This window comes from Polaromonas sp., assembly GCF_049790275.1.
In the GTDB taxonomy this organism is placed as follows: domain Bacteria; phylum Pseudomonadota; class Gammaproteobacteria; order Burkholderiales; family Burkholderiaceae_C; genus Polaromonas.
Genome location: NZ_JBAQYR010000110.1, coordinates 1 through 43,911, shown reverse-complemented (window position 1 = coordinate 43,911; position 43,911 = coordinate 1). Strand labels below are relative to the sequence as shown.

Annotated in this window: 42 protein-coding genes; 19 read left to right on the top strand and 23 right to left on the bottom strand. The window is 63.8% G+C overall.

The window, feature by feature from the left end:
* Positions 1–316: 316 nt before the first annotated feature.
* The 3 genes from eda to WA904_RS14575 all read right to left on the bottom strand — a co-directional run bounded on the left by eda (position 317) and on the right by WA904_RS14575 (position 3,504).
* Positions 317–922, bottom strand: coding sequence for a bifunctional 4-hydroxy-2-oxoglutarate aldolase/2-dehydro-3-deoxy-phosphogluconate aldolase (gene eda, locus WA904_RS14585; protein ID WP_425197848.1), 606 nt, complete (start codon positions 920–922; stop codon positions 317–319).
* Positions 923–960: 38 nt separating this feature from the next.
* The gene (edd, locus tag WA904_RS14580) at positions 961–2,781 is read right to left on the bottom strand and encodes a phosphogluconate dehydratase (RefSeq protein ID WP_425197844.1); all 1,821 of its coding nucleotides are present in this window, start codon (positions 2,779–2,781) and stop codon (positions 961–963) included.
* 162 nt (positions 2,782–2,943) lie between these two features.
* The gene (locus tag WA904_RS14575; protein ID WP_425197843.1) at positions 2,944–3,504 is read right to left on the bottom strand and encodes an OmpA family protein; all 561 of its coding nucleotides are present in this window, start codon (positions 3,502–3,504) and stop codon (positions 2,944–2,946) included.
* 154 nt (positions 3,505–3,658) lie between these two features.
* Between WA904_RS14575 and WA904_RS14570 the strand changes: the two genes are divergently transcribed.
* A complete protein-coding gene (locus WA904_RS14570; RefSeq protein ID WP_425197847.1) occupies positions 3,659–4,288 on the top strand; it encodes a gamma-glutamylcyclotransferase in 630 nt (209 codons plus the stop codon).
* Positions 4,289–4,333: 45 nt separating this feature from the next.
* Positions 4,334–4,843: a superoxide dismutase family protein gene (locus WA904_RS14565; protein WP_425197842.1), complete on the top strand. Its 510-nt coding sequence runs from the start codon at positions 4,334–4,336 to the stop codon at positions 4,841–4,843.
* Positions 4,844–4,949: 106 nt separating this feature from the next.
* Here WA904_RS14565 and WA904_RS14560 read toward each other — a convergent pair whose 3' ends face one another.
* The 4 genes from WA904_RS14560 to WA904_RS14545 all read right to left on the bottom strand — a co-directional run bounded on the left by WA904_RS14560 (position 4,950) and on the right by WA904_RS14545 (position 8,931).
* Positions 4,950–5,513, bottom strand: coding sequence for a nucleotidyltransferase family protein (locus WA904_RS14560; protein ID WP_425197841.1), 564 nt, complete (start codon positions 5,511–5,513; stop codon positions 4,950–4,952).
* Complete coding sequence (locus tag WA904_RS14555) at positions 5,513–7,792, bottom strand: molybdopterin cofactor-binding domain-containing protein (protein ID WP_425197840.1); 2,280 nt, start codon at positions 7,790–7,792, stop codon at positions 5,513–5,515. The genes WA904_RS14560 and WA904_RS14555 overlap by 1 nt, the downstream gene beginning before the upstream one ends.
* Positions 7,793–7,803: 11 nt before the next feature.
* Entirely contained in the window at positions 7,804–8,262 is a 459-nt protein-coding gene (locus WA904_RS14550) for a (2Fe-2S)-binding protein (protein WP_425197839.1), read from the bottom strand.
* Between the two features lie 96 nt (positions 8,263–8,358).
* Entirely contained in the window at positions 8,359–8,931 is a 573-nt protein-coding gene (locus tag WA904_RS14545; RefSeq protein WP_425197838.1) for a TetR/AcrR family transcriptional regulator, read from the bottom strand.
* Positions 8,932–9,023: 92 nt separating this feature from the next.
* Here WA904_RS14545 and pdxH point away from each other — a divergent pair, with 92 nt between their 5' ends.
* A complete protein-coding gene (gene pdxH, locus WA904_RS14540; RefSeq protein ID WP_425197837.1) occupies positions 9,024–9,671 on the top strand; it encodes a pyridoxamine 5'-phosphate oxidase in 648 nt (215 codons plus the stop codon).
* 7 nt (positions 9,672–9,678) lie between these two features.
* On the opposite strand, the gene folK is transcribed toward pdxH, so the two are convergent.
* The 5 genes from folK to WA904_RS14515 all read right to left on the bottom strand — a co-directional run bounded on the left by folK (position 9,679) and on the right by WA904_RS14515 (position 14,334).
* Positions 9,679–10,206, bottom strand: a complete 528-nt coding sequence (folK, locus tag WA904_RS14535) for a 2-amino-4-hydroxy-6-hydroxymethyldihydropteridine diphosphokinase (protein ID WP_425197836.1) — start codon at positions 10,204–10,206, stop codon at positions 9,679–9,681.
* Positions 10,207–10,209: 3 nt separating this feature from the next.
* Positions 10,210–11,811, bottom strand: coding sequence for a polynucleotide adenylyltransferase PcnB (pcnB, locus tag WA904_RS14530; protein WP_425197835.1), 1,602 nt, complete (start codon positions 11,809–11,811; stop codon positions 10,210–10,212).
* A gap of 62 nt (positions 11,812–11,873) precedes the next feature.
* The gene (locus tag WA904_RS14525; protein ID WP_425197834.1) at positions 11,874–12,563 is read right to left on the bottom strand and encodes an HAD family hydrolase; all 690 of its coding nucleotides are present in this window, start codon (positions 12,561–12,563) and stop codon (positions 11,874–11,876) included.
* Positions 12,560–13,246: a DnaA regulatory inactivator Hda gene (gene hda / locus WA904_RS14520; protein WP_425197846.1), complete on the bottom strand. Its 687-nt coding sequence runs from the start codon at positions 13,244–13,246 to the stop codon at positions 12,560–12,562. Before hda ends, WA904_RS14525 begins: the two co-directional genes overlap by 4 nt.
* 17 nt (positions 13,247–13,263) lie before the next feature.
* Complete coding sequence (locus tag WA904_RS14515; RefSeq protein WP_425197833.1) at positions 13,264–14,334, bottom strand: AI-2E family transporter; 1,071 nt, start codon at positions 14,332–14,334, stop codon at positions 13,264–13,266.
* A gap of 114 nt (positions 14,335–14,448) precedes the next feature.
* Between WA904_RS14515 and purM the strand changes: the two genes are divergently transcribed.
* From purM to WA904_RS14500, 3 genes are all read left to right on the top strand, one after another.
* Positions 14,449–15,489: a phosphoribosylformylglycinamidine cyclo-ligase gene (purM, locus tag WA904_RS14510; RefSeq protein ID WP_425197832.1), complete on the top strand. Its 1,041-nt coding sequence runs from the start codon at positions 14,449–14,451 to the stop codon at positions 15,487–15,489.
* Positions 15,490–15,537: 48 nt separating this feature from the next.
* Positions 15,538–16,761, top strand: a complete 1,224-nt coding sequence (locus WA904_RS14505) for an MFS transporter (RefSeq protein WP_425197831.1) — start codon at positions 15,538–15,540, stop codon at positions 16,759–16,761.
* A gap of 115 nt (positions 16,762–16,876) precedes the next feature.
* The gene (locus WA904_RS14500; protein ID WP_425197830.1) at positions 16,877–17,803 is read left to right on the top strand and encodes a division plane positioning ATPase MipZ; all 927 of its coding nucleotides are present in this window, start codon (positions 16,877–16,879) and stop codon (positions 17,801–17,803) included.
* 139 nt (positions 17,804–17,942) lie between these two features.
* Here WA904_RS14500 and WA904_RS14495 read toward each other — a convergent pair whose 3' ends face one another.
* Both WA904_RS14495 and murJ read right to left on the bottom strand, forming a co-directional pair.
* The gene (locus tag WA904_RS14495) at positions 17,943–18,794 is read right to left on the bottom strand and encodes a SirB1 family protein (RefSeq protein ID WP_425197829.1); all 852 of its coding nucleotides are present in this window, start codon (positions 18,792–18,794) and stop codon (positions 17,943–17,945) included.
* 54 nt (positions 18,795–18,848) lie between these two features.
* A complete protein-coding gene (gene murJ, locus WA904_RS14490; protein ID WP_425197828.1) occupies positions 18,849–20,414 on the bottom strand; it encodes a murein biosynthesis integral membrane protein MurJ in 1,566 nt (521 codons plus the stop codon).
* A gap of 195 nt (positions 20,415–20,609) precedes the next feature.
* Between murJ and rpsT the strand changes: the two genes are divergently transcribed.
* On the top strand, positions 20,610–20,918 hold the full coding sequence (rpsT, locus tag WA904_RS14485) for a 30S ribosomal protein S20 (protein WP_425197827.1): 309 nt from the start codon (positions 20,610–20,612) through the stop codon (positions 20,916–20,918).
* Between the two features lie 136 nt (positions 20,919–21,054).
* On the opposite strand, the gene WA904_RS14480 is transcribed toward rpsT, so the two are convergent.
* Positions 21,055–21,372 carry a DUF3579 domain-containing protein gene (locus WA904_RS14480; RefSeq protein WP_425197826.1) on the bottom strand — a complete coding sequence of 106 codons (318 nt, stop codon included), beginning with the start codon at positions 21,370–21,372 and terminating at the stop codon, positions 21,055–21,057.
* Between the two features lie 232 nt (positions 21,373–21,604).
* Here WA904_RS14480 and WA904_RS14475 point away from each other — a divergent pair, with 232 nt between their 5' ends.
* Genes WA904_RS14475 through WA904_RS14465 form a run of 3 tightly spaced genes read left to right on the top strand, consistent with a single transcriptional unit; the run spans position 21,605 to position 24,431 of the window.
* The gene (locus WA904_RS14475) at positions 21,605–22,828 is read left to right on the top strand and encodes an aspartate aminotransferase family protein (protein WP_425197825.1); all 1,224 of its coding nucleotides are present in this window, start codon (positions 21,605–21,607) and stop codon (positions 22,826–22,828) included.
* On the top strand, positions 22,825–23,760 hold the full coding sequence (argF, locus tag WA904_RS14470) for an ornithine carbamoyltransferase (protein WP_425197824.1): 936 nt from the start codon (positions 22,825–22,827) through the stop codon (positions 23,758–23,760). Before WA904_RS14475 ends, argF begins: the two co-directional genes overlap by 4 nt.
* 11 nt (positions 23,761–23,771) lie before the next feature.
* A complete protein-coding gene (locus WA904_RS14465) occupies positions 23,772–24,431 on the top strand; it encodes a hypothetical protein (protein ID WP_425197823.1) in 660 nt (219 codons plus the stop codon).
* Between the two features lie 6 nt (positions 24,432–24,437).
* On the opposite strand, the gene WA904_RS14460 is transcribed toward WA904_RS14465, so the two are convergent.
* On the bottom strand, positions 24,438–25,190 hold the full coding sequence (locus WA904_RS14460) for an SDR family oxidoreductase (protein ID WP_425197822.1): 753 nt from the start codon (positions 25,188–25,190) through the stop codon (positions 24,438–24,440).
* Positions 25,191–25,391: 201 nt separating this feature from the next.
* On the opposite strand from WA904_RS14460, the gene kynB reads away from it, so the two are divergent.
* The 7 genes from kynB (at position 25,392) to WA904_RS14425 (ending at position 31,900) form a co-directional block, all read left to right on the top strand.
* Entirely contained in the window at positions 25,392–26,084 is a 693-nt protein-coding gene (gene kynB / locus WA904_RS14455; protein ID WP_425197821.1) for an arylformamidase, read from the top strand.
* Positions 26,081–27,397 (top strand): kynureninase, encoded by a 1,317-nt coding sequence (gene kynU, locus WA904_RS14450; protein WP_425197820.1) that lies wholly within the window; start codon positions 26,081–26,083, stop codon positions 27,395–27,397. The genes kynB and kynU overlap by 4 nt, the downstream gene beginning before the upstream one ends.
* Before the next feature lie 2 nt (positions 27,398–27,399).
* Positions 27,400–28,239, top strand: coding sequence for a tryptophan 2,3-dioxygenase (gene kynA / locus WA904_RS14445; RefSeq protein WP_425197819.1), 840 nt, complete (start codon positions 27,400–27,402; stop codon positions 28,237–28,239).
* A gap of 39 nt (positions 28,240–28,278) precedes the next feature.
* Positions 28,279–28,773, top strand: coding sequence for a hypothetical protein (locus tag WA904_RS14440; protein ID WP_425197818.1), 495 nt, complete (start codon positions 28,279–28,281; stop codon positions 28,771–28,773).
* Between the two features lie 14 nt (positions 28,774–28,787).
* Positions 28,788–29,453 carry a PspA/IM30 family protein gene (locus WA904_RS14435; RefSeq protein WP_425197817.1) on the top strand — a complete coding sequence of 222 codons (666 nt, stop codon included), beginning with the start codon at positions 28,788–28,790 and terminating at the stop codon, positions 29,451–29,453.
* Between the two features lie 10 nt (positions 29,454–29,463).
* Positions 29,464–30,084 carry a YqiJ family protein gene (locus tag WA904_RS14430; RefSeq protein WP_425197816.1) on the top strand — a complete coding sequence of 207 codons (621 nt, stop codon included), beginning with the start codon at positions 29,464–29,466 and terminating at the stop codon, positions 30,082–30,084.
* An 88-nt stretch (positions 30,085–30,172) separates the two neighbouring features.
* Positions 30,173–31,900, top strand: coding sequence for a flotillin family protein (locus tag WA904_RS14425; protein ID WP_425197845.1), 1,728 nt, complete (start codon positions 30,173–30,175; stop codon positions 31,898–31,900).
* A 343-nt stretch (positions 31,901–32,243) separates the two neighbouring features.
* Here WA904_RS14425 and WA904_RS14420 read toward each other — a convergent pair whose 3' ends face one another.
* From WA904_RS14420 to WA904_RS14400, 5 genes are all read right to left on the bottom strand, one after another.
* Entirely contained in the window at positions 32,244–33,419 is a 1,176-nt protein-coding gene (locus WA904_RS14420) for an FAD-dependent monooxygenase (protein ID WP_425197815.1), read from the bottom strand.
* A 93-nt stretch (positions 33,420–33,512) separates the two neighbouring features.
* Positions 33,513–36,374 carry an aconitate hydratase gene (locus tag WA904_RS14415; protein ID WP_425197814.1) on the bottom strand — a complete coding sequence of 954 codons (2,862 nt, stop codon included), beginning with the start codon at positions 36,372–36,374 and terminating at the stop codon, positions 33,513–33,515.
* Positions 36,375–36,459: 85 nt separating this feature from the next.
* Positions 36,460–37,659, bottom strand: coding sequence for a phosphoglycerate dehydrogenase (locus tag WA904_RS14410; protein ID WP_425197813.1), 1,200 nt, complete (start codon positions 37,657–37,659; stop codon positions 36,460–36,462).
* Positions 37,652–38,734: a 3-phosphoserine/phosphohydroxythreonine transaminase gene (serC, locus tag WA904_RS14405; RefSeq protein WP_425197812.1), complete on the bottom strand. Its 1,083-nt coding sequence runs from the start codon at positions 38,732–38,734 to the stop codon at positions 37,652–37,654. The genes WA904_RS14410 and serC overlap by 8 nt, the downstream gene beginning before the upstream one ends.
* Positions 38,735–38,833: 99 nt before the next feature.
* Positions 38,834–39,259 (bottom strand): hypothetical protein, encoded by a 426-nt coding sequence (locus tag WA904_RS14400; RefSeq protein WP_425197811.1) that lies wholly within the window; start codon positions 39,257–39,259, stop codon positions 38,834–38,836.
* A 158-nt stretch (positions 39,260–39,417) separates the two neighbouring features.
* Between WA904_RS14400 and WA904_RS14395 the strand changes: the two genes are divergently transcribed.
* The gene (locus tag WA904_RS14395; RefSeq protein ID WP_425197810.1) at positions 39,418–40,251 is read left to right on the top strand and encodes a helix-turn-helix domain-containing protein; all 834 of its coding nucleotides are present in this window, start codon (positions 39,418–39,420) and stop codon (positions 40,249–40,251) included.
* 46 nt (positions 40,252–40,297) lie between these two features.
* Positions 40,298–42,514, top strand: coding sequence for a molybdopterin-dependent oxidoreductase (locus tag WA904_RS14390; RefSeq protein WP_425197809.1), 2,217 nt, complete (start codon positions 40,298–40,300; stop codon positions 42,512–42,514).
* A gap of 95 nt (positions 42,515–42,609) precedes the next feature.
* Here the strand turns inward: WA904_RS14390 and WA904_RS14385 are convergent, their stop codons facing one another.
* Positions 42,610–43,407: an SDR family NAD(P)-dependent oxidoreductase gene (locus WA904_RS14385; RefSeq protein ID WP_425197808.1), complete on the bottom strand. Its 798-nt coding sequence runs from the start codon at positions 43,405–43,407 to the stop codon at positions 42,610–42,612.
* A 14-nt stretch (positions 43,408–43,421) separates the two neighbouring features.
* A complete protein-coding gene (locus WA904_RS14380; RefSeq protein ID WP_425197807.1) occupies positions 43,422–43,784 on the bottom strand; it encodes a DUF1428 domain-containing protein in 363 nt (120 codons plus the stop codon).
* Positions 43,785–43,911: the final 127 nt, after the last annotated feature.

The following is a 43,911-nucleotide window of genomic DNA, read 5'->3' as shown; positions in this document are numbered from 1 at the left end:
ACAAATTCGTGCTTCAAACTCATGACGTTCTGTGCTTTCCATGGCATAGGGACCTCCCGGCTGATTCGCCGGAAAGTGTCAACCATGTCCCCGCACACCTGTCCACCATGTGTCCGGTCCGTACACGACGCAAAAAGAAAGTGAGTTGCCGCCGGGCAACCCCCGGCTTGCTGGCGAACCACAAACGTTGGAGGCAAAGAGGGCTTCGACAGGCTCAGCCTGAACGGTAAGTTGCACCCGCTATTAATTCCATAGCTGCTTGCGCCCGTCCTTACTGGGCTAACCCCGGATTCTTCTCGAATCGGAAGCAGCTCAGCTACCGCGGCAACTCACACGCCTGCCGCGCCAACCCAGTCACCCGCCCCCAGTCCCCACTCGCCAGCGCATCAGCCGGCACCAGCCAGGAACCACCGACACAAACCACATTGGGCAGGCTCAGAAACTCCGCCGCATTGGCCGCGGTGATGCCGCCGGTGGGGCAGAACTTCACATCGCCGAAAGGTCCGTTCCAGGCCTTGAGCATGGCCAGCCCGCCGGCCTGCAATGCCGGAAAAAACTTCAGCTCGGTAAACCCGTCTTCCTGCGCCGCCATGATTTCGCTGCCTGTCGCCACACCGGGCAGCAAGGGCAAATGCGCATCGCGGCAGGCAGTGCCCACTGCATGGGTGTAGCCGGGGCTGACGATGAAACGTGCACCGGCCATGGCGCAGGCCTGCACATCGGCCGCACTGCGCGCCGTGCCGGCACCAACCACGGCTTCGGGAACATCGCGGGCGATGGCTTCAATGCAGGCCAGCGCCTGCGGCGTGCGCAAGGTCACTTCCAGCATGCGGATGCCACCGGCCACCAGCGCACGCGCCAGCGGCACCGCGTGCGCCACGTCGGTCAGCACAATCACGGGAATGACCGCAGCATCCTGCATGACCTGCAGCGCCGTCAGCGGCTGCTTGATATCGATCTTCACATCCACGATGGTGCTCCTTCTTCAGCAGTCAAAGCATGCCGGCGCATGCCGGCAAACAGCTCACGTCCCAGACCCAGCCCATTGGCATCGCGCAGCGCCTGTGGCATGACGGCAGGCAGCCGTGCTGCCCAGTCACCGGCAGCCACCTTGACCTCGAGTGTGCCGGCAAGGGCGTCGAGCAGCACCACATCGCCGTCGCGCACCTTCGCCAGCGGGCCACCGGCCGCCGCTTCGGGCGACACGTGAATGGCGGCCGGCACCTTGCCTGAGGCGCCGCTCATGCGGCCGTCGGTCACCAATGCCACCTTGAAACCCTTGCCTTGCAGCACCGCCAGCGGCGGCGTGAGTTTGTGCAACTCTGGCATGCCGTTGGCCTGCGGTCCCTGCCAGCGCACCACACAGACCACATCACGGTCCAGCTCGCCGGCGCGGAACGCGACATGCAGGGCCTCCTGCGAATCGAATACGCGCGCGGGCGCTTCAATGACATGGCGGTCGTCCGGCACCGCCGAGACCTTGATCACGCTACGGCCCAAGTTGCCCTGCAGCAGCTTGAGCCCGCCAGTCGCGCTGAAGGGTGCGCTGGCGGGCCGCACGATGGCCTCGTCTTTCGAAGCCCCCATCTCGTGCCAGGCGAGCTTGCCGCCTTCCATGGCCGGCTCGCGCGTGTACTCGCGGATGCCGCCGGCACGCACCGTCAGCACGTCCTCATGCATGAAGCCACCGTCGAGCAGTTCGCGGATCACAAAACCCGTGCCGCCCGCCGCCTGGAACTGGTTCACGTCGGCACTGCCATTGGGGTAAACATGCGTGAGCAGGGGCACCACCGCCGAGAGCGCTGAGAAATCGTCCCAGTCGATCACGATGCCGGCCGAACGCGCCACCGCCACCCAGTGAATCAGGTGGTTGGTGGAGCCGCCAGTCGCCAGCAGCGCCACCATGGCGTTGACAATGGCGCGTTCATCGACCACCCGGCCTATGGGCGCAAAACGCTTGGACGACTTGAGGATGCCCAGCACGGTGCGTGCGGCCTCGCGTGTCAGTTCGTCGCGCAGGTCGCCGCCGGGGTTCACAAAGGCGGTACCGGGCACATGCAGGCCCATGGCTTCGAGCAGCATCTGGTTGCTGTTGGCCGTGCCGTAAAAGGTGCAGGTGCCGGGGCTGTGGTACGACTTGAGTTCGGCGTCGAGCAACTCGGCGCGCCCGACCAGGCCTTGCGCGGCCTGCTCGCGCACGCGGGCTTTTTCCTTGTTGGGCAAACCGGACGGCATGGGGCCGCCCGGCACAAACACCGTGGGCAGGTGGCCAAAATGCAGCGCACCGATCAGCAGGCCCGGCACGATCTTGTCGCACACGCCCAGCATCAGCGCCGCATCGAACATGTCGTGGCTCAGGGACACCGCCGTCGCCATGGCAATCACGTCGCGGCTGAACAGGCTCAGTTCCATGCCGGGTGTGCCCTGCGTGACGCCGTCGCACATGGCGGGCACGCCGCCGGCCACCTGGGCGGTGGCGCCATGCAGGCGCGCTTCCCACTTGATCAGGTCGGGGTAAGGCTGCAGCGGCGTGTGCGCCGACAGCATGTCGTTGTAGGCAGTGACGATGCCGATGTTGGGCGCGCGTTCAGTGACAACCTTGAAGCGGTCGTCGAGCGGCATGCCGGCAAATGCATGGGCAACGTTGCCGCAGCCCATGCGCTCGACGCTGGCGGCCCGGGTGGCGGCCCCGTCAAGACGCTGGAGATAGGCCTCGCGTGTGGGACGGCTGCGTTCGCGAATGCGCGCGGTCACGCCGGCAATGGTGGGATGAAGAGTCATGGGTGGATGGTGGCCAAAAAATGGCGGATGATGGGTGTCGGTAACTTTATTACATCGTCCATCGTACTTGGTTACCGACCCTTTTGCAAAGGGCGAGAGGTTACAGCCCGGTTACCGTGCAGGGACAAAACACTGCCGGCTGCGCACACCGGCGCACCCGCTTTATTGCAGCGTGATCTCGACCCGGCGGGCCTCGGCGTCGCTGCCGGACCCGGCCATCTGTTCCGGTTTTTGCAGGGTGATCCGGTTCTCGGGAACACCGGCCTCCTTCAGCACGTCATACACCGCAAGCGCACGCTTGCGGGCCAGCTCGGCGTTGGCTGCTGCATTGCCTCTGGAATCGTGGAAACCTGCAATCAGCACCTTCTGTCCGTTCCTGGCGGCCCTGACCACATCAATCATTGCATCACCGGCGCCGGGGGCCAGCTCTGCTTTTCCGGACGCAAAATAAAACTTCACCACGCCGTACTCCACCGTGATGCTGGCCGCATCGGAGGCCGCCAAAGCCGATTGCGCCGGGCTGGGCACGGCAGCACTGGCCGGCGCCATCGGGGCGGTTACGGCCGTGACAGGCAACGCGGCCACATCTGCGGCAGGGGCTGCCCGCCCGGAGCCGGCGCGCAGCAGTGCGGCAGCGATTGCCAGTGCGATCACCCCGGCCACGACGGCAAAAACCAGGCCAAGGACAAGGCCCAGCTGTTCGTCATCCGATTGAGAAGCCATTGACAAAAACTCCGTGAAAACAGCGGGCTGCGGCGCCCGGTGCAAGCCCTGAAAAATAACCGGCAGGATCGCCGGTTCGGGCGGGTCATTGTAAAGTGTGGCCGTGGACAACAGCCCGCTCAACGACCTTCATCCCGTACGGGATCCGGCCCCCATGCTGGAGCGTTTTCTGCACCAGTGGGGTGGCCGGGAAGACCTCTGGATTTTCGGCTACGCCTCGCTGATCTGGCGGCCCGAATTTGACTTTGCCGAACTGCGGCGTGCCCGTGTGCACGGCTGGCACCGCGCGCTGAAAATGTGGAGCCGCATCAACCGCGGCACACCCGAGTGTCCCGGGCTGGTGTTTGCGCTGCTGTCGGGCGGCAGTTGCCACGGTGTGGTCTACCGCGTGCCGCGGCACGATGTACCGGACGTGGTGGCCCGGCTCTGGCTGCGCGAGATGGTCACCGGCGTCTATGACCCACGCCTGCTGCGCTGCAACACCGACAGCGGCGCGGTGCAGGCGCTGGCCTTCACCCTTTCCCGGCGCAGCCCCAACTTCACCGGCGAACTGAGCGAGGCACGCTACCGGCAAATTTTTGCAGACTCGTGCGGACGTTACGGCACGACACACGACTACGCGCACCAGACCCTGGAGAGCCTGCGCAGCCACGGCATTTCGGATGCGGCGCTGGCGCGCTTGCTTCAGTTGGGGCCTGTTCACGCCAATGGTGCAAATGCGAACAGTGCGATCAAAAAGGCCTTGACCCAACGGACTATTGCCAAGCCTGAGCCACAAGCCTAGAGTCGAACTCCCCTTTTCAACTTTAACCATTCCTGGGAGACTCCAATGAGAACAGCCTTGACCCTGTTGGCGGCTGCGGCCCTGCTGGGCGCTTGTGCCCACCAAGCCGGCGGCCCGCGCGCCACTGCCCAGCTGCAGCCCACCACAGGAAACACCACCAGCGGCACAGTCAGCTTTGTCCAGGCCGGCGGCAAGGTGCAGGTCAGCGGCGAGGTACGCGGCCTCAAGCCAGGCGCAGAACATGGCTTTCATGTGCATGAAAAAGGCGACTGTTCCAGCGGTGATGGCATGAGCGCCGGCGGGCATTTCAACCCCACCAGCGCACAACACGGCAGCCATGGCATGGGCATGCACCACACCGGTGATTTGCCCAGCCTGAAGGCAGACGCCGGCGGCGTGGCCAAGTTCAGCTTTGATTCCAGCACGATCACGGTAGGCAGCGGCAATACCGACGTCGTCGGCAAAGGCCTGATTGTTCACCGCGATCCGGACGACTACAAAACCCAGCCGACCGGCAATGCCGGCCCGCGGCTGGCCTGTGCAGTGATCAAATAGAGCCCCCACGCTTGTCACTGCGTGTACTGCGCTGCCCCCCCCAAGGGGCGCTGCGCCTGCGGACTGGCAAAGCCAGATCCGCGGCCCCTGCTTGAACTGGATACCTTCAACGCGCGGCTAGCAATGCTTCGGCGCGCGCCAGGTCTTCCACGGTATCGATATCGGTCACGATGCCGATATCGTCCAATGTCAGGAATGCTACTGAATTGATAGCTTCTTGCGCCCGAACAATAAGGGCTGCGCCCTGATTTCCCTTCAAGCCCAGCAAATCTTCGCGGCAGGAAGCCGAAAAACCGACGGGGTGGCCACGCGCGCCTTGGTACAGCGGGATCACCACCGTGTGTTTCGCCAACGCCTGGGCCACGGCCTGCAGCGTATCGCTGCGTACCAGCGGCAGATCGCCCGGCAGCACCAGCCAGCCCGCAGCGTCGGGCGTGGCACGCACTGCAGCAGCAATCGAGTCGCCCATACCGGGATGGCCAGCGTCTTCGAGGTGCCAGGGCAGGCCGCTGGCTGCCACGGCGGCCAGCGTGTGTTGCAGCACCGGCTTGCCGGCCAGCAAGGCTTGCAGCTTGTGCGTGCCACCGCCGGACGCGGTGAAACGTTCACCGCGGCCCGAGGCCAGCACCAGCACCGTGGGCAAACCGGCCTTGGGCCGGGCAGTGCTCATCAGGCCAGCTTGAAGGGCAGTTCGCGCGGTGCCTGCCCCGTTAGCCGCGCCACTGCGTTTGCAAAGGCCGGCGCCAGCGGCGGCAGACCGGGCTCGCCCATGCCGGTGGGTGCATCGGCGCTGGGCACCACAAACACGGCGACCGTCGGCATGTCGGTGATGCGCGGCACGGCGAAGTCACCGAAATTGCTTTGCTCGACCACGCCGTCCTTCAGCGTGATGGCCGCACCCGGCAGGCACATGGACAGGCCCATCAGCGCCGCGCCCTGGATTTGCGCCTCGATGCTGGTCGGGTTGATCGCCAGGTTGCAATGCACGCCTGCCGTGACCGCATGCAGCACCGGCGTCTTGTCCTTGACCGAGGCTTCGACCACGTAAGCCACCACGGTGTTGAAGGACTCGTGCACCGCCACGCCCCATGCGCGCCCGGCCGCCAATGTGCGCTTGCCGTAACCGGATTTGTCCACCGCGAGTTGCAGCGCCGTGCTATGGCGCGGGTGTTTGGTTCCGAACTGCTTCATGCGGTAAGCCACCGGGTCCTGGCCGCTGCCACGCGCAATCTCATCGATCAGCGTTTCCATCACATAAGCGGTGTGGGTGGAGCCGACACTGCGCCACCAGAGCACCGGCACGTTGACCTTCGGGTGATGGACCGACAGCCGCATCGGAATGTCGTAAGGCTCCTTCATGCCCTCGACCATGGTGTTGTCCACACCGTCCTTGACCATGAAGGCCTCAAAGGGCGAGCCACCTACGATGGACTGGCCGACGATCACATGATCCCAGGCCAGGATGTTGCCCTGCGCATCAAGGCCAATCTCGGCGCGGTGCACATGCATGGGCCGGTAGTAGCCGCCCTTGATGTCGTCTTCGCGGCTCCAAAGTGTGCGCACCGCGGCGTTCAGCCCGGCAGCGCGCGCGGCTTTTGCAACGCCGCAGGCCCCCACCACATAGTCGCTGCTCGGAATGGCGCGCCGGCCGAAACCGCCGCCCGCCATCTGCACATTCATCTTCACGTTCTGCGGCGCCACGCCCAGCACCTTGGACGCTGCCATGGTGTCCAGCCCGGGCATCTGCGTGCCCAGCCAGAGCTCGGCGCGCGTGTCGGCGCCCTGCCCGCTGAACTGCACCGTGCAATTGAGCGGCTCCATGGGTGCGTGGGCCAGGTAGGGGAACACAAACTCGGCGCCGATCTTTTTCGGCGCCGCCGCCAGCTTGCCGACATCGGCGTTGTACTTGATCGCACCGGTGGTCTGCGCCAGCGCACGGTAACTGGCCAGCTGTTTGGCGCTGTCCACCTTCTCGACCGCGCTGGTGTCCCACTCGACCTTGAGCGCATCACGGCCCTGCTTCGCCGCCCAGTAGCCCTCAGCCAGCACTGCCACACCTTCGCCGCCACGGTCCAGCGGTACGCGCAGCACCGCCTTGACTCCGGGGATGGCGCGGGCCGCACCATCGTCGAGCGATTTGACCTTGCCCGCAAAAACAGGCGGATGCGCCACTACCGCCGTCAGCATGCCGGGCAGACGCACATCGATGCCGTAGCTCTGATTGCCAGTGGATTTGGCACGCGCATCGAGCCGGCCCGTGGGCTTGCCGATGATGCGGAACTGCTTCGGGTCCTTGAGCGTGACCTGCTCCGGCACCGGCTGCTTCATGGCGGCTTCGGCCAGCTCGCCGTAGGTCAGGCGCTTGCCGCCGGGGCCGATCACCACGCCCTGCTGGGTGCGCAGGCTGCCTGCGTCCACGCCCCACTGCGCAGCGGCTGCAGACACCAGCATGGCGCGCGTGCGGGCACCGAGTTCGCGGTACTGTGTGTACGAATTCTTGATCGCGCCGGAGCCACCGGTGAGGTGCATGCCGAAGGCCGGGTCCACATAGGCCGGATCTGCATTGCCATGCTGGCTCTTCACCAGGCGCCAGTCGGCGTCGAGTTCCTCGGCCAGGATCATGGGCAAACCGGTCTGCACACCCTGGCCGAAGTCGAGGCGGTTGATGGTGACAGTGACCGTGCCGTCCTTGTCGATGCGGACAAAAGCGGAAGGCTGCTGGGTTGGCTTCAGGCCGGAAGCGGCCGCCGCAGGCGCTGCGCCCTGCGCCTGCGCCAGCAGCGGAAAAGCGCCGAGCGCAAAACCACCGGCCGTGGCGACCTTGAGGAAGCTGCGCCGCTGCAGACCTGAGGTTGCTCCGTTTTCAGGAGCACCTTGCGCTTGCTGAGAAAGGGCTTGCAGGCCTTTTGGCAACTGATGGAAGATATCGGAGGAAGTGGTGCTGTACATGGTGTTCTCCTTCAAGCCAGGGCCACAGAGGCGTCTTTGATAGCAGCGCGGATGCGCACGTAAGTGCCGCAGCGGCAGATGTTGCCGGCCATGGCCGCGTCGATGTCTGCGTCGGTCGGTTTGGGGTTGGTCTTGAGCAGCGCGGTTGCACTCATCACCTGCCCGCTCTGGCAGTAGCCGCACTGCGCCACGTCGTGCTTGACCCAGGCGGCCTGCACCGCCTTGCCAACGCGGTCTGCGCCTACGGCTTCGATGGTGGTGATTTTCTGGCCCACAGCTGCCGACACGGGCGTCACGCAGGAGCGGATGGGTGCGCCGTTGAGATGCACCGTACAGGCGCCGCACAGGGCGGCGCCGCAGCCGAACTTGGTGCCTGTCATGCCCAGCGTGTCACGCAGGGCCCAGAGGATGGGGGTGGATTCTGCGGCGTCAACAGGGACGTTTTTGCCGTTGATGTTCAGGGTGGGCATCGTGGATCTCCTTGTGGGAATAAGGGTAACGGGAACAAAAGTTGACGAATTTTTATTCGCTTAAATTAGGTGAGCATTAGCTTGGCGTCCATGGGGTCACGCCTTGATGGCGTCCCAGCACAGCGAGAAGGCAGCCAGCTGAACAGCCTCGTCGTCAGCCAGCACCCCGGTACGGATGAGGTTGGCGGTTTCGCGCACCGAACCCACCACGCTGGCCGTCAGCAGGGGCAATGGCACCGGCTTGAAAATCTCCTGCTGCTGGCCCTCTTCCATGAGCGCCAGGAAACCGGCCGCCAGCCGGGTGGACAGTTCGCGATTGCCCTGTGTGACCCAGGGCGAGTTGTAATACTGCTCCTGGAACACCACCTCGGCATAACGCTCCAGCCGGTGCCGCAGCAGGTTGCCCCAGATGCGGCGCACCCGGCTGCGCAATGGGGCGCCAACCTGCACCCCCTCCATCAGGCGCTGCATGGTCGCGGTTTTGGCGTCCTGGTAGAGCTGGCTGATGAGTTCGTCCTTGGACGGGTAATAGACGTACAGCGTGCTGGTCGCAATGCCAGCCGTGCGGGCGATGTCGGCCATGGTCAGGCCGCTCAGGCCGGTCTGGGCCACCAGGTTGAAAGTGGCCTCGGCAATCGCACGCTGCTTTTCGTCGTCTTTGGGTTTCATCGAAATGCAAATATAGCCGAATAATAATTCGCTTTCAAGTCCGCGGCCTTCATAGACCTTAGGGCTGCACCAGACCGTGCACAATCGCAAAGATGAGCTCCTCCAACTCCATCGCCAGCCTGCGCAAAAGCTACGAACGCGCTGAACTCAACGAAGAAGCCTCGCACGCCGACCCGCTCCAGCAATTCGACCAGTGGCTCAAGGAAGCCATCACCGCCGAGCTGCCCGAACCCAATGCCATGACCCTGGCCACGGTGGCCGGCAACGGACGCCCTTCGACCCGCATTGTGCTGATCAAGGGTTATGACGAGCGCGGCATTGTCTGGTACACCAACTACGACAGCCGCAAGGGCGAGGAGCTGGCCGCCAACCCCTTTGCCGCCCTGCAGTTTCACTGGGTGGAACTGGAACGCGTAGTGCGTATTGAAGGTGTGGTGGAAAAAGTTTCAGCGCAGGAAAGCGACGACTATTTCAAGAGCCGCCCGCTCGATTCACGCATAGGCGCGTGGGCCAGCCCGCAGAGCCAGGTCATTCCCAACCGCAGCGTGCTGGTGGCCAATGCCGCCAAATATGGCGCGAAGTTCTTGCTGCAGCCACCGCGTCCGCCGCACTGGGGCGGCTACCGGCTCAAGCCGGACAACTGGCAGTTCTGGCAAGGCCGCCCAAGCCGGCTGCACGACCGGCTGCGTTACACGCTGCAGGACGGCGGCGGCTGGTTACGCGAGCGCCTGGCGCCCTGAACACAGATCAAGGCGAGCCGGCTTCCAGCCGCTCAATGGCCTGATCGGCCACCGCATCGAGCCGCACCTGCGGCACCAGCCCCGGCGCAATTTCCGCCAGCGGCACCAGCACAAAAGCCCGCTGCGCCATGCGCGGGTGCGGAACCGTCAACTCCTGTGATTCGATGCAGGCGCTACCGTAAAGCAGCAGGTCGAGGTCCAGCGTGCGCGGGGCATCGCGGTAGGGGCGCTCGCGGCCGGCGGCCTGCTCAAGCTGCTGCAACTGCCGCAACAGGATGGGCGCGGTCAGCCCCGTCTCCAACGCCACCACAGCATTGATGTAATCGGGGCCTGTTGACCGGGCGGCACTTTCGCCACCGGTGGTCATGGGCGCGGTTTTGTAGAGGCTGGAGCGCCGGGTGACACGTGTCAGCGGCAGGCGGTCCAGGGCCTGCATTGCCTGGAGGACGGCCGATGCGGCATCGCCGAGGTTGGCACCCAGGGCCACATAGGCGGTGACCCGCGCCGAGCGATCACTGTGTTCGCCCACCGGCATGACTCAGAAGTCGCCGGGGGCGTCAGAAGGCGGGCTGGCGGGAAGCGCGCCCCCTTCGCGGTTCGCCGGCTTGCGGCGGCGGCGGCGCTTTTTGGCGGGCGCCGGTTCACCGAACTCGCCGGATTCTGCAGAAGAGGCCGGCGCATGGACAGCGTCGCCACTGCGCGGGACGTCTGCATCGGCGCGCTTCACGCGGGTGCGCGGCGCCTGGGGTTTTTGTGATTGCTCCAGCCTGGCCTGCTCGATCATCTCGTGGCGCTCGTCGTCGTAGGCCGTGCTGAATTTCTCCCACCACTCGGACAGCTCTGGCTCGATTTCGCCGGTCTGCGCACGCAGGCGCAGGAAGTCAAAGCCGGCGCGAAAACGCGGTTGCTCCAACAGCGAATAAGGCGAGCTGCCGGTGCGTTTCTCAAAACGCGGCTGCATGGTCCAGATTTCGCGCATGTCGGTGCCCAGTTTGCCACGGCCAGATACATCGCCGATCTTGGCGTTGAAGGCATCGTCGATCGCATCCTGCAGCGCGGGCATGGTGTGCTCGCCGCGTTTGAGGCGCCGGGCCCAGCCTTCGCGCACATCGGCCCAAAGCACACACGACAGCAAAAAGCTCGGGGCGACCGGCTTGCCTTCGCCGACGCGGCGGTCGGTGTCCAGCAGGGCCAGTTGCAGGAAAGGCTCTTCCGAGGTGTCCACCACCACGTCGAGCAAAGGGTAGATGCCGGTGTTCAGGCCCAGGAACTTGAGCTGCTCGATGCTAGCCAGCGAGTGGCCGGTCTGCAGCAGCTTGAGCATTTCGTCGAACAGGCGCGACTGCGGCACGTCAGCCAGCAAGCCTTTCATGGCCTTCAGCGGCGCGACGGTCTTGTCTTCAAACTTGAAGCCCAGCGCGCTCAGCTTGGCGGCAAAACGCACGGCGCGGATGATGCGCACCGGGTCTTCGCGGTAACGCGTGGCCGGGTCGCCGATCATGCGGATGATTTTCTTTTTCGCGTCCCGGATGCCGTGGTGGTAGTCCACCACGATCTGCGTTTCCGGGTCGTAATACATGGCGTTGATGGTGAAGTCGCGCCGGGCGGCGTCTTCTTCCATCGGGCCCCAGACGTTGTCGCGCAGCACGCGGCCCGACGCATCCACCGCGTGTTTCATGCCGGCCAGCTCGCTTTTGCTGGTGCGCTCGTTGCCGCCCACCTGCTCGGCCAGGCTGCTGTCCAGGTGCGCGCGGAAGGTCGACACCTCGATGACTTCGTGCTCGCGGCCGCGGCCGTAAATCACATGGACAATGCGAAAGCGCCGGCCGATGATAAAAGCGCGGCGGAACAGCCCCTTGACCTGTTCGGGCGTGGCATCGGTGGCGACGTCGAAGTCTTTCGGGCGCAGCCCCACCAGCAGGTCGCGCACCGCACCGCCAACGATGTAGGCCTCGTAGCCGGCCTGCTTGAGGGTGTGCACCACATCCATCGCGCGGTCATCGACCAGCTTGGGGTTGATCGCATGGTCCTGGGGGCCGACTTCGCGGCGCTCGCCGAAAACTGATTTTTTGGAGCGCTTGGCACCGCTGTCGGGGCTGGCAGACTTGCCAAACAGCTTGTCGATAAATTTTTTGATCATTGAATCAGGAGATTTTGCCGGGCTGGCCGCGCTTGCAAAGCAAGGGGCACGGCGTCCGGCAGTTAGAACAGCTCAAGTATGCGCCATCCGCGTTCGGTGGCGACCGCCCGCAGGCGGTCGTCGGGGTTGGTGGCCACCGGGTGCGTGACTTTTTCCAGCAAAGGCAGGTCGTTCATGGAATCGCTGTAAAAAGTGCTCTCCACCGTGTCCCAGTCCAGGCCCCGGTCTGCCAGCCACTGCTGGACACGCGCTACCTTGCCTTCCCGGAAGGAGGGTGTGCCGCGGATTTCGCCGGTTGGCCAGCCGCCGGCGTCGCGCTCGAGTTCCACCGCAATCAGCTCGGCGACCCCGAAGGCCTCGGCGATGGGGCGCGTCACGAATTCGTTGGTGGCGGTGACGATCACCGTCTCGTCGCCTGCCGCCTGGTGCCGGCGAACCAGCGCCAGGGCCGAATCCTTGATGCCTTTTTGCACGATTTCCCGCATGAAACGGGCGTGAGCAGCTACTGAATTGGTAGCGCCCTGCTCCCGGATGGCCTGCGTGGCAAAACGCACATAGTCGTGGATGTCGAGGGTTCCGGCCTGGTAGTGGGCAAAAAACTCCGCATTGCGGCGCTTGAACTCGTGGCCGTCGCACCAGCCCAGCGCAATCGTGAACTCGCCCCATTCGTAGTCGGAATCGATGGGAATCAGCGTGTGGTCCAAGTCAAACAGTGCAATGTGCTGTTTTGCAGCCCCCAGGGTCGATGTCACAGGGTCTCCAGCATGGATTTGATCAGCGGGATGGTGATCGCACGCTGGGTTTGCAGCGCGTAGGCGTCGAGCTGGTCGAGCAGCTGCATCAGGTTGCCGAGGTCGCGCGAGAAGCGGCTCAGGATGAAATCCATGGCCTCGTCACTGAGGAAGACGCCGCGCGCATCCGCTTCCTGGCGCAGCACGGCGCGGCGCTCATGTTCGGTCAGGGCCTGCAGCGCGAACACGTGGCCCCACCCCAGGCGGGTGCGCAGGTCTTCGCGCAGTGAAAGGTCGGCGGGCGGCGCATTGCCAGCAGCCAGCACCCAGCGCGGATGGCCGTCGGGCGCGTTCAGGGCATTGACGAACCAGTTGAAGGCCGCCTGCTGCTGCACGGCGGTGTACAGGTGGCAGTCGTCCATGATCACCGCCGCCCACTTTTCACTGAATTCAGGCGGCTCCAGCATGGTGGCGTCCAGCCAGCCCACCGAGGCGCCCTGCTCGCGCAGCGTTTCGCTGACGGCCTTGAGAAGATGGGTTTTCCCGCTGCCAGGCTCTCCCCACAGGTAAGTCGGCACCGGCGAGCGCAGGCTGTTGCCGGCCCACAGCTCCAGGTGCCTGAGCGCCGCCTCGTTGGGTCCGGCAAAAAAATTGGTGAACGACGGCGGCGATGCCAGTCCGATGTCCAATGCAATCTGCTTCATGCCTGCCATTTTCATGCTCAACCCTGGTACAACCTGCTCAACATGTAACTAGCCCGCATGCGGCGAATCGCCACCAGCAGCACCGCACTGGAGGGCAGGGCAATCAGCACGCCGAGAAAACCGAACACCTGCCCGAAAGCCAGCAGGGCAAAAATAACGGCCAGCGGATGCAGGCCAATGCGCTCGCCGACCAGCCTCGGAGTCAGGTAAAAACTTTCCACCAGTTGCCCCGCGCCATACACACCAACCACCACAAGCACCCCGTACAGGCTGCCGAACTGCAGAATGCCGGCGAGAAACGCGAGCAGCATGCCCAGGCCAAAACCCAGGTAGGGGATGAAAAAGGCCAGCCCGGTGAACACACCCACGGGCACCGCCAGGTCAAAGCCGAACACCGCCAGCGCCACACTGAAATAAATCGCCAGCACACCCATGACCAGGAGCTGGCCGCGCAGGTACTGGCCCAGCACCGAGTCGGCCTCCGCCATGAAGCTGTCAAACGCGCCCCGCAGTTTCGGGGGCACCAGTTCCAGCAGCAGCGCCACAAAGCGGTCCCAGTCCTTGAGCAGGAAAAACAGGGCCACGGGAATCAGCACCCCGTTGCCGACGATGGCCAGGGCCACGCTGCCGCCCAGCTTCAGGGAAGACAGGACAGACCCGAAGGCGTCCTCAAAATTGGCGCTGAGGTACTTGACGACAAAAGCCTTGATGCTTTCGACGTCCAGCGCCACGGTGATGCCGAACTGCGCCAGCCAGGGGCCCAGGGCGTTGTTGATGCGGGCGGCCAGCACCGGCAGTTGCTCCCGCAGCAGGGGCAGCTCCTTGGCAAAAATGGGCACCACCAGCAGCAGGACAGACAGCAGGATCAGGATGAATAGCGTCTCCACGATCAGGACGGCCAGCACGCGCGGCATCCGGCCGCGGCCCCGGGTATCGAGCCTGTTCACCACAGGCGTCAGCACATAGGCCAGCACCGATGCCACCACAAAGGGCGTCAGCACCGGACCGAGCAGCCATAGCGCCAGCACCACCAGGGCGGCGATCAGGCACCAGGCGGCGGTGCGTTTTTGGGTGGAAGTGAATTGCATGCAGCCCTGACAGGGGTGAACCCTTAGAATCTTGGCTTGGATTCTATCGGGCTTGCGCATTCGTCACTAAGTACTGCGCAGCCGTCCGCACCAAGCCCCTTCTACCCAAGCAGCATGACCACCTCCTCTTCTTCCCCCCTGAGCTACAAAGACGCCGGCGTTGACATCGACGCAGGCGACGCCTTGGTCGAACGCATCAAGCCCCTGGCCAAAAAAACCATGCGCGAAGGGGTTCTGGCGGGCATCGGCGGCTTCGGCGCACTGTTCGAGGTACCCAAGCGCTACAAGGAGCCGGTGCTGGTCAGCGGCACCGACGGCGTGGGCACCAAGCTGCGCCTGGCTTTTGAATGGGCCATGCACGACACCGTGGGCATCGATCTCGTGGCCATGAGCGTCAACGACGTGCTGGTGCAGGGCGCCGAACCGCTGTTCTTCCTCGACTACTTTGCCTGCGGCAAGCTGGACGTGGACACCGCTGCTGCCGTGGTCGGCGGCATTGCCAAAGGCTGCGAGCTCAGCGGCTGCGCGCTGATTGGCGGTGAAACCGCTGAAATGCCCGGCATGTACCCCGAGGGCGAATACGACCTGGCCGGTTTTGCCGTCGGCGCCGTCGAAAAATCGAAAATCCTGACCGGCAAGGACGTGAAACCCGGCGACGTGGTGCTGGGCCTGGCCAGCAGCGGCGTGCATTCCAACGGTTTCAGCCTGGTGCGCAAATGCATTGAACGCGCCGGAGAGGCAACGCCGGCCACACTGGACGGTAAACCGTTCAGGCAGGCCCTGATGGAGCCGACCCGCCTGTACGTGAAAAACGTGCTGGCCGCGCTGGCCGTCCACCCCATCAAGGCGTTGGCCCACATCACCGGCGGCGGCCTGCTGGAAAACATCCCGCGCGTGCTTCCAGAAGGCACGGCTGCCCATCTCAAAAAGGGCAGCTGGCCGCAAACCGAGCTGTTTGCCTGGCTGCAAAAAACCGCCGCCATCTCCGACTTCGAGATGAACCGCACCTTCAACAACGGCATCGGCATGGTGGTGGTGGTGGATGCCGCCCACGCCCAGGCCACGGCGAAAACGCTGCGGGACGCCGGCGAACAGGTGTATGAGATCGGCGTGATTGCGCCCAAAGGCGACGGCGCCGCGGTCACTGTCAGCTAGGGCGGCACGCACCGGGCAGGCGCCACAGATCACACGGATCACCCCGCCATGCCTGCCACACCCCCCGTCCCGCCACGGCGACTTCCGACCGCCATCTGGGCACTGGGTTTTGTCAGCCTGCTGATGGACATCTCCTCCGAGATGATCCACAGCCTGCTGCCTGTCTTCATGGTGACGGTGCTGGGCACCAGCATGTGGGCCGTCGGCCTGATTGAAGGTTTTGCCGAGGCCACGGCCCTGATCGTCAAGGTCTTTTCGGGCGTGCTCAGCGACTACTGGGGCCGGCGCAAACCGCTGGCGGTGCTGGGTTACGGCCTGGGCGCAGCCTCCAAACCCCTGTTTGCGCTGGCCACCACCACCGGCATGGTGCTGGCCGCCCGCCTGATCGACCGTACCGGAAAAGGCATACGCGGCGCGCCGCGTGACGCACTGGTGGCCGATCTGGCCCCGCCTGGCATGCGCGGCGCGGCCTTCGGGCTGCGCCAGTCGCTCGACACCGTGGGCGCCTTTGTCGGGCCGCTGCTCGCCATGGGCCTGATGCTGCTCTGGGCCAACAACTTCCGGGCGATTTTCTGGGTCGCCATGGTTCCGGGTTTCATGGCGGTGGCCTTGCTGCTGTTTGGCGTGCAGGAAGCCGCACCGGCACCGGACAAGGCCGCGGCGCCACGTCGCAACCCGATCAGCCGGAACGAGTTGCGGCGGCTGGGGGCCCCGTACTGGCGCGTGGTCGTGATTGGCGCCGTCTTCACCCTCGCGCGTTTCAGCGAAGCCTTTCTGGTGCTGCGCGCATTGCAGGGCGGACTCCCCGTCGCATGGACACCGCTGGTGCTCATCGGCATGAACATCGTTTACGCCCTGGGCGCCTACCCCTTCGGCAAACTGTCGGACCAGATGAGCCGCACCACGCTGCTGGCGGGGGGACTGCTGGTACTGATTGCCGCCGATGTGGTGCTGGCCTCGGGCAACCACTGGACCTTTGTCTGGGCCGGCATTGCGCTATGGGGCCTGCACATGGCGATGACCCAAGGCCTGCTGGCAACCATGGTGGCCGACGCCGCACCGGCCGACCTGCGCGGTACCGCCTTCGGTTTTTTCAACCTGATGAGCGGCCTGGCCATGCTGCTGGCCAGCACCGTGGCCGGGGTGTTGTGGGACCAGCTGGGCGCCCCGGTGACTTTTGTCGCGGGCGCGGTCTTCAGCTTGGCGGCGCTCGCGCTACTGGGGTTCTGGCGCGGGGCTCGGGTCCGCGATGAAGCCGCGGCCTCCGAATAGGCCTTTTTGCTACAGAAACACTAGCTGCCGGCGCACGTACCCATTAGGCGTACTGGACTTTCAAACCTGTTTGTATCAAACTGTTCCATTCCCATTCGTCCCCATTGGAGCCAACATGCCGGTCATCGCAGTCGTCAACCGCAAGGGGGGCAGTGGAAAAAGCACGCTGGCCGCCCATATCGCGGCTTGGTGCGCGCGTAACGGCAGCTCGGTCATGTTGGGCGACGTGGACCGCCAGCAATCGGCGCGCGCCTGGCTGAAGCGGCGCGAGGCTTCCCTGCCCGCCATCGCCCCCTGGGCGGTGGACCAGAAAAACATGTTGCGCGTACCCACCGGCATCACCCATGTGGTGCTCGACACGCCGGGCGGGATGCACGGATTCGAGCTGGCGCGCGTCGTCATGTTTGCCGACGCCATCGTGATGCCGGTGTGCAACTCGATGTTCGACCGCGAATCAGCCGCGGCCTGCCATGCCGAACTGATGGCCATGCCGCGCGTGGCCAGCGGCCGCTGCCGGCTGGCAGTCGTGGGCATGCGCATTGACGGGCGGACCAATGCCGCGCAGACACTCGAGGAGTGGTCGGAGTCGCTGGGTGTGCCTTTCCTGGGCGCCCTGCGCGAAACGCAGCTGTACGTACGCAGCCTGGAGCGCGGCCTGACGATTTTTGACCTGCAGCCCCAGCTGGCAGCGGCCGACTTGACGCAATGGGCGCCCATCCTGCAATGGCTCAGGCCCCAGCTCTACCCGCCGCAGGCGGCCAATGACGGCACCACCACCGTGCGCCCGCCTGCGCGTACCCTGGCCCCCAGAAATGCGACCTCGCCAATGACCGCGCCCAATGCCGTGGTGTCCAAGCGGCTGGGCTCCCTGCCCAACAGCCTGATGCCGGCCCAGGAGTCCATGGTGCAGGGCGGGCGCATGTCCACCCTGAGCGCCAGCCGCTCGAACCCTGTCGCCCGGGCACCTGTCACGCCGACCCTCGCGCGACCGACGCGTACGGCCGACGGCCCGCAAATTCCCCAATTTCTGAAAAGAAATTAGAGCCCCCACGTTCGCTCACTGCGTGTAGCTCTCTGCCCCCCGAGGGGGCGCTGCGCCTGCGGACTGGCGAAGCCAGATCCGCGGCCCCTGCTTGAAAATAGCCCCCACTCAGGCGTGTGGTCACTACCTCCGGAAAGGCTTAGCTTTTCTGGCGCTTTAAGCGAGCCAGACGATCAGCAATGGCATCAAGGTCCAGAGCGTCTTCCGCATGGTCGAGGTAAGTCTCCAGATCCGGCACGGCACGGCCCGCTTCGCCTTGCTCGGCGAAAGCCAGCCCGCGGTCGCGGTACTCGTCCCAGGCCTCGGGGTGAAGCACGATGAGCCGGTCCTGCACCGCAATCAGCCGCAGCCAGTCCTGCTGGGTCTTGTGGATTTCCTTGAGGTTGCGCAGCATGCGGCTGATGATGTCGCGGGCCGGCACCGACTGCAGGTACAGGCCAACCGGCACCTCGAACTCGTCAACCAGGCCGCTGCGCTGGCGAAACGGCTCCAGCCGCTCGGCCAGCTCTTCCCGGCTCAGCGACTGGCCGGTGAAAGGGTCGATCACCACCTGGCCCTTGGGCAAGTTGACCTTGACCATGAAGTGGCCCGGAAATGCAATGCCGCGCGCATTGAGCCCCACACCGCCCGCCAGCTCCAGCCAGAGCACAGCCAGTGTGATTGGAATGCCGCGCCGGGTTTTCAGAACCGCGTTCAGGTAGCTGTTGTCGGGGTCATAGTAGTCATTGATGTTGCCGCCGAAATTCAGGTCGCGGAAGAAAAACTGGTTCAGTGCCCGCAGGCGCTGCAGGGCCGAAGCGTCCGCCGGCAACCGGCGTTTCAGGCGCGCCAGTAATTGGTCCACATCGCCCAGCACCTGCTCGACGTCAAGATCCGGGTACTCGTCCTGGGCCACGCTGACCGCCGCCTCCAGCAGCGGGAAATGGTCGTCGCTCTGCACCAGGCTGGCAAAGTACTGCAGGGGCGACGGAACGTCGAGATTGAGGGGCATGGCGCTACTTTCTCACAAACCGCCGGACGAAGCGAGTACCCCGCCGGAAAAGTGTCAGCGGCGCATCAATTTTCGCAGTTTCAGGCCGGTGGCCCAAAGCGCTCCGAAATAAATAGCAGCTGACGCAAGCAGGACAAGGGCCAGAAGCCCGATTCGCTTGAAGGCTTCGGCCCGCAACCCGGTCCAGCTGACGGCCTGGGCGGCCCACATCAAAAAGACCGCGAGCAGCGCCGTGGCAGCCAGCACCTGCAGTGAGAACATGCCCCAGCCGGGCGCCGGCTTGTAGCTGCCGCGCTGGCGCAGGCCGATCAGCAGCCAGAGCGCATTGATGAGTGCTCCGATCCCAATGGCCAGGGCCAGCCCGGCGTGTTGCAGCAGCGGCACAAAGGCCAGGTTGAGCAGCTGCGTGATCACCAGCACCACCAGCGCAATTTTCACGGGCGTGCGGATGTCCTGGCTCGCGTAAAAACCGGGCGCCAGCACCTTGATGGCCACCAGGCCCACCAGCCCGGCACCGTACCCCATCAGCGCGGTGGTGGTCTGCTGCACATCCCGGTCGGTGAAGGCGCCATAGTGGTACAGCGTGGCCACCAGGGGCTGGGCAAAGGTCAGCAGGGCCACAGCGCTGGGCACGGCCATCAGCACGACGATGCGCAGGCCCCAGTCGAGCATGGCGGAATAGGCGTCACCGTCGCCTGCGGCCTTGGCGGCGGCCAGTTGCGGCATCAGCACCACCCCGATGGCCACGCCCAGCATGGCGGTGGGAAACTCCATCAGGCGGTCCGCATAGGTCAGCCAGCTGACGCTGCCAGGGGTCAGGTGCGAGGCAATCTGGGTGTTGATGATGGTGGAGACATGCGCCACGCTGACGCCCAGCAAGGCCGGCAGCATCAGCTTGCCGATGTTGCGGGTACCCGGGTCGGTCCAGGCAATGCGGATAGCCGTCCAGCCCAGGCCCATGCGCGGCAGCATGCCAATGTTGAGCAGGGCCGGCACCTGCACCGCAAGCTGCAGTGCACCGCCAATCATCACGCCGCCACCCATGACATAAATCGGCTCAATTCCCTTGGATTGGAACCACGGGGCGCCCAGCCAGGCGGCGCCAATCATGGACAGGTTCAGCAGCACGGGCGTGGCAGCGGGCACGGCAAAACGTTTCCAGGTGTTCAAAATGCCGGCTGACAGGGCCACCAGCGACATGAAACCGATGTACGGGAACATCCAACGCGTCATGAAAACGGCCGCTTCGAAGCCACGCGGCTCCTGCTTGAGGCCGCTGGCCATCACCCAGACCAGCACCGGCGCGGCCGCCACCCCGATCACGCAGGTCAGCAGCAGCGCCCAAGCCAGCAGGGTGGCGACCCGGTTGACCAGCACGTGTGTGGCTTCATCGCCGTTTTGCGCCTTGCTGGCCGCCAGCACCGGCACAAAGGCCTGGCTGAATGCGCCCTCGGCAAACAGGCGGCGGAACAGGTTGGGAATGCGGAAAGCGACGTTGAAGGCATCCGTCATGGCGCTGGCGCCAAACGTCGAGGCCACCAGCAGTTCCCGCACCAGGCCGGTGATCCGGGATACCAGCGTGAACAGGGAAACGGTGGACGCGGATTTGAATAAAGTCACTTCGTGAGTTTAGCCCGCACAACACACGGGCCGGTCCCCTTTCAGTAGGGGCCGCGGGTCCGGCTTTGCCGGCACGCAGGCGCAGCGGCCCCCTAAGGGGGCAGGGAGCTACACGCAGTGAGCGACCGTGGGGGTATAATCAGAGGCTTTGCTAGCATCATCCGCAGACCCTTCCTCATTTAAAGGAACACTTATATGGCTACCGCCAAACCCAAGAAAAAGAACCCCCGCCTGGCCTCCGGCCGCAAACGCGTCCGCCAGGACACCAAACTCAATGCCGCCAACACTTCGCTGCGCTCGAAATACCGCACCGCTGTGAAAAACGTCGAAAAAGCTGTCGCCGCCGGCGACAAGACCAAAGCCACCGAACTCTTCGCCAAGGCGCAGGGCATTGTGGACACGATTGCCGACAAGGGCATCTTCCACAAGAACAAGGCAGCTCGCGACAAGAGCCGCCTGTCCTCCAAGGTCAAGGCACTCGCCTTGGCCACTCCCGCCGCGTAAAACCCACCGCCTGAGCAATCAGGCAACCCGCCCGGACTGGCAACAGTCCGCCGTTCTGCAGGGTGCGCTGCCAGCAAAGCAAAAAAGCCGTCTTTCGACGGCTTTTTTGTTTCTTGCTTCACCTGGTCCCGTCCTGTCAGCCCTTGAGTGAATCCGGAATCAGGCAGGCTTCGGCGATTTGCAGATCGTTATCTTTGGCAAAGTTGATGGCAAAGTCCCAGGCCATGGGTTCGGCGTCACGCAGTTCGCTGTTGACCACCACACATTTGACGCCATTGATCACCGTGGGTACGCACCAGGGCGAATAGGTCAGGTGGCTTCCGGGCTGCGGTCCGCCGGGACGAAACTGGCTCATCACGCCGCACAGCCGGTCGGCCCAGTCGCTGGGGCGAAAGGTTTTGCCGTCGCGGGTGATGCCTTGAATGAAGACTTCTTTGGCGGAGTTGGAGACCATCGGATGGAGGGTTTTTGCGTGCCCGGGACAAGGATGAAGCCCCATTGCTGCACCGCACAACGATTCTATCTTATATAAGACTCAGGCTCGACCGGCCGGCACCGGCGAGGCGCATGGCTGTGATGCAGCATCCTCACGAAAGGCTGGAAGGTCTGCGCCTAAAATCAGTTCAGCCCTGGCGGCCCGGCCCGGCCACCACCTGTTTCGTTAGCCCTGTTTCCGGAGTTTCCCCATGACCGCTGCCCTTCCCCAACACATCGAAGCCGCTTCCCCCCACGTGATGAACACCTACGGCCGCCTGCCGATAGCGATGTCACATGGCCAGGGTTGCCGCGTCTGGGATGTCAACGGCAAGGAATACCTCGACGGCCTGGGCGGCATCGCGGTCAACACCCTGGGCCACAACCACCCCAGGCTGGTGCCTGCCCTGCAGGACCAGATTGCCAAGATCATCCACAGCTCCAACTACTACCATGTGCCCAACCAGGAAGTGTTGGCCGCCAAGCTGGTGGAACTGTCGGGCCTGGAAAACGTGTTTTTCTGCTCCACCGGCCTGGAAGCCAACGAAGCCGCACTGAAGCTGGCGCGCAAGTTCGGCCATGACAAGGGCATCAACCGCCCTGAAATCGTGGTGTACGAAAAAGCCTTCCACGGCCGCAGCATTGCCACCCTGAGCGCCACCGGCAACCCCAAGGTGCAGGCCGGCTTCGGCCCGCTGGTCGAAGGGTTCATCCGGGTGCCGCTCAACGACGTGCCAGCGCTGGAAGCGGCTACTGCCAACAATCCGAACGTGGTGGCTGTCTTTTTTGAAGCCATCCAGGGCGAAGGCGGCATCAACCCGATGGACGCCGACTACCTGCGCCAGGTGCGCGCCCTGTGCGACGAACGCGACTGGCTGCTCATGATCGATGAAGTGCAGTGCGGCATGGGCCGCACCGGCAAATGGTTTGCCCACCAGTGGGCCGGCATCAAGCCGGACGTGATGCCGCTGGCCAAGGGCCTGGGCTCGGGCGTACCGATTGGTGCGGTAGTGGCCGGCCCGAAAGCCGCCCACATCTTTGGCCCCGGCAACCACGGCACCACTTTTGGCGGCAACCCGCTGGCCATGCGCGCCGGGGTGGAAACCATCCGGATCATGGAAGAAGACGGCCTGCTGGCCAATGCGGCCAAGGTCGGCGCGCACCTGAAGTCTGCCCTCAGCCGCGAGCTGGCTGCCGAGCTGAAATCGGGCGCCGTCAAGGAAATTCGCGGCCTGGGCCTGATGCTGGGCATCGACCTGGCCAAACCCTGCGGTGAGCTGCTCAAGCGCGCCGCCGACAACGGGCTGCTGCTCAGCGTGACGGCTGACAGCGTGATCCGCCTGGTGCCGCCCTTGATCATCACGCAGGCTGAGGCCGATGAAATCGTGGCCATTTTGTGCCCGCTGATCAAGCAGTTGCTGGGGGAAAAACCATGAGCACCCCGGTCAACGCGGCGATCCGCCATTACCTGCAATTCAGCGATTTCAATGCCGCTGAATATGCCTATATTTTTGAACGCGCAGCCCTCATCAAGAAAAAATTCAAGGCCTACGAGAAGCACCAGCCGCTGGTGGACCGCACGCTGGCCATGATTTTCGAGAAAGCCTCGACGCGCACCCGTGTGAGTTTTGAAGCCGGCATGTACCAGATGGGCGGCAGCGTGGTGCATCTGACCACCGGCGACAGCCAGCTGGGCCGCGCCGAGCCGATCGAGGACAGCGCCAAGGTGATCAGCCGCATGGTGGACCTCGTGATGATCCGCACTTACGAGCAGACCAAGATCGAGCTGTTCGCCGAGCACTCGCGTGTGCCGGTGATCAACGGCCTGACCAACGAGTTCCACCCCTGCCAGATTCTGGCCGATATCTTCACCTACATCGAGCACCGCGGCAGCATCAAGGGCAAGACAGTCGCGTGGGTTGGCGACGGCAACAACATGGCCAACACCTGGCTGCAGGCCAGCGAAATCCTGGGCTTCAAGGTGCACCTGAGCACACCGACCGGCTACGAAGTTGACCAGTCGGTGGCCGGCATCCGGTCGGCCGACAGCTACAAGGTCTTCAAGGACCCGATGCAGGCCTGCGCCGGCGCTGACCTGGTGACCACCGATGTCTGGACCAGCATGGGCTACGAAGCCGAGAACGAAGAGCGCAAGAAGGCCTTCGCAGACTGGTGCGTGGACTCGGACATGATGAAGGCGGCCAGACCCGATGCGCTGTTCATGCACTGCCTGCCGGCACACCGCGGCGAAGAGGTCGAAGCCGAGGTGATCGACGGCCCGCAGTCAGTGGTCTGGGACGAGGCGGAGAACCGCTTGCATGTGCAGAAGGCCCTGATGGAGTTTCTGCTGCTGGGCAAGGTGGCCTGACCGGCCCGACCATGTGGTTTGTGCCGGCGCACCGCGACGAATTGCTGTTGCGCTGGTCGGAACTCGGAACCAGCCTCGGCCGTGTCGGGCCAACGTGGGACCTTGAAGGTCGGCGCCTGCTGCGCAGCTGGGCACGCTGGCCGCGCCGTTACCACAACACCCCTCACCTGCGAGCCTGCCTGCGGCATTTTTCGCAGGTTCACAACGAACTGGCCGACCCCCACGCGGTGGAGCTGGCGCTCTGGTTTCACGATGCGATTTATTGGCCGTGGCTGCCGCGCAATGAAGAAAAAAGCGCCTTGTGGGCTACCCGCTTCATGCAGGAAATGGGTTTCGACGAAACCATGTGCGAAGCCGTCAGCAGCCATGTCCTCGATACCCGGCACCAGGCCGTGCCGCACAGCGTTGACGCGCAATGGGTGGTCGACATCGACCTGGCGATCCTCGGCCAGAACGAGGCCGTGTACCGGCAGTTCGAGCGCGATGTGCGCAGCGAGTACCGCTGGGTGCGCTGGTCGCGTTACGTGAAGGGTCGCAGCGCCGTGCTGCAGTCTTTCATCGACCGCCCGCGCATTTACAGCACCTCCTGGTTTTATGAGCGTTACGAGGCCAGCGCAAGAAACAACCTGCAGGCCGCGCTGGCTGCGCTTGCACGCAACCAGCTGTACTGAAGCGGATCAGCCCCGGCCCACAAACGGCATCTTCGTCGCCATGATGGTCATGAACTGGACGTTGGTGGACAGCGGCAAGGCGGCCATGTGCACCACAGCATCGGCCACATGATTCACATCCATCAGCGGCTCGATCGCAATCTCGCCATTGGCCTGCGGCACGCCTTTGGCCATGCGCGCAGCGAGCTCGGTGTGTGCGTTGCCGATGTCGATCTGGCCACAGGCGATGTCGTATTTTCGGCAGTCCAGCGAGATGGACTTGGTCAGACCGGTGATTGCGTGTTTGGTCGCGGTGTAGGGCGCCGAATTGGGGCGCGGTGCGTGCGCCGAAATGGAGCCGTTGTTGATGATGCGTCCGCCCTGCGGCGACTGCGCCTTCATCAATCTGATCGCCTGCTGCGCGCAGAGGAAGGAGCCGGTCAGGTTGATGTTGACCACGTTTTGCCACTGCTCGAAAGTCAGCTCTTCCATCGGCACGGCCGGCGCGCCCACGCCGGCGTTGTTGAACAGCAGGTCCAGACGCCCGAACGTGGCCAGCACCTTGTCGAAAGCAGCACGCACCGCCTCGGGCTGGCTGACGTCGCAGGGCACGGCCAGCGCGTCCTGGCTGCCCGACTCCTTGACCACGTCGTTCAGGGCGTCAGCGCGCCGTCCGACCAGTGCCACGCGATAACCCTCGCGCAGCAGCGCCAGTGCCACTGCCTTGCCTATGCCGGAACCTGCGCCGGTAACCAGCGCGACCTTGCCGTTCGATGTCATGGTATGCCTTGTCTCTTGATGTGAATGAAATGGCGGCTCGCCAGCGCATGGCGCCGCCCTCTGCGGATTGTGCCCGAGCTGCATCGGCCGCGCTGGCGCCACGCAGGCGCTGCGCCCCAACTACTTTAGGTTTCAACTATTTTGAAAACTTGTTGGAAATAACCGACACCACGGGTTTTACAGCGGTGCTACCTTTGCGCCATGACCTCCAGCGCCCCTCCTTCCCGCACGGCCCATGGTGCAGTCAGGCCTCCGAAACTATGGGACATTTCGCCCGCCGTGGACGAGCGCGCCGCCGTGTTTCCGGGCGACGCAGCCTACTCGCAGAAGCTGCACTTTGCGCTGGAACCCGGCTGCCCGGTCAACGTCAACACCCTCACTTTCTCGCCGCACACCGGCGCGCATGCCGACGCCCCCATGCACTACGCCAATGGCCAGCCGGCGATTGGCGCCGTCGACCTGCTGCCCTACCTCGGGCCCTGCCGCGTCATCCATTGCCTGGACTGCGGCCCGCTCGTGGAGCCGCAGCACATCGCCCATGCACTGGACAACCTGCCGCCCCGAGTGCTGCTGCGCACCTCAGCGGCGGCCAGCCAGTCCTGGGCATCATTTACGGCCATAGCCCCTGCCACGCTTGCGCTGTTAGCTAGCAAAAGCATAGCGCTTGTCGGCATCGACACGCCCAGTGTGGACCCTGCGACCAGCCAGGACCTGCCCAGCCACCACCTGCTGCTGAATCACGATCTGCGCGTGCTGGAGAACCTGGTGCTCGACGACGTCCCGGAAGGCGACTACGAACTGATTGCCTTGCCCCTCAAACTGACAAAAGCCGACGCCTCGCCGGTTCGCGCCGTGCTGCGCGAACTGCCCGGGAACGGCACCGGAAAACCATGACCACACTGACCGACTGCCGCGCAATCGACGCCGGCGACTCCCTGCGCCCGCTGCGCGACCAATTTGTGCTGCCTGAAGGCGTGATTTACCTGGACGGAAATTCCCTGGGCGTGCTGCCCAAGAGCGCGGCGGCACGTATCGCCGATGTCATTACCCGCGAATGGGGCCAGGACCTGATCCGCTCCTGGAACAGCGCCGGCTGGTTCCACATGCCGCAGCGCCTGGGCAACAAGATTGCGCCGCTGATAGGCGCCGGCCCCGGCGAAGTGGTGGCCACCGACAGCACCTCCGTCAACCTCTACAAGGTCCTCAGTGCTGCCCTCAACATGACCGCCGATGACGCTCCGTCAAGGAAAACCATCGTCAGCGAACGCAGCAACTTTCCGACCGACCTGTACATTGCCGAAAGCCTGTGCCGTGAGCGCGGCTACCGGCTGCAGCTGGTCGAGCCCGGTGAAATCAACGCTGCTTTGACGCAAAACACCGCCGTGCTGATGCTGACGCACGTGAACTACCGCACCGGCGCCATGCACGACATGGCAGCACTCACGCAGGCAGCCCATGCGGCGGGTGCTCTGGCGGTGTGGGACCTGGCGCACAGCGCGGGCGCCGTGCCGGTGGACCTGCAGGGTGCCAACGCCGACTTTGCCGTCGGCTGCGGCTACAAGTACCTCAACGGCGGGCCCGGTGCGCCGGCGTTTGTCTGGGTGCATCCCAGGCATACAGATCGTTTCCGGCAACCGTTGTCTGGCTGGTGGGGACACGCCGCACCGTTCGAGTTCACACCCGGCTACAGCCCCGCACCCGGCATCACGCGTTACCTGTGCGGCACCCAGCCCATGCTGAGCCTGGCCGCCCTCGAATGCGGGCTGGACGTTTTCGGCGCCGCCGCAGCCTTGGGCGGCATGGCCGCGCTGCGCAGCAAATCGCTGGCGCTGACGGACCTGTTCATCACCCTGGTGGAAGAACGCTGTGCCGGCCACGGTCTGGGCCTGGCCACACCGCGCGAGCACGCGCAACGCGGCTCGCAGGTCTGCCTCACGCGCAGGGAGGGTGCTTACGCCATCGTGCAGGCGCTGATTGCACGTGGCGTGATTGGTGACTTTCGTGCGGGTGACCCTTCGACAGGCTCAGGACAAGCTCCTTCGACAAGCTCATGGCAAACGGGAAGTCCAGACATCCTTCGCTTCGGCTTCACCCCGCTGTACATCGGCTTCGAGGACGTCTGGCATGCAGTCGAGCACCTGAAGCAGGTGCTGGAGACCGCCGAGTGGAAACGCCCTGAATTCAACCAGAAACATGCGGTGACCTGATCATGACCACCCCCGAAAAAATCGTCATCGACGAAAAAGCCCAACTCGACTTCAGCCGCGACATGAGTTACGGCGACTACCTGCAGCTCGACGCGATCCTCGGCGCGCAGAAACCGCTTTCTCCCGCTCACGATGAGCTGCTGTTCATCGTGCAGCACCAGACCAGCGAGCTCTGGATGAAGCTGATGCTGCACGAGCTGCGCGCAGCGATTGCCAATGTGGCCAGAGACGAGCTGGGCGCCGCTTTCAAGATGCTGGCCCGCGTCAGCAAGATCATGGAACAGCTGGTGCACGCCTGGGATGTATTGGCCACCATGACGCCACCCGAGTACAGTGCGATACGGCCCTACCTGTCCAACTCCAGCGGCTTTCAAAGTGCGCAATACCGCTGCATCGAATTCGCGCTCGGCAACAAAAACGCCGCCATGCTCAAGCCCCATGCACATCGCCCCGATCTGCTGGCCCAGGTCCAGGCCGCATTCGAAGCCCCCTCTCTCTACGACGAAGCCCTGCGCCTGCTGGCGCGCCGCGGCCTGCCCGTTCCATCCAGCCACACGCAGCGTGACTGGACCCAGGGCTATGTGGAAAGCGACGCGGTGGAGCAGGCCTGGCTGGTGGTTTACCGCGACCCCAAACAGTACTGGGACCTGTACCAGCTCGGCGAAGAACTCACCGACCTCGAAGACGCCTTCCGCCTCTGGCGCTTCCGCCATGTGACCACGGTGGAACGCGTGATTGGCTTCAAGCGCGGCACCGGGGGCACAGGGGGCGTCAGCTATTTGCGCAAGATGCTGGATGTGGTGTTGTTTCCGGAGATATGGAAGTTGCGCACAGACCTCTGAAATCAGGCAATCCATTTGGCCGTTGACAAACGTATTCATTTGAATACACTTGTCGACATGGTACCTATTTCCGCCCGTCTGCCCGACGATCTTTATGAGTGGCTGTCAACCCTTCCGCTGGAAGACGCCACAACCCTGAGCGACAAGCTCCGCGTGGCCGTGCTTCACCTCAAGCGCATGCACGATGGCGACACCGACTATATCGATGCCTTGTCCATGTACCGCGACCTGGGCCGCAATACGCGCGAACAGATCGCCCAGCTCGAACGCAAAACTGGCCAGCACTCCGAGGTGCTTGCGGCGTTCATGGAGCATCTTCCTGCGTTGATTGCCATGCTGCATGCCAGCCAGGCGTCGTCCCCCAACAGTGCCCGGGAGCTGGAAGCTGTCCTGGTCAAACGCACCATGCAGCTGACGGAAACGCTGCTGAGGCAAGCAATCACTACACGCGCCGCCGCTTATGATGAAAAAGTCATCCTTGATAATTCAACTCGGGTGCTCGAGTTGGCGCAACTGATTTCGTCACCACGCTAAAAAGGGAGGTTTTTATGGCCGATAACTTACGTACCCGGGTTACCCGTGTGATCGCGGGCGGCGCGCATGCACTGCTCGACAAGATAGAAGATGCAGCGCCCGTCGCATTGCTCGAGCAGTCAGTGCGCGAAGTCGAGCAGGTAACCGACGAGGTCAGGGCCGAACTCGGGCGCATCGTTGCCAACCGGCATCTTGCCCAGCAGCAGCATCTGCAACTCAACAAGGAGCACGATGCCTTGTCGGTCTCTGTGACTACCGCGATTGCCGAAAATCGGGAAGACTTGGCCAAACAGGCGATAGCCCGCCAACTCGACATCGAAGCCCAATTACCAATTCTGGAAACCAGCCTCAGCGAAATGAGCCAGCAGGACAAGGAGCTGTCCGGTTTCGTCGACGCGCTGATGGGCAAAAAACGCGAGATGGAGAAAACCATCCAGGACTTCGAGGCATCACGCCGCCTCACCGAAACCAGCAATCTGCGCAAGAACCCCGCCGCCACTGCCGAGGCCAGAATGAACTCCGCCCAGTCGGCGTTTGACCGTACCTTCCGGCGCCAGACCGGCTTGAACGGCGCAGGCAGCGGTGGGCTGGAGCAGGCCGCCAAACTCAACGAACTGAACCAGCTGGTGCGGGACAACAAGATCAACGAGCGCCTGGCCCAGCTCAAGGCGAGCCATTGAGGCCGCCGCGATGATTATCTTCACCGCACCGGAAACCTGGCCCTTCGGTGCCGCGCTGGCCGTGATGGTCGGCTTAAGCATTGTGGAGGGGGCTGGGCTGATGCTGGCGCACAGTCCCTCGCACATCCTCGAAAGCCTGCTGCCTGATGTGCCGGACGGCGTTGAAGGCGCGCTGGGCTGGTTGCATGTCGGCAAGGTGCCTTTGCTTGTGCTGCTGATACTGTTTCTGGCGGGCTTCACCGTCTCGGGCTACGTGATCCAGTCGGTCGCCCACGGCTTGGCCGGTTCGCTGCTTCCTGCGTGGCTGGCTTGCATACCGGCTTTCCTGGCAGGCATCTCGACGGTCAACGGCGTGGGCGGACTGCTGGCCAAGATTGTTCCGGGCGATGAAACCAGTGCTGTCAGCGAACAGACCTTGATAGGCCGAGCCGGCGTCATCATCAGTGGCCATGCGCGTGCAGGCGTAGCCGCCGAGGCTAAAGTTCGCGATGCCAATGGCCGGGCGCACTACGTGATGGTTGAGCCTGATATCGCGGATCAGACGCTGGACGAAGGGACGGCCATCGTGCTGGTGCGCAAAACCGGTGCCCGCTTCAATTGCATACGCAACCCGCATCCTGAGCTTTTGTGAAACCAGTCAAAGAACTGGCATCGAATGACAAACCCGGCCCTGGTGGCCGGCCAAAAACAACAACCGGAGGAAGTAGATCGTGATTGACATGCTTATCAACATAGCGGTTCCCGCAGCGCTGGTATTTTTCTCATTGCTGCTGATCGGTATCATCTTCGCGCGGCTTTACCACCGCGCCACCAAGGAAACCGCTTTTGTGCGCACCGGCCTCGGCGGCCAAAAAGTAATCATGGACGGAGGCGCCATCGTGCTGCCAATCTTCCATGAAACCATTCCCGTGAACATGAACACGCTCAAGCTCGAAGTCTCGCGACGCGAAGAGCAGAGCCTGATCGCGCTGGACCGCATGCGTGTGGATGTGGCCGCGGCCTTCTTCGTGCGTGTCAAGCAGACCGCGGAATCTGTCAGCACGGCGGCCCAGACCCTGGGGCGCAAAACCATGGAGCCGGCGGCTCTCAAGGTTCTGGTGGAAGACAAATTCGTCGACGCCTTGCGCGCTACCGCGGCGACCATGTCGATGCGCGAGTTGCAGGACAAGCGCCGGGAATTTGTCCAGGCCGTACAAAACGCCGTGGCGGAAGATCTTGAGAAAAACGGTCTGGAGCTGGAATCGGTCTCGCTCACGAGCATGGATCAGACTGCCAAAGAGTTTTTCAATCCCAGCAATGCCTTTGATGCCGAAGGCTTGACCCGGCTGACCGAAGAAACTGAAAGCCGCCGCAAACAACGCAACGATATCGAGCAGGACACCGAGGTCCAGGTCCGCACCAAAAATCTCGAAGCCGAGCGCCTGAAGCTGACCATCTCCAAAGAGCAGGAATTCGCGACCTTGACCCAACAGCAAGAGATTTCCAACGCGAAGGCCGACCAGACTGCCACCATCGCAAAAATCGAAGCAGAGCGCCAGCGCGAAGCCGAAGAAGTGCGCATCAACGCAGACCGCCTTGTCAAGGAACGCCGCATCGAAGCAGATCGGACGGTCAATAACGCAGAAATCGACAAGAATCTTTCTGTCCAGAAAAAGCAGATCGAGGCTGACCGCGAAACCAAGGTCAAGCAGGCGGAGCAACGCCAGTCGATTGAAATCGCGAATCAGGTCGCAGCCATCGCCATCGCTCAAAAATCTCAAGAACAGTCGCAAGCCGATGCGGCGGCCAATACCGCCCGCGCCGAAGCGGTCAAGTCGGAAGAGCTCGTGAACACCGCCCGGGAAGTCGCCATTGCGGAACGTGGCAAATCGATTCAACTGATTGATGCAACGCGTGAGGCTCAGCAACAAGCGATATCCATCACCGTGGCTGCTGAAGCGGAACGCGAAGCCGCAGAAAACCGCGCACTCGCTTTACGAGTTGAAGCGGATGCAAAAAAGGCGGCAGCGCTGGCTGAAGCTGAAGGTATCGCCGCCATCAACGAGGCAAAAAATCGCCTTGGTGCAGCGCAGATTGACCTGGCGGTGCGGATGCAATTGATCCAGTCACTGCCGCTGATCATTCAGCAGTCCGTCAAACCGCTGGAGAAAATTGAATCCATCCGGCTGTTTCAGGTCAATGGCATGCCGACGGGCAACGGTTCCGGCGGCAGCGCGGGAACATCGGGTAACAGTTCCGGCGGCCAGGGGGGAACTCTCCCTGAACAGGTGGTCAATTCAGCCCTCCAGTACCAGGTTGCAAAACCAATTGTCGATGCCATCATGAAAGACGCAGGCTTGAGCAATCCCTCGCTGACAGGCATCGCCGAATCGGTGGCGGCGATGGTGGCTATGCCTCAAGTGCATACACCAGCAGCGGCGGCATCTCGCGCCGAGCCGCAATCCTGAAACGGTTGCGCGTACTAATTTAAAAACATTCAACCGGAGCGTCCCGAAAGGGAGCTCCGGTTTTTCCATGAACGACGCAAAAGAAAGAGCGTGGACCGCCGGGCCGAGACTCGGCTTGCTGGCAAGCCCACCAGGTCGGTTCAGAGAAGGCTTCGACAAGTTCAGCTCGAACGGCTGCGCCCGCTATGAATTAAATAGCTGATCATGCCCGTGGAATAAGGGAAAGAAGCAGATTTCATCAACGAATTTGCACCAGAAGAACCCGAAATTCCCAAAAATTTATAAGAAAAAAGCCTGCAGCCCATATTGCACGGCCGCCACCAGCTACAAATTCAGGAGCAGATCAAGGCCCACCATAAAGCCAAGGCACATCCAGCAAACGCTCCCCCAACATCTTGAGCGACATATCCCGCCCCAACCGCAGCACGCCATCCGCATGAAAGATCTGTCCATTGCGAATGGCACGCGCCTGTACCCGCGCATTGCGCTCCCAGCGGTTCAGCGCGTAGCGGCTGAGCAGGGTGGGCACATCGAAGGCCGGGTCCAGTGCCTGCGCCAGGGCGCAGCCAAGCTCGGCGGCGTCTTCAATGGCCATGCCTGCCCCCTGGGCCAGGTAGGGCCGCATGGGGTGGGCTGCGTCGCCTAGCAACGCGACACGGCCGAGCGCGTGCTGGTACGCACCCTGCATGGGCGGCCGGTCGCACAGTGCCCAGAGCCGCCACGCGGGAATCGCCCGCACCAGGTCCTGCAGCGGCGCACAGCTGCCGGCCAATGCAGCGTGCAGGCCGGCGCCGTCGGTGCCCTGGTCCCAGTTGTCAAGATCATCCCCGGTGCGCCCTTCAACAATGCCCACCACGTTGAGAGACTTGCCGCCGCACACCGGGTACTGCACCACATGCAGCTTGGGTCCCAGCCAGGCCGTGACCTGGCTGGACCGCAGGGCTTCGGGCAAGTCGGCCTGTGGCAGCAAGGCACGGTAGGCCGTGTGGCCGGTGGCACGCGGCGGCCCGTCGCCGAGCAGCCATTGGCGCACCGGGCTCCACAAGCCGTCGGCACCCACCAGCACCTCGCCTTCCACCGGCGGGTCGTCACCACTTTGCACCGTCACGGCTTCAGGGTTCTGGGTGAAACAGTTCAGGGTGTGATTGAGCTTGAGGGAAACGCCTGCCTTCTGCACCGCCGCCAGCAGCAGGCCATGCAGGTCGGCGCGGTGCACCGTGGCGTAGGGCGCGCCATAACGCTGTGTCATCACATCCCCCAGGCGCAGGACGCCAAGGGTTTCGCCGGTGACGGCGCTACGTACTTGGAGGCGATCGGGAAAGGCCGCCACGCCGGCCAACGCGTCGGCCAGGCCCCAGCCATGCAACACCTTGACCACGTTCGGCCCGAGCTGAATGCCGGCGCCGACTTCGCTGAACACCGGTGCGCGCTCGTACAGGCGCACATCCCAGTCGGCCCGCGCGCCAGCCAGCGCCGCCGCCAGCCCGCCAATGCCGCCCCCAGCGATCAATGCCTGCAATTGCTTCCTCCGGGCGTCAAATTGTCGCGCCAGCAGTTGCCTGAGCACCTCACCGCGCGGCCGCGCGGTGATTCAACACAACGCCTTTTGTTCTCATGCAGCTAACAGCTGCCTGAGAACGAAAGGCAGAATGCCGCCGTGCCGGTAATAGTCCACCTCGATGGGCGTGTCGATGCGCAGGATGACTTCCAGCTCCTCGCGTGAGCCGTCTTCACGCGTGACCACCAGCCGGGCCCGGCTTTGCGGCCTGAGCTCGGGGTCGGGCAGCACTTCGACGACTTCCCTGCCGCTCAGGCGCAGGGTCTGCCACGAATCGCCGGGCAGAAACTGCAGTGGCAACACACCCATGCCGACCAGGTTGCTGCGGTGGATGCGCTCGAAACTGCGCGCCACCACCGCCTTGATGCCCAGCAGTTGCGTGCCTTTGGCCGCCCAGTCACGCGAAGAGCCGGTACCGTATTCCTCGCCCGCAAAAATCACCGTCGGCGTGCCTTGCTGCATATACTTCATGGCCGCGTCGTAGATGAACTTTTTCTCGCCAGAGGGCTGGAACAGCGTCACACCGCCTTCTTCACGCGAACCGTCGGCGCCCGCGGGAATCATCAGGTTCTTGATGCGCACATTGGCAAAAGTGCCGCGCATCATCACCTCGTGGTTGCCGCGGCGGGCGCCGTAGCTGTTGAAGTCGGCCTTCTGCACGCCATGGGCCAGCAACCATTCTCCGGCAGGTGAGCTGCCCTTGATGGAGCCCGCCGGCGAGATGTGGTCGGTGGTGATCGAGTCGCCGAACAGCGCCATGATGCGCGCGCCCTTCACCGACACGGCGTCTTTCTGGCCACCCGCTGCTGGGTCCATGGCGAATCCGGCAAAGAATGGCGGCTCCGCAATGTAGGTGCTCTTGGGCCAGGTGTAGGCATTGCCGGTCACGCCCTTGATGTTCTCCCACAGCTTGCCGGGTTCGCTCTTGACCTTGGCGTAGTTCTCGCGGAAGGCCTTGCCGTTCATGGCGAACTTCATCAGCTTGTAGATCTCGTCACTGGTCGGCCAGATGTCGCCGAGGTAGACATCCTTGCCGCCCTTGCCTTTGCCGACCGGCTCGGTCATCAGGTCGCGCATCACGGTGCCGGCAATCGCATAGGCCACCACCAGCGGCGGGCTGGCCAGGAAATTGGCTTTCAGGTTGGGGTGGATGCGCGCCTCGAAGTTGCGGTTGCCCGACAGCACGGCCGCGCACACCAGGTCGCTCTTGTTGATGGCTTCGTTGATCTCGGGTGTCAGGTCGCCTGCATTGCCGATGCAGGTGGTGCAGCCGTAACCGGCCAGGGCAAAGCCGAGCTTCTCGAGGTAGGGCAACAGCCCGGTATTGGTCAGATATTCGGTGACGATGCGCGAGCCGGGTGCCAGCGAGGTCTTGATGTGCGGCTGCACCTTGAGGCCCGCTTCCACCGCTTTTTTGGCCAGCAGGCCGGCCGCCAGCAGCACACTGGGGTTGGAGGTGTTGGTGCAGCTGGTGATCGCCGCGATCAGCACATCGCCGTTGCCGATGCTGATACTGGTGTTTTTGGTTTCGGTCGGTGCTCCATCCGATTTGGCCGCAGCCAGCGTCGGACGATTGCCTTCCATCTCGGCGACCATGCGCGGCGCACCTGCCGGTGTGGGCGGTGCACCCTCCGAGGTGTCGGGCTCGGTCTGTTCGGCGCGCTGCAGAAGATGGCGCGTGGCCAGCATGGCGGCCGGCTGGTTGAAGCCGTTCTCGGCAACCGGCTTGCTGAACAGCGAGGCAAACTGGCTGGCCACCTGGCCCAGTTCGATGCGGTCCTGCGGGCGCTTGGGGCCGGCCAGGCTGGGCGTCACATCGCCAAGGTCAAGCTTGACCACCTGCGAAAAATCGATCTGGCCTGGCAACGGCACACCGAACAGGCCCTGCGCGCGGAAGTAGGCTTCGAAGGCTTCGATCTCCGCCTTGGTGCGGCCGGTGCCAGTGAAGTAGTCGATGGTTTTTTCGTCCACCGGAAAAAAGCCCATGGTGGCGCCGTATTCGGGTGCCATGTTGGCAATCGTCGCACGATCTGGCAGCGCCAGCGTGCGGGTGCCTTCGCCGAAAAACTCGACAAACTTGCCGACCACTTTTTCCTTGCGCAGAGTCTCGGTGACGCGCAGCACCAGGTCGGTTGCGGTCACGCCTTCGCGCAGGCGGCCGGTCAGCTCGAAACCAACCACGTCGGGTGTCAGCATGTACACCGGCTGGCCCAGCATGGCGGCCTCGGCTTCGATGCCGCCCACACCCCATCCGACCACACCGATGCCGTTGATCATGGTGGTGTGGCTGTCGGTGCCCACCAGGGTGTCGGGGTAATACACGCCGTCAGCACGTTTGTGCACGCCACGGGCCAGATACTCCAGGTTGACCTGGTGCACGATGCCGAAGCCCGGCGGCACCACGCCAAAGGTGTCAAACGCCTGCATGCCCCACTTCATGAACTGGTAGCGCTCGTTGTTGCGCTGGAATTCCAGCTTCATGTTCAGGTCCAGCGAATTTTTCTTGCCGTAGTGGTCCACCATGATGGAGTGGTCCACCACCAGGTCCACCGGCACCAGCGGTTCGATGGCCTTCGGGTTCTTGCCCAGCTTGATGGCCACGCTGCGCATGGCGGCCAGGTCGGCCAGCAAGGGAACGCCGGTGAAGTCCTGCAGTACCACGCGCGCGACTACAAAAGGGATTTCCTCAGTGCGGTCGGCATTCGGAAGCCAGCTGGCGAGCTGCCGCACATGTTCGGCGCTGACTTTTTTACCGTCGCAGTTGCGCAGCACGGACTCAAGCACGATGCGCATGGACACCGGTAGGCGCGAGATCTTGGGGAATTGTCTGGTCAGCGCGGGCAGGGAGTGAAACTTGCCGGTTTTCCCTGACGCGGTGGTGAAAGTTTTGAGAGTGTTGGCGAACTCGTGGGCCATGGCTAACTCCTGATCTTGTGGTTTTTGCTTATTGTCATCCTACAAGGCTTAACCGCAGTGTCTGTAGGACTTGGCCCAGAACAGATCAGCTGGCGGAATCCGGCAGGTAACGCACTGCAAGCACCCCCTCAATGGCCCGCAAATGGTCCAGCACCGCGTCGCTGACCGGGCTTTCCACATCGACCAGGGTATAGGCCATGTCCCCGCGCGACTTGTTGACCATGTTGTGGATGTTCAGGCCAGCCTGCGCCATGGTGGTGGATATCTGCCCCAGCATGTTGGGCACATTGGCATTGGCAATTGCCACCCGGTAAGCAGATTCGCGCGCCATGACCACCGCCGGAAAGTTGACGGCGTTGACCACATTACCGTGCTCCAGGTAGTCGCGCAGCTGCCCGGCCACCATGACGGCGCAGTTTTCCTCGGCCTCGCGGGTGGATGCACCCAGGTGGGGCAGCGCGACGACACCGGCGTGGTGGTTGAGCGCTGCAGAGGGAAAGTCGCAGACATAAACGGCCAGCCGCTTCGCATCGAGCGCCGCCAGCACGGAGGCCTCGTTGACCACGCCTTCACGCGAAAAATTGAGCAACACTGCACCGGGCCGCATCAGCTTGAGGTTGTCGACGTTGACCATGTCGCGCGTGGCGGCCACCAGTGGCACATGCAGCGTCACGAAGTCCGAATTTTTCAGAACCTCGGCCACACTGGCCGCTTTTTTCACCTGTGCCGGCAGGCTCCAGGCAGCGTCGACCGTGATGTCGGGGTCGTAGCCCAGCACGTTCATGCCGAGCTTGATGGCCGCATCGGCCACCAGGCAACCGACCTTGCCGAGCCCGACAATGCCGAGCGTATGCCCGGCGAGTTCAAACCCGGCGAAGGCTTTCTTGCCTTCTTCCACCGCCTTGTCCATGTCGACCCTGGTGGTGTCCAGGCTGGCGACAAAACGCAGCGCCGACGCGATATTGCGAGCAGCCAGCAACATGCCGGCGAGCACCAGTTCCTTCACCGCATTGGCATTCGCGCCTGGTGCATTGAAAACGGGCACACCGCGCGCGCTCATGGCGGGAACCGGGATGTTGTTGGTACCCGCACCGGCGCGGGCGATGGCCTGCACGCTCGCAGGCACCTCCATGGCATGCATGTCGGCGGAGCGCACCAGCACCGCATCAGGAAGGGCGATGTCTTTGCCGGTGCTGTAGCGCTCGGCCGGCAGGCGCTTCAGGCCGTTGGCCGAGATCTGGTTGAGCAGCAGAATCTCGAAGCGCCGGCCTGCTGCCTCAGCCATGGCTGGCCTCAAACTCCTTCATGTAGGCCACCAGGGCCTGCACGCCTTCCACCGGCATCGCGTTATAGATGGAGGCACGCATGCCGCCTACCGAACGGTGGCCCTTGAGCTGCAGCATGCCGCGCGCCTGCGCGCCCTTGAGGAAGGCTTCGTCCAACGACTCGTCCTTCAGCTTGAAAGGCACGTTCATCAGCGAGCGGTCTTCGCGCGCCACGGGGTTGTTGTAGAAGCTGGTCGAATCAAGGTAGTCGTACAGTACCGCCGCCTTCTTGCGGTTGTGTTCTTCCATGGCTTTCAGGCCACCGAGCGACTTGATGTGTTTGAACACCAGGCCGGCGATGTAGATCGCATAAGTGGGCGGCGTGTTGTACATCGAGTCGTTGTCGGCCTGCTGCTTGTAGTCAAACACAAACGGTGTGTGCGGAATGGCCTGGCCGATCAGGTCCTCGCGCACGATCACCAGCGTCAGGCCCGAGGGGCCGATGTTCTTTTGCGCCCCGGCATAAATCAGGCCGTAGCGGCTGACATCGATGGGACGTGAGAGGATATTGGACGACATGTCGGCCACCAGCGGCACCGCGCCGGTATCGGGCGTCCAATGGTATTCGACACCGCCTATGGTTTCGTTCGAGCAGATGTGCACGTACGCCGCCTCCGGGTCCAGCTTCCAGGTGTCGAACTTCGGCACGCTGGTGAACCCGCTGGCCTCGGCCGTGGCGGCCACATTGACCTTGCAGTAGTTCTTGGCTTCCTTGATGGTTTTTTTCATCCACTCACCCGTGTTGATGAAGTCCGCGCCGGCATGGCCGCGCAGCAGGTTCATCGGGATGAAGGCGTTTTGTCCCAGCCCGCCGCCCTGCAGGAACAGCACCTTGTAGTTGGCCGGAATCGCCAGCAGTTCGCGCAGGTCGGCCTCGGCCTCGGCGTGGATGGAAATGAACTCCTTGCCGCGGTGGCTCATCTCCATGACGGACATGCCGGAACCATGCCAGTCGAGCATTTCGGCGGCTGCCTGGCGCAGCACGGGTTCAGGAAGGGTGGCCGGTCCGGCACTGAAGTTCAAGGCGCGTGTCATGAAAAGGGCTTTCGGAGAGATGATGGAAATCGGCCTGGCACCCCGGGAGGGCCAGACCGCACAGCATACAAGAAAGTCCCGCGCCGGGGCCGGCGCTGTTCACCAGCCGGGCTGCACCGTAGCCTTGCGCAAGCCGACCCACTGCATTTCGGCCAGCAGGCCCACCGCCACCGCCTGCACGGCGATGAACACCTTGCCCGCCAGGGTGGGCGTTACAAAATCCCCCAGCAACAAGGCCAGGCAGCCCAGCACCCAGAGCAGGTTGGCGCCGATCAACAGCCAGACCAGGGGCACGGGCACAAATTGCCGGGTGGCGATGAAGCCGATAGCCGCCACGTAGCCAAATATCGCCCAGCCCGACGCCACCAGCAAGGTTTCCGGCAATCCGAGCAGGCTGGCGAGCAAACCAGTCAGCAGCAGTTGCAGCGCGCCGGTGGCCGCGCCGGTGGCGGCGTCCAGCCAAAGGACGCTGCGCAGGAACTGGGGCGAGGACGTCAGGGAGGAGAAGGAAGCAACAGCAGACATGAAAAACTCCTTGATTAAAAAGGACAGCGGCTTGAGGGAGGTACCGCAGCGGGCTGTCCATCTGCTGCGGTCATGGCGCCATGATTCCCGCGCTGGTGCTTGGCGTCGATAACCTCGCAGGTAATGGCATCCGGCCGTGCCTGCCTTAGGATGGCGCCATGAATGCCAGCCTTCACACCCCAACACGGCCCGCCCGCCCCACCCCGCTGCCTTTTGGCGAACACCTGCGCCACTGGCGCCAGCACCGGCGCCTGAGCCAGCTGGACCTGGCCAGCGAGGCTGACATATCTACCCGGCACCTGAGTTTTGTGGAAACCGGCCGCGCCGTGCCCAGCCGCGAAATGGTGCTGCGCCTGTCCGAACGCCTGGCCATTCCCCTGCGCGAGCGCAACACGCTGCTGGTGGCCGCCGGTTACGCGCCGATGTATCGGGAACGCCCGCTGGACGACCCGGCGCTGGCGTCGGCCCGGCAGGCGGTGGAGCTGATCCTCAAGAGCCACGAACCCTTCCCGGCGCTGGCGCTGGACCGGCACTGGAACCTGCTGGCCGCGAATGCCGCCCTGCCGCACCTGCTGGCCGGCGCGGACCCGGAACTGCTGCAGGGGCCCATCAATGTGCTGCGCCTGAGCCTTCACCCACGCGGCCTGGCCAGCAAGATCGTCAACCTCGCGCAGTGGCGCAACCACCTGTTCGAGAGGCTGCGCCAGCAGATTGCCGCCACGGCCGACCCGGTGCTGGCGGACCTGCTGGCCGAGCTGCAGGCCTACCCCGTGCCCGAAGGGGCCGACGAGACCCACCTCGCTGGCGAACACCTGGGCGTGGTCATGCCCTTCCAGTTCCGCACCGCCCACGGCGTGCTGAGCTTCATCAGCACCGTCACGATTTTTGGCACGGCGGTGGACGTGACGCTGCAGGAGCTGATGCTGGAGACCTTCTTTCCGGCGGACACGCTAACCGGCGAAGTTTTGCGCAAGGTGCTGTCGCCCGCGTGATGGCGCGGCACGCAGGCTTGGCGCACCATGCGGTCAGGAGACAAACATGAGCGAAAGCACCCACCACCGAATCTGCCCGCTGTGCGAGGCCTGTTGCGGCCTGGAACTCAAGGTCCGGGACGGCAAGGTCATCAGCATCCGTGGCCACGACAGCGATGTCTTCAGCGCCGGCTATATCTGCCCCAAAGGCGTGGCGCTGAAAGACCTGCACGAAGACCCGGACCGGCTACGCACGCCGCTGATCAAGCGCAACGGGGAGTTCGTCCCGGCCAGCTGGGACGAAGCCTTTGCAGAGATTGAGCGCCGCTTGCCGCCGATTCTGGCGCAGCATGGCCGCCAAGCCGGCGCCATCAGCGTGGGCAACCCGTCGGCCCACAAGATCGGCCTGCTGCTTTATTTCGCGCGCCTGGCCAAGGCACTGGGTTCGCGCAATGTGTTCTCCGCGTCCACGCTGGACCAGATGCCCAAGCAGCTGTCCAGCGGGTTGATGTTCGGCCACTGGCTCAGCATTGCTGTGCCCGACATCGCGCGCTGCGACTTTTTGCTGGTGCTGGGCGCGAACCCGCTGGCCAGCAACGGCAGCCTGTGGACCGTGCCCGACTTCAAGGGCAAGGCCAAGGCCATGCAGGCACGCGGCGGCAAGCTGGTGGTGATCGATCCGCGCCGCACCGAAACCGCCGCTATGGCCGATGCCCACCACTTCATCCGCCCCGGCGCCGATGTGTTTTTGCTGCTGGGCCTGGTGCACACGCTGTTCGAAGAAAAACTGGTGCGGCTGGGCCGCGTTGCGCCGCTGGTCAATGGCGTGGACGCCGTTGAAGCGGCGGTGAAAGACTTCAGCGCCGAGGTGGTGGCACCGCGCTGCGGCATAGCCGTCGACACCATTCGCGGCCTGGCACGGCAACTCGCCGGCACACCGCGCGCCGCGGTGTATGGCCGCATCGGTACCTGCACGCAGGAATACGGCACGCTGGCGAGCTGGCTGGTGGATGTGCTCAATGTACTGACCGGCCACCTCGACGAACCCGGTGGCGCGATGTTCCCGAAAGCCGCCGCCTTCGCGCACAACACCGCCGGCCAGCCCGGCAGTGGCCGCGGCATCAGCACCGGACGCCACACCAGCCGCGTCAGCGGCGCGCCCGAGGTGTTTGGCGAGCTGCCCATGACCTGCCTGGCCGAAGAAATCGAGACGCCAGGCGCCGGCCAGGTGCGTGCGCTGATCACCGTGGCCAGCAACCCGGTGCTTTCCTCGCCCAACGGCGCGCGGCTGGCGCAGGCGCTTGACAGCCTGGACTTCATGGTCAGCATGGACATCTACGTCAACGAAACCTCGCGCCATGCCGATGTGATCCTGCCCGGCCTGTCGCCGCTGGAGGACATGCATTACGACGTGGCCTTTCCGCAGTTTTCCTGGCGCAACCATGCGCGCTACAGCGCGCCGGTGTTTGCCGCGCCTGAAGACCAGCCCGCAGAATGGGAAACCCTGCTCAAGCTGGCAGCCATCGTGCAGGGCCAGGGCGCACAAACCCCGGCCCGCGAGATCGACGACCGCTACTTTGCCGAAGACGCGAAAAAGCTGTTTGGCGACAAGGCGCAAGCGGTGATCGACGCAACGGAGGGCCTGCGCGGCCCGGACCGTCTGCTGGAAGTCGCGCTGCGCGCCGGCCCTTATGGCGACCAGTTTGGCCGCAAGCCCGACGGCCTGAACCTGGCCAAGGTACGCGCCGCGCCCGATGGCATCGACCTCGGTGAACTGACGCCGCGCATGCCCGAAGTGTTGCGCACGCCCTCAGGCAGGATTGAACTGGCGCCACCCACGCTGCTGCAGGACCTGCAGCGCGCCGCACAAACCATTGCGCAGCGGGTGCCGGCCATGGTGATCGTCGGTCGGCGCGACGTGCGCTCGAACAACAGCTGGATGCACAACCTGCCCATCCTCGCCAAGGGGCCGATGCGTTGCACCGCATTGGTCCACCCCGCCGATGCCAAGCGCCTGGGCCTGGCCGACGGCGCGCTGGCCCGCATCAGCAACCAGGGGCGCAGCATCGAGGCGCAGGTGCAGGTCAGCGAGGAGATGATGCCCGGCGTGGTCAGCCTGCCGCATGGCTGGGGCCACGGCCTGCCCGGCACGCGCATGGCCCTGGCCGCCGAACGGCCCGGTGCCAATCTGAATACGCTGCTCGATGAAAACTGGCGCGACCCGTTGTCAGGCAATGCGGTGCTCAGCGGTGTGCCGGTGGAGCTTCAGGCCATCGCCGCCTGAGCCGGTGCCGCTGGAGAATGTGAATAAAAAGTGCTGTTTGCCCTTGTTTCACGGGCGCAAGCAGCTATCCAATTCATAGCAGATTGAAGACCTCTTCAATCGGCTGACATGCCGCAACTGAGGTTGACCACGGTGCCTGTCATGGCGCCGGCCTGTTCCGACGCCAGGAAAACCGCCGTGTTGGCGATCTCGGTCAGGCGCGGCAGGCGTTTGAGCAGCGTACCTTCGGCGGCGCCGGCCAGCATCTCGTCAATGTCCATGCCCGCGGGCAAAGCCACCTGGCGAAACACATCGCGGCTGTGCGAACCCAGGGTCACGGCCTCGGGAATCGCGTGGGAGCGCATGCAGAGCACGCGCACACCGTCGGCACCCAGCTCGCCGGCCAGGTGGCGCGACAGGGCTTCAACACCCGCACACGCCACGCAATGACCCAGGTAACCCGGCCCCGCCATTTTTGACACCGGGGTGGAAAGCATCAGGATGACGCCCGCACCTTCGTTGACCATGTGCCGCGCCACCGCTTTGGCGGTGATGAAGTTGGTGCGGGTATAGGCCTCCACCGGATAGCTGTAGTCGGCCAGCGAAAGACCGGCCAGCGGAACGCCCTGGACGTGAAACACACCCACGGCGTTGAACGCAATGTCGATGCTGCCCACCTCGGCGGCCACCGCATCGGCGTGCCGGTTCACCGCGTCTTCGTCCAGCGCATCAACCAGCGCAGTTTCCGCCATGCCGCCGGCCGCCACGATGTCGCGCGCCACGGCGTCGAGTTTTTCAAGCGAGCGACCGGCCAGGAAAACGCGGGCACCCGCCCGGGCAAACGCACGCGCAGCGGCACCGCCGACAACACCGCCCCCGCCGTAGACCACGGCCACCTTGCGTCTGAGAATCATTTTTTCTTCGGTGCCTACAGCTCAACCAGGGTCTTGAAGCCGCCGAAGAACATGCGTTTGGCGTCAAAAGGCATGGCTTTCGGATCCATCATGTCGGCCAGGCGCGGATCACTCATGACCTTGGCGTTGATCGCATCGCGCTGCTTGCGCGAGGTGTAGACAATCCATGAAAACACCACCGTTTCATTCGCCTTGAGCTTGACGCTTTGCGGGAAGGAGGTGAGCTTGCCCGGCTTCACGTCGTCGGCCACACACTCGATGTATTCGAGGGCGCCATACTCGCGCCAGATCTTGCCTGCCTTGCGCGAAATACGCCGGTAGGCATCGATTTTGTCCGTGGGGACGGGAACAACAAATCCATCAACGTAACGGCTCATGCGAATCTCCTTGCTTGGGGGTTGAGAAAAGCTGCGGCTACTCGGCGCCCTGCCCGGTAGCCCGCCCGCCTGCGCTGCCCGAATGCGCGGCCGCAGCACCGGGGCGCATCAGCGCCGCGCCCAGCAC

Coding starts and splice junctions, on each gene's coding strand:
- WA904_RS14430 (WP_425197816.1), top strand. CDS start 29,464: ATGATTATCTTCACCGCACCGGAAACCTGGCCCTTCGGTGCCGCGCTG.
- pcnB (WP_425197835.1), bottom strand. CDS start 11,811: ATGATCAAAAAATTTATCGACAAGCTGTTTGGCAAGTCTGCCAGCCCC.
- kynB (WP_425197821.1), top strand. CDS start 25,392: ATGACCTCCAGCGCCCCTCCTTCCCGCACGGCCCATGGTGCAGTCAGG.
- WA904_RS14400 (WP_425197811.1), bottom strand. CDS start 39,259: ATGTCTGCTGTTGCTTCCTTCTCCTCCCTGACGTCCTCGCCCCAGTTC.
- eda (WP_425197848.1), bottom strand. CDS start 922: ATGCAGGATGCTGCGGTCATTCCCGTGATTGTGCTGACCGACGTGGCG.
- serC (WP_425197812.1), bottom strand. CDS start 38,734: ATGACACGCGCCTTGAACTTCAGTGCCGGACCGGCCACCCTTCCTGAA.
- WA904_RS14550 (WP_425197839.1), bottom strand. CDS start 8,262: ATGCCCACCCTGAACATCAACGGCAAAAACGTCCCTGTTGACGCCGCA.
- WA904_RS14465 (WP_425197823.1), top strand. CDS start 23,772: ATGTGGTTTGTGCCGGCGCACCGCGACGAATTGCTGTTGCGCTGGTCG.
- kynU (WP_425197820.1), top strand. CDS start 26,081: ATGACCACACTGACCGACTGCCGCGCAATCGACGCCGGCGACTCCCTG.
- WA904_RS14555 (WP_425197840.1), bottom strand. CDS start 7,792: ATGTACAGCACCACTTCCTCCGATATCTTCCATCAGTTGCCAAAAGGC.
- folK (WP_425197836.1), bottom strand. CDS start 10,206: ATGCCGGTGGGCGAACACAGTGATCGCTCGGCGCGGGTCACCGCCTAT.
- WA904_RS14390 (WP_425197809.1), top strand. CDS start 40,298: ATGAGCGAAAGCACCCACCACCGAATCTGCCCGCTGTGCGAGGCCTGT.
- WA904_RS14385 (WP_425197808.1), bottom strand. CDS start 43,407: ATGATTCTCAGACGCAAGGTGGCCGTGGTCTACGGCGGGGGCGGTGTT.
- WA904_RS14410 (WP_425197813.1), bottom strand. CDS start 37,659: ATGGCTGAGGCAGCAGGCCGGCGCTTCGAGATTCTGCTGCTCAACCAG.
- WA904_RS14545 (WP_425197838.1), bottom strand. CDS start 8,931: ATGAAACCCAAAGACGACGAAAAGCAGCGTGCGATTGCCGAGGCCACT.
- hda (WP_425197846.1), bottom strand. CDS start 13,246: ATGAAGCAGATTGCATTGGACATCGGACTGGCATCGCCGCCGTCGTTC.
- WA904_RS14435 (WP_425197817.1), top strand. CDS start 28,788: ATGGCCGATAACTTACGTACCCGGGTTACCCGTGTGATCGCGGGCGGC.
- argF (WP_425197824.1), top strand. CDS start 22,825: ATGAGCACCCCGGTCAACGCGGCGATCCGCCATTACCTGCAATTCAGC.
- WA904_RS14500 (WP_425197830.1), top strand. CDS start 16,877: ATGCCGGTCATCGCAGTCGTCAACCGCAAGGGGGGCAGTGGAAAAAGC.
- purM (WP_425197832.1), top strand. CDS start 14,449: ATGACCACCTCCTCTTCTTCCCCCCTGAGCTACAAAGACGCCGGCGTT.
- kynA (WP_425197819.1), top strand. CDS start 27,400: ATGACCACCCCCGAAAAAATCGTCATCGACGAAAAAGCCCAACTCGAC.
- WA904_RS14415 (WP_425197814.1), bottom strand. CDS start 36,374: ATGGCCCACGAGTTCGCCAACACTCTCAAAACTTTCACCACCGCGTCA.
- WA904_RS14505 (WP_425197831.1), top strand. CDS start 15,538: ATGCCTGCCACACCCCCCGTCCCGCCACGGCGACTTCCGACCGCCATC.
- WA904_RS14515 (WP_425197833.1), bottom strand. CDS start 14,334: ATGCAATTCACTTCCACCCAAAAACGCACCGCCGCCTGGTGCCTGATC.
- WA904_RS14570 (WP_425197847.1), top strand. CDS start 3,659: ATGCTGGAGCGTTTTCTGCACCAGTGGGGTGGCCGGGAAGACCTCTGG.
- rpsT (WP_425197827.1), top strand. CDS start 20,610: ATGGCTACCGCCAAACCCAAGAAAAAGAACCCCCGCCTGGCCTCCGGC.
- pdxH (WP_425197837.1), top strand. CDS start 9,024: ATGAGCTCCTCCAACTCCATCGCCAGCCTGCGCAAAAGCTACGAACGC.
- WA904_RS14460 (WP_425197822.1), bottom strand. CDS start 25,190: ATGACATCGAACGGCAAGGTCGCGCTGGTTACCGGCGCAGGTTCCGGC.
- WA904_RS14475 (WP_425197825.1), top strand. CDS start 21,605: ATGACCGCTGCCCTTCCCCAACACATCGAAGCCGCTTCCCCCCACGTG.
- WA904_RS14380 (WP_425197807.1), bottom strand. CDS start 43,784: ATGAGCCGTTACGTTGATGGATTTGTTGTTCCCGTCCCCACGGACAAA.
- WA904_RS14425 (WP_425197845.1), top strand. CDS start 30,173: ATGCTTATCAACATAGCGGTTCCCGCAGCGCTGGTATTTTTCTCATTG.
- WA904_RS14560 (WP_425197841.1), bottom strand. CDS start 5,513: ATGAGCACTGCCCGGCCCAAGGCCGGTTTGCCCACGGTGCTGGTGCTG.
- WA904_RS14575 (WP_425197843.1), bottom strand. CDS start 3,504: ATGGCTTCTCAATCGGATGACGAACAGCTGGGCCTTGTCCTTGGCCTG.
- edd (WP_425197844.1), bottom strand. CDS start 2,781: ATGACTCTTCATCCCACCATTGCCGGCGTGACCGCGCGCATTCGCGAA.
- WA904_RS14395 (WP_425197810.1), top strand. CDS start 39,418: ATGAATGCCAGCCTTCACACCCCAACACGGCCCGCCCGCCCCACCCCG.
- WA904_RS14495 (WP_425197829.1), bottom strand. CDS start 18,794: ATGCCCCTCAATCTCGACGTTCCGTCGCCCCTGCAGTACTTTGCCAGC.
- WA904_RS14565 (WP_425197842.1), top strand. CDS start 4,334: ATGAGAACAGCCTTGACCCTGTTGGCGGCTGCGGCCCTGCTGGGCGCT.
- WA904_RS14480 (WP_425197826.1), bottom strand. CDS start 21,372: ATGGTCTCCAACTCCGCCAAAGAAGTCTTCATTCAAGGCATCACCCGC.